Source organism: Caballeronia jiangsuensis (assembly GCF_046030135.1).
GTDB classification, from domain to species: Bacteria; Pseudomonadota; Gammaproteobacteria; order Burkholderiales; family Burkholderiaceae; genus Caballeronia; species Caballeronia jiangsuensis.
Window position 1 is genome coordinate 113,945 of record NZ_JAQQDB010000016.1, and the last position, 57,246, is coordinate 171,190.

The window sequence follows — 57,246 nt, forward strand, 5'->3', positions numbered from 1 at the left end:
ATCGTCGCGGCCGCGAGCGGCAGGTTGAGGAAGAAGATCGCGCGCCAGGAAAATGCATCGACGAGCCAGCCGCCCGCCGCCGGCCCGACCGACGACGTGATCGCGCCGACACCCGCCCATGTACCGATCGCGCGTCCGCGTTCCTCGCCCTCGAACACCGCGCCGATGATCGCGAGGCTGCCCGGCACGAGCAGCGCCGCCCCGACGCCCTGCCACGCGCGCGCCGCGATCAGCCAGCGCGTGCCCGGCGCGAAGCCGCACGCCGCCGAGGCCACCGTGAACAGCGCGATGCCCGCGATGAACACCTTGCGCCGTCCGAGCTTGTCGCCCATCGAACCGCCGACCAGCACGAGCGCGCCGAGAAACAGCAGATATGCATCGACGACCCATTGCATCGCCGCGATGCTCGCGCCGAGTTCGCTCTGAATCGACGGCAGCGCAACGTTGACCACCGAGCCGTCGATGAATGCCATGCTCGAACCGAGGATCGTCGCCGCCAGGGCGAGGCGCTTGCGCCGGCACGGCTCGGCGAGCGCGACGGGCTGGGCGCGGATGACGAGTTCGTCGCAGGGACTCGCCTGCGCGGCGACGGCGTGCGCGCGTTGCTGGCTATCGAGATGTCGGCTGGCCAATGTCGCTTCCCTCTCTCATCGACGAAATGCCTAAGTAGAGGCCAATCACGTCCGCATGTCCACGCCGACGACGTGGTTGGCAAGCTCAAATGATAATGGTTATCATTAAGCAACCCGAGTACGCAGGCATCCGGTCGACGCAAAGGGCGAAGGAACAGGAGCCCTCGCCATGCATCAGCAGATTGCGGATTTTGCCGCGGACAAGCCGGTTTCGGACACGCCGAGCCTGCCGTTATGGGAAGCCGCGATGCGGCAAGCCGTAAAAGCCGAGCGTGACGGGCAAACCGCGCCGGCGCTCGGCAATTACGAACGGGCGCTCGCGATCGCGCAATGCCTGATCGACGCGCCGCCCGCCGGACGCGCCGACGATTGTCTCGCCGCGCTCGTCGTCTCGCATCTCAATCTCGCCGATCTTCGCGTCGCTCAAGGCGACCCGAACGCGGCCGCCCCGGTTCTCTGCCGCGCACATCAAGCGTTGATCGCGCTGTCTCTCGACGCCGCGCGGCCCGCGTCGCTGCGGCAGGCCGCGTTGCGTCACAGCCGCGAAACGTATGTCGAATTGATCCGCCACATCGCGCGGCACGGGCCGCATCCGCTCATTACCCGCGCAATCGCCGATGCCGACGCCGCGCTTCATGGCGCGAGCCCGGCGCGGCACTGATCCCGTCCACCGATCCGAAAGGAGAATCACGATGCCTTACACCCTGCCTCCTCTTCCCTATGCCTTCGACGCGCTGGAACCGCACATCGATGCCCGGACGATGGAAGTTCATCACACGAAGCATCATCAGACTTACGTGAACAACCTGAATGCGGCGCTGGAGAAATCGGATCATCGGGATGTGGCCGTCGAGACGCTCATCGCGCAAATCGACGCGCTGCCCGAAGCGCTGCGCCTGCCCGTGCGCAACAACGGCGGCGGACACGCGAACCACAGCCTCTTCTGGACGATCATGTCGCCCGACGGCGGCGGCAAGCCGGAAGGCGAACTGGCCGATGCGATCGACAAGGATCTCGGCGGCTTCGACGCCTTCAAGGAAGCCTTCACGAAAGCCGCGCTCACGCGCTTCGGCAGCGGCTGGGCGTGGCTCAACGTCGACAGTCAGGGCAAGCTCGCGATCGAAAGCACGGGCAATCAGGACAGTCCGCTGATGAAAGGCATCGCATCCGGCAATACGCCGATTCTCGGCCTCGATGTCTGGGAACACGCGTATTACCTGAAGTACGAGAACCGCAGGCCGGAGTACATCGCGGCGTTCTACAACGTGATCGACTGGCCGGAAGTGTCGCGACGCTACGCCGAGGCGCGCGGCGAGTAGGCGGCTGAAGTCACGCGCACTTCGGTCGAGCGAGTTAAGCTAGGCACTTCCGCTCGCATCGAGATGACGCCATGAAGTCAGCAGACGGAGTTGCGCAAAGCCGATGGCTCGCCGACGCGCGCGAGGAAATCGCCGCGGCGCTTCGAACTTCCGACGAAACGTGGCTCCACGACATGAGCATGCGCTGGGGATGCCGTCTCGCGATGCTCGTCGCCGATTTCGGCGTGCGCGTCATGCTGCACGAAGAAGGCATTGTTATGAAGTTGGAGCCGCCGTCGGATAGCAACGGCGCGCTCATCGATTTCGACGAAGGCAAACCGGATGCCCTCGCCCGCGCGGCCTGGATCAAGCTGTCCAAATTCGAAGAGCACGCGACCGCCGTTCTCGAAGCGAGCGCGCTCATTCAGGGCGACGCGCAATGCAATGCCTGCAACGAGACCATTCTGGCATGGCGTCAGATGCTCATTGCCGCGACCGAATGGCCGAGAGAGGAAGCCGACCCGTACATCAGTCACGCATGCCGGCCCATATTGAAGCGGTTCATGAACCTCGCATCGTGCGCGACGGGCGGGCATCAGTTCGAGCTCGCACGCGAAGGCGACTACGAAGAAGCGTGGCGCGAATTCGAAAACTTCTGCATCGACGAACACGCTGTGCCCGTGACCGGATGGGGGCGCAAATACCGGCATCGGCAAGATGATCAGGCCGAACACGCATCGCCGACGATACCGCTCCCATACGCGATCGACACAGGCGTTCGGCCCACTCCGGATCGATTGCTCACGCGCCCTCAGGCAACGACTCGCGCGGCCTGAAGAAGCTCGACGATGCCGCAAAGCCGGGCGCGACGCTCAGAAGCGATGTCGCAAGCCGACCGTCGCTTCGACCTGGTTGCTCGTGGACGACGGCGCCGTGAGGCCGTTGATCCACGCGACGCCCAACGGCGAATTGCTGCCCGCGCTCACGCCTTGCCACACGCCCTGAACATAGACATCGGTGCGCCGCGAGAAGCTGTAGCCGGCCATCGCACTGACCTGGTTCCAGTGCGGATTGCCCGCACCCGCGAGGCCGCCCGCGCGTGAATACGTGTACGCCGCCGAGAGTTCGACCGCCGGCGTCAACGCGTAACGCAGATTTCCTTCGAAGTTCTGAACGTGCGTGCTCAAACCGGTCTGGAACAACTGCGTCAGATTGGTTTGCGTGTAGACGATGCCCGCCACCGCCGGCCCGAACGCATAGTTCACGCCCGCGCCCCAGGTCTGCTGACGGCTCGACAGCGCGCCAAGCGGGACCGGCTGCGTCGTGAGCACGCCGAGCAGCGAGGAACCCGTCGTATCGGTGACGGCGCCGTTCGCGTTGAGTTGTCCCGGCGTCGCGGCGTCGCTGTTGAGCTGCAGGAATCCGGCGCCGAAGTTGAGCGGTCCCCACAGATACGAAATGCCGAGGCTGTAAGCGCGATTGTTCGAAAAACCGGCAGCCTGATTGGAGAAACCATATAACGCGCCGAGCTTGAATCCCGCGAAATCCGGGCTCTGATACTTCACGGCGTTATTGATCTGGAATGAATCGTTGAGGTTATCGATATCGAATGGATGCGCGAAGTGCGTGCCGCCATATTGCGTGCCCGTCAATGAAAGCGGCGCGACGAAATCCACCATGTCGTCGGTCTGACGGCCGAACGTGAGCACGCCGTAATCGCGGCTCGACAAACCAACATATGCCTGGCGATTGAAGATACGGTTGCTCGATGTGTACTGGCCGTCGTTCAGATTGAAGCCGCTTTCCAGATTGAAGATGGCTTTCAATCCGGCGCCCAGATCTTCCGCGCCGCGCAAGCCCCATCGGCTGTACTGGACCGGGCCGCTCTTCAGTTCCCAGTTGCTGTGCCCGCTGCCGGTCGTGTTGATCTGGCTGTTCGAATAGGTGATGCCGGCATCGATGAGACCGTAGAGCGTGACGCTGCTTTGCGCCTGGGCCGTGCCGGCAAGCGTGAGCATCGTCGTCGCGCCGGTTATAAGCAACTTGTTCATTTGCCTGGGCTCCATCGATGTCGGGAAAATACACGCTCCGCTTCACCAACTTTAAGCGACCGAATCGGCAACCTGCAACCTCAAATTTTTGCTCGTGATCGTAAAGCCACGCTGACGCTCAGAAATCGTGGCGCACGGAAAAAGTCATGGCTTTTTCGTGCTCGTGATTCACGCCGAGTTGCGGATTGGCGGAGAAATGCCAGTCGTCGTCAGGCGTGATGTCGTCGCGTGGACGCACCGGAACGGGGACCGAAGTCGGCGAAGGGGGCAGCGGCGAAACCCGGGCGAGTTGACTCAGATCAGGATGCACGTTTCTGTCGTATTTCGACAACGCAACGGCGTCCAGAGCGTCCAGCGTGCCCTTGAAGAGATATCGCGGATGACGAGGCCCGGCGGACGCACGTGCGTCCGCGGTCGAAATGATAGCCGGATAGGGAAAGAAGAGAACGCTCGCCGCCACTCGCTGAATGGGATTCAAACGAGTTTGCTCACTGGCTGACGCAAAGTTGCCGACTAGAAAAGCCACGATGCCGGCGACCCAATATCTTCGGATATGGCGTGTCATCGAATGCCCGCGAAACGCTACGGTGATATGAAAGCCCCGCGTTCTTAAATCATTTTAATTCATTTGACGGCGCATTGTCTGTCAATGACGCCATCGAAGAAATAATGTCTCGCGGATGACACGGAAGCGACGCTTTCGCGAATCGCGCCGGATCATGCAGCGAATCGAAATAACTTCGTCCGATTCGCACGACTCGTTTCACAAGTGCTCGCGCAGCAACTATCTTGAAGAGCGTCCCGCGATCCGCGCACGCGTTTTCCAAAATCACATCGCTCGCGCGCATGAGCGATTGACGATGAACCTTCACTGAAAGGAGCCTTTGTAATGAGCAAGCACTCCAGGAATGGCACGTCGCAATCTTCCGCGCTCGAAGGCGACGAACTTCGCCTCGTCGATGCATGGTGGCGCGCGTGTAACTATCTCTCGGCGGGCATGATCTTTCTCACGGAGAATCCGCTGCTGCGCGAGCCGCTGAAATCCGAGCACGTGAAGCACCGCCTGCTCGGACACTGGGGCGCGAGCCCGGCGCTCTCGTTCGTGTGGGCGCATCTGAATCGCGTCATCAGGCGCGAAGACATCGACGTGATCTTCATGGCCGGGCCCGGTCACGGCGCGCCGGGCGTGCTCGGCCCCGCCTATCTCGAAGGCACGTACGCCGAGGTCTATCCGGACAAGAGCGAAGACGCCGAGGGCATGCAGAAGTTCTTCAAGCAGTTTTCCTTTCCCGGACACATCGGCTCGCATGTGACGCCCGAAACGCCGGGATCGATTCATGAAGGCGGCGAACTGGGCTATAGCCTGTCCCATGCATATGGCGCCGCGCTCGACAACCCCGACCTGATCGTCGCGTGCGTCGTCGGCGACGGTGAAGCGGAAACCGGCCCGCTCGCGACGGCGTGGCATTCGAACAAGTTCATCAATCCCGCGCGCGATGGCGCCGTGCTGCCGATCCTGAACCTGAACGGCTACAAGATCGCCAATCCGACGATCCTCGCGCGCATCAGTCATCAGGAACTGGAGGCACTGTTCGTCGGCTACGGGTACCGGCCGTATTTCGTGGAAGGATCGGACCATGCGGAGATGCACAAGAAGATGGCGGAAACGCTCGATGCCGCCATCGCCGATATCCACGCGATAAGGGAGAAGGCGCGCAAGGATAAGCACGTCGAGCGGCCGCGCTGGCCGATGATCGTCCTGCGCACGCCGAAGGGCTGGACCGGTCCCAAGGAGATCAACGGCCACAAGGTCGAAGGATCGTGGCGCGCGCATCAGGTGCCGTTCTCGGACGTGCATAGCAACCCCGCGAATCTCGCGGTGCTCGAACGCTGGATGCAGAGCTACAAGCCCGAAGAACTGTTCGACGAAACCGGCCGGCTGCGCGAAGAAATCAGGGCGATCGCACCCAAGGGCACGCGGCGCATGAGCGCGAATCCGCATGCGAACGGCGGCGTGCTGCGCAAGGAACTCAAGCTGCCCGATTTCCGCGACTATGCCGTCGATGTCGGACAGGCCGGGAAGATTCTCTATGAGAACACGCGTCCGCTCGGCGCTTTTCTGCGCGACGTCATGCGTTGCAACATGCACACGTTCCGCGTGTTCGGCCCCGACGAAACGGCATCGAACCGCCTTCAGGCAATCTATGAAGTCAGCAAGAAAGTCTGGATGGCCGATCTTCTTCCCGAAGACGAGGACGGCGGCGAGCTGTCGCGCGACGGCCGCGTGATGGAAATGCTTTCGGAGCACACGCTGCTCGGCTGGCTCGAAGGTTATCTGCTTTCAGGGCGGCACGGCTTCTTCCACACGTACGAAGCCTTCGCGCATGTCATCGATTCGATGTTCAACCAGCATGCGAAATGGCTCGATATCTGCAAGAACCATGTGCCGTGGCGCGCATCGGTTTCCTCGGAAACCATCTTGCTGTCATCCACCGTATGGCGGCAGGACCACAACGGCTTCTCGCATCAGGACCCGGGCTTCATCGATCTCGTCACGAACAAGAGTCCTTCCGTCACGCGCGTGTATCTCCCGCCCGATGCGAACACGTTGCTCGTCGTGGCCGATCAATGCCTGCGCTCGACCGATTGCATCAACATCATCGTCGCGGACAAGCAGAAGCATTTGCAGTTCGCGACCATCGACGAAGCGATCGTGCATTGCGCCAAAGGCATCGGCGTGTGGCGGCGCGCGAGCACCGATGAAGGCGAAGAGCCCGACGTCGTCCTTGCTTCCTGCGGCGATGTCGCGACGCAGGAAGCACTGGCCGCAGCCGCGATTCTGCGCGAGCGTCTGCCCGAACTGAAGCTGCGCTTCGTGAACGTGGTCGATCTCTTCAAGATGCAGCCCGACACCGAGCATCCGCACGGATCGAGCCCACGTGAATTCGATAGCCTCTTCACGCTCGACAAGCCCGTGATCTTCAACTTTCACGGTTATCCCTGGCTGATTCACAAGCTCGCGTATCGCTTCCACAATCACGAGAATCTGCACGTGCGCGGCTATAAGGAAAAAGGCAACATCAACACGCCGCTCGAACTCGCGATTCTCAATCAGGTCGATCGCTTCAATCTCGTGATCGACGTGCTCGACCGCGTGCCCCGCTTGCAGGCACGGACCGCGCATTTAAGGGAAGACATGAAGAACGCGATCATCCGTCACCTCGAATACGCGCATACGCACGGCACCGACAAACCGGAAATCGCGGAATGGGTATGGCCGTTCTGATCAGGGCGATTCCTTGAGTACACGGAGTTCCGGCTGCGCGGCGCCGTCCGCCGCATGCCGGGCCTCCGCCTGCGCGCGCTCATCGGGGCGTGCGCGTGCGTCGCGATCCATTGGCGACGCATTAAGCTGCATCTGCGGCAACATCATCTCGATGCCGGCTTCGTCCATCTTGAGTTTGAGCCTCGCGTTGAACGCGCGCGCCACGCTCCATTGCTGTAACGGGCGCGTCTTGATCTGCCCTTTCACCACAATGCAGTTCGCTTCGAAGCGATCGAGGCCGAACACTTCGACCGGCGCGAGTATCTCGTTGCGAAAGCGAAAGTCACTGCTCAGATCGGCGCTGACTTCCACGATCATGCGCGTGATGTCGTCCAGTTTCGAGGAGAACGGCACGCGCACTTCGAACACCGCATTGGCGAAATCGCGCGACAGGTTCTTCACGATCTTGATCTGCGAGAACGGAATGGTGTGAACCGCGCCCTGTCCATCGCGCAGACGGACGGTGCGGATCGTGAGATCCATCACGGTGCCGGCATGTCCGTCGATATCGATCCAGTCGCCGACCGAGATCGTCTCCTCGACGATGATAAAGAGTCCCGTGATCAGATCGGTGACGAGCGACTTCGCCCCGAAACCGACCGCGAGACCGATCACGCCCGCGCCTGCGAGCAGCGGCGTCAGATTGATGCCGAGACTCGCCGCCGCGACGATGGCCGCGAGGCTCGCGACCGTCACGAAGATCGCGTTGCGCACGAGCGGCAGCATCGTGCGGGCGCGCACGCCGGGACTGAGCGCCTTGTTGCGCGAGCTGTTCGGGCCGAGCGCTTCGAGGATGATGGTATCGATGACGATCCAGATGAACCACGCGCCGAACACCGTCGCGACCACTGCGATCAGCGCGTGCCTGAAGCCGGGTGTCATCGCGCTGTGCTTGATGAGCCGCGCGATCGGTCCGCTCCACAGTTCCAGTTCGAAACGCAGATAGGCGAGCCAGATCAGCAGCACGACGAGCGTGCAGCCGAAGTGCAGAAGCCGCGTCAGATGCGGCGCGCGGCGGCGTGCACGCGTGTCGCGCCGGCGCGTCAGATGCAGCAGCAGCGCGGAAGCGAACAGCGTGAGCACGAGCAGCGCCGCGCTCAGCAGCGAAGGCCGCAGCACGTCCCCTTCCGCGCCGCGCCCGTCGATGATCGCGACAACCGACGCCACCGCGATCAGCAGTATCGGGATATGCCATAGCGACGCGAGGATATCGAGCGCTTCCGTCGCGAACTGATGATCGCGCCTGCGCGAATACGGACGATTGCGAATCAGATGCGTGATGGGCCGCCGGTAAGCGAGCGCGAAATAGCCGGAGAGCAACGCCGCGGCGAGACTGGCGAAGATCGACACGATGCCCGCGAGATTCGGACCGAGCTGGCGCGTGACATCGGCGTTGGCGGTGGCATCGCCGAGCGCGCCGCATGCACCGATCGCGAAGAGCGGCCAGGGCGTGCGCGCAAGCAGTTGCTGCACGGCGACGCGGCGATGCGCCGTGCTGAACACCGAGAACACGATCAGGCAGATTGCCGAGAAGATCGAACCCGCGACGATCGCATAAGCGATGACGAGCCCGAGCGTGCGGCCGAGCATGTCGGGCATCGTGCGCACGAAGACCAGCACCGCGATGAATGCGACGAGCCAGGGCCCGGTCTGCCGCACGGCGAAGGCGAGCAGTTGAACCGATGACGGATTCGGCGCCAACGTGACCGCCTTGCCATAGCGCGCGAAAATATGCCGCTGAACGCGGATCAGCACGAACGCGCACAGCCCCCAGACCGCGAGCGTCGCACCCATGCCGGCGACGATGCGGCCGGACGACTCGCCTCTTTCGCCCGTAACGACGGCCTGCAGTTCGCTTGCGGCGGCGGCCGAGCGCGCGCTCCAGACACGCACCGGCGTGAGGCTATCGCCCAGATTCGTTTCGACCGACGCGATGCCCGAAGCGATCGCGCCGAGCAGATCGGCATTGGCGGGCTTGGGTGTGGGCGTGGCCGGAACGGCTTTCTGCGTCGCGTCGCGCAGCACTTTCAGTTGGGCGACGAACGCGCTGCGTTGCGCATCGTTGTCGAGCGTGCCGATGAGACTGTTCAGCGAACGCACCATTTCGGCCTGACTCGCGGGCGACGGCGCGGAAGCGGCAGGCGCTTCGGAGGCCGGAGGCAAGATGAACTTTTGCATCGCGGCGGGAAAAGGCGCGGCCATCACGGACGACACCCACGCCGCACATCCGATGAAGATGCCGAGCGCGATCATCCACGCGCGAGCGTCAGTCAGGACGTGCCCCACTTCGATGCGTCGCCTGAATGCGCCCATGGAGATTCCCTCCAGCGTGACATCCCCGTTTCGCGAGATTGCAAACGAACTCGAAACACCACGAGCGCGGCCTCGCCGGCTCTCGCGCAAAGAGTAGCTTATCGGCCAGATGCGTGCCACCGGCAATGCGGATCGCCGGCGATGAAACGCCGCTTAGTCGGCGGCGCTCAGCACGACACGCCTGAAGAACTGCGCGAGCACGTCCTCGGCGAATTGCGCCGGCACCGATTGCGGGTCGGACGAATAGAAGAACTGCACGCCGTCGCACAGCGCGATGAGGCCGAGCGCCATCTGTTCCGGCGGCATCGTGAGCGGCGTGCCCACGCGCTCGGAGAATGCCCTGATGTAGTCGGTCGTGGTCTGCCGCAGCTCGCGCATCAGCGCATTAAAGCTCGCGCGGAATTTCGCGTCGCGGCTCGCGTGCAGCTTCGCTTCGACCCACAGCAGAAAGCACGCGTTGTTCTGGTAGCACTCGCTGTAATACTGCAGCACGCGCGCTTCCATGTCGGCACGCGAGGCCTGGCCATCTTCGAAGAGTGTGGAGAGGCGCTGCATGATGGTGTCGTGATCGCGCTTGAGCACTTCGAGCAGCAACTCGGCCTTGCTCGAAAAATTCGAATAGAACGCGCCGCGCGTGTAGCCCGCGTCGGCGGCCACATCCTCGACGCTCGATGCGCCGAATCCCTTCTGGGTGAAAACCGCCTGGGCAGCGTCGAGCAGGCGCTGACGCGTCTGGTCACGGCTCTGCTCGCGGGTGAGACGTACAGGTTTCATGCACAAAGTGTAGCATCGCGCGGCTTACAAATCCGGCTTTGCATTCAGATACAAGTGTGTATTAGAATTCATTTCGTATTCGCGTCCGGGTCGTCGAAACCCTTGCCGGACGGGGTTGTCAGGTCGACGCATTGATCTGCCCCGCTTTCGCTCGTTTCTCGAAATTGCCCGCCGGGTCACCTTTTTCCTTGCTTCGCCCATGAGCCGCGCGCAGTCGTTGCGAGGTGCGCGGCACCATGCCCTTGCGGGCGCCGAGGTTCTTGTGAAGCTCTTCCACTCAGCCATGTCGGTCGTGGCGCGCGCGGCATTCGTTCCGATCGTCTGTGTAACGCTCGTCGCCTGCAAGCGGCATGAAGCGCCCGCACCCGCGCCGCGTCCGGTCGTCGCCGTCGCGGCGCAAGCGGACGGACACGCGAGCGCATCCAGCCTGCCCGGACAGATTCAGTCGCGCTATTCGACGCCGCTTTCCTTTCGCATCAACGGCAAGATTCTCGAGCGGCGCGTGCGCCTCGGCGACAGCGTGAAGGCAGGGCAAGTCGTCGCCCGGCTCGATCCCGCCGATGCCGAGAAGAACAACGCGAGCGCCCGCGCGCAACTCGACGCCGCCGAGCATCAGCTCGTCTATGCGAAGCAGCAGCTCGACCGCGATCGCGCGCAGGCCGCGGAAAATCTCATCGCGCCCGCGCAACTCGAACAGACTCAGAACGCTTACGCGTCCGCGCTCGCGCAGCGCAATCAGGCGCAGCAGCAGGCGGGACTTTCCGCCGATCAGTTGCGCTACGCGACACTCGCCGCCGATCACGCGGGCGTCATCACCGCCGAGCAGGCCGACACCGGCCAGAACGTGACTTCGGGCCAGGCCGTCTATACGCTCGCCTGGAGCGGCGATATCGACGTAATCTGCGACGTGCCCGAAGCCGCGCTCGGCGCGTTCGCCGTGGGCAAGGAAGCGAGCGTGAAGCTCGCGGCATTGCCGGGGCGGACCTTCAAGGCGCGCGTGCGCGAGCTCTCGCCCGCCGCCGATACCCAGAGCCGCACCTGGCGCGCGAAGCTCACGCTCGAAGCGCCGACGCCCGACGTGCGCCTCGGCATGACGGCGGACATCGCGTTCGCCGCACCGAATGGCGCGAAGGGCGCGTTCACCATTCCATCGACGGCGCTGTTCCACGACAACGGCCATCCCGCCGTGTGGATCGTCAAGCAGCCGGGCGATGCGCTCGAACTGAGGCGCGTCGAAGTCGCGCGCTACGGCGAGCGCACGGTGACGCTCGCGAGCGGCATCGAAGCGGGCGAGCGCATCGTGTGGCAGGGCGTGCATACGGTGTCCGCGGGCGAAAAAGTGCGCGTCGTCGCGCCGCTGCATCCCGAGGACTTCGCGTCATGAGCGACATTCGCGAAGACGACAACGCGCATCGCCACGAAGAAGGCCGCTTCAATCTCTCGGCATGGGCGTTGCGGCATCGCGCGCTCGTCGTGTTTCTCATCGCGATGTCGACGATCTTCGGCATCCTCGCCTACACGCGGCTCGCGCAATCGGAAGATCCGCCCTTCACCTTCCGCGTGATGGTCATTCGCACGTTCTGGCCGGGCGCGACCGCGCGTCAGGTGCAGGAGGAAGTGACGGACCGCATCGCGCGCAAGCTCCAGGAAACGCCGTACACGGATTTCATGCGCAGCTATTCGCGCCCCGGCGAGTCGCTCATCTTCTTTCAGATGAAGGACTCCGCGCCCGCGAAGGACGTGCCGGAGGAGTGGTATCAGATCCGCAAGAAAGTGGGCGATATCGCCGCGACCTTGCCGCCCGGCGCGCAAGGCCCGTTCTTCAACGATGAATTCGGCGACGTCTACACGAACATCTACGCGCTCGAAGGCGACGGCTTCTCCCCCGCGCAACTGCACGATTACGCCGATGCCTTGCGCACGGTTCTGCTGCGCGTGCCGGGCGTAGCGAAGGTCGATTACTTCGGCGACCAGGAAGAGCGCATCTACGTCGAGATTCCCAATACGACGCTCACGCGCCTGAACATCTCGCCGCAGCAGATCGCGCAGGCCATCGACGGACAGAACGCCGTCTCGACCGCTGGCGTTCTGACGACGCCCAACGATCGCGTGTTCGTGCGCCCGAGCGGGCAATTCACGAGCGTGGACGCGCTCGCCGATACGCTCGTCACCGTGAACGGCCGCTCGTTCCGTCTCGGCGACATCGCGACGATCAAGCGCGGCTACATCGATCCGCCCGCCACGCAGATGCGCTCGGCGGGCACGCCCGTGCTCGGCATCGGCGTCACGATGCAGCCGGGCGAAGACGTCGTGCGTCTCGGCAAGGCGCTCGACGAATCCATGATCAAGCTGCGCGCGCAACTGCCCGCGGGACTGAAGCTCACCGAAGTCTCCAGCATGCCGCATGCGGTCTCGCATTCGGTGGACGACTTTCTCGAAGCAGTCGCCGAAGCGGTCGTCATCGTGCTGATCGTGAGTCTCGTGTCGCTCGGCGTTCGCACCGGCATGGTGGTCGTGATCTCGATTCCCATCGTGCTCGCCGTCACCGCGCTCTTCATGTATCTGTTCGATATCGGCCTGCACAAGGTATCACTCGGCACGCTGATTCTCGCGTTGGGATTGCTCGTCGACGACGCGATCATCGCCGTCGAAATGATGGCCGTGAAGCTCGAACAGGGCTGGAGCCGCGCGCGCGCAGCGGCGTTCGCCTACACGAGCACCGCGTTCCCGATGCTGACCGGCACGCTCGTCACCGTCGCGGGTTTTCTGCCGATCGCGCTCGCGAAATCGAGCACCGGCGAATACACGCGCTCGATCTTCGAAGTGTCGGCGATCGCGCTGATCGCATCGTGGCTCGCGGCGGTCGTGCTGATTCCGTTGCTCGGCTACAAGCTCCTGCCCGAACGGAAAAAAGAAGCGCATCTGCCCGACGATCACGAACACGATATCTACGACACGAAGTTCTACGGACGCCTGCGCCGCTGGGTCGGCTGGTGCGTGAAGCGGCGCTTCGTCGTGCTCGCGATCACGGTCGTGCTCTTCGTCATCGCGATGGCCGGCTTCACCCTCGTGCCGCAACAGTTCTTCCCGAGTTCGGATCGTCCCGAACTGCTGATCGACGTGAGATTGCAGGAAGGCGCATCGTTCGAAGCGACCTTGCGCGAGGCGAAGCGGCTGGAAGAAGCGCTGAAGGGCCGCGACGAAATCGATCATGTCGTGAGCTTCGTCGGCACCGGCGCGCCGCGTTTCTATCTGCCGCTCGATCAGCAGTTGCCGACGCCGAACTTCGCGCAGTTCGTCGTCACCGCGAAGTCGGTCGAAGCGCGCGAAGCGCTGGCGCGCTGGCTCGATCCGATGCTGCGCGAGCGCTTCCCTGCCATACGCACGCGTCTGTCGCGTCTGGAGAACGGGCCGCCTGTCGGTTATCCGGTGCAGTTTCGCGTGAGCGGCGACGATATCGGCACTGTGCGTCACGTCGCCGAGCAGGTTTCCGCCGACATGCGCGCCGACTCGCGCACGACCAACGTGCAGTTCGACTGGGACGAGCCTTCCGAGCGTTCGGTGCGCTTCGAGATCGATCAGCAGAAGGCGCGCGATGCGGGCGTCTCGTCGCAGGATATCGCGAGCTTTCTCGCGATGACGCTGACCGGCACCACGGTCACGCAGTATCGCGAGCGCGACAAGCTCATCAGCGTCGATTTGCGTGCGCCGCGTGCCGAGCGCGTCGATCCCGCGCGGCTCGCGACGCTCGCGATGCCGACGCCGCACGGACCGGTGCCGCTCTCCGCGCTGGGACGCGTCGTCGATACGCTCGAATACGGCGTGATCTGGGAACGCGACCGCCAGCCGACCATCACCGTGCAGTCGGACGTGAAGGGCGACGCGCAAGGCATCGACGTGACCCAGGCCATCGACAAGAAGCTCGACGAGATTCGCCGTGCGTTGCCGGTCGGCTATCGCATCGAAGTGGGCGGCCCGGTCGAGGAAAGCGGCAAGGGCCAGGCGTCGATCAATGCGCAGATTCCGGTGATGGTGATCGTCGTGCTGACGCTTCTGATGATCCAGTTGCAGAGCTTCTCGCGCGTGATGATGGTCGTGCTCACCGCGCCGCTCGGGCTGATCGGCGTGGTCGTGACGCTGCTCGCGTTCGGCAAGCCGTTCGGCTTCGTCGCGATGCTCGGCGTGATCGCGATGTTCGGCATCATCATGCGTAACTCGGTGATTCTCGTCGATCAGATCGAGCAGGACATCGCATCCGGACACAAGCGTTTCGATGCGATCATCGGCGCGACGGTGCGGCGTTTCAGACCCATCACGCTGACGGCCGCGGCCGCCGTGCTCGCGCTGATTCCGCTTCTGCGTAGCAACTTCTTCGGCCCGATGGCGACCGCGCTGATGGGCGGCATCACGAGCGCGACCGTGCTCACCCTCTTCTATCTGCCCGCGCTCTATGCCGCGTGGTTTCGCGTGAAGCTCGACGAACGCGAAGGAGCATCGTCATGAATCGCCCGCTTTTGATGACCGTGGCGTGCCTCGCGCTCGGCGCATGCGCGTTCGGTCCCGATGGCAAGCCGCCCGCGATGCCGCAGCCCGCGCATTACGGCGCGCAGCCGCAGGTGGAAGCGAGCGTCACGGCGGAAGGCGCGTCGCAGCGCTTCGTCGCGGACGCGGCGCCCGTGCCCGAATGGTGGAAGCTGTATCGCTCGGATACGTTGAATGCGCTCGTCGATGAAGGCTTGCGCGCGAGCCCGAATCTCGCGGCGGCGGACAAGAGCCTCGTCGCCGCGCGCGAACAGTTGCGCGCGCAGGTCGGTTCGTCGCTGCTGCCGCAGATCGATGCAGGCGGCCAGGCGACGCGGCAACGCGGCTTAGGCATTCCCCAGGGCGGCCCGCCGACCGTGCTCTACAACCTTTTCGTCGGGCAGATTCAGGCGCAATACACGTTCGATCTCTTCGGCGCGGCGCGTTTTGCGAATGCGGCGCTCGCCGCGCAGGTCGATCAACAGGCCTTTCAGCTCGATGCCGCACGGCGCGCTCTCGCGGCCAACATCGTGACGGGCGCGATCGGCGCGGCGGCATTGCATGCGCAGATCGACGTAACCGAACGCCTCGTCGCGCTCGCCAACGACGACGCGCACGATGCACAGCGCCGCTATGCGCTCGGCTCCCTGTCGCGCGCCGACATGCTCAGCGCGCAGCAGAACGCCGCGTCGCTCGCAGCGCAATTGCCGGGCTTGCGCGCGCAATGGCTCGCGACGCGTCACGCGCTCGCGGTGCTGCTCGGACGCACGCCCGATCAGGCGCCCGACGATCTCGATCTCGCGAGCCTCGCCGTGCCCTCCGATGTGCCGGTCGTCCTGCCATCGGCGTTGTTGCAGACGCGCCCTGACATTCAGGCCGCCGATGCCGCATTGAAGGCGGCCGCCGCGCAGGTCGGCGTCGCGACCGCGCAGTTGTTTCCGAGCCTGTCGATATCCGCTTCGATGGGCAAAGGCGGCTTCGACTGGCCGACCGCGCTGTCGGGCGCGGGCGCGTTGTGGAGCGTGGGCGCATCGCTGTCGCAGCCGATCTTTCACGGCGGCGCGCTGCTCGCGCAACGCCGCGCGGCCATCGCCACGTATGACGCCGCCGTCGCGCAGTACAAGCAGACCGTGCTCTCGGCGTTTCAGAACGTCGCGAATACGCTGGCGTCGCTCGAAACCGATAGCGAAGCGCTCGCCTTCGCCGACAGCGCGAGCAACGCCGCGCGGGATGCATCGGCGGATGCGGCGGCGCGCGTGCGGCGCGGCGCGATCCCGCCGCGCGCCGCCCGCGGCAGCGAACAGCAGTACCTCAACGCGCGTCTCTCGACGATCCACGCGAGCAGCGCGCGCCTGAGCGACACCGCCGCGCTGTTTCAGGCGATGGGCTCGCCCATCGCTTCGGGTTCGAGCGTCGCGCGCGCCGATAGCGAGACGCACAAGTAGCGCCACGTCCATTCGCAACCCAGGGTCATTTCGATATTTGTTGAAATGTCGAAATTCATCGGTTATGGTTGCGGTCATGGACTCGAACCTCGTCGTACGCGCGCTCGGCGCGCTCGCTCATGAATCGCGCCTTGCGATCTTCAGAACCCTGGTGGTCGCCGGACCCGATGGCATCGCCGCCGGCGAAATCGCGCAGCAAGTCGGGCTGGCACCGTCGAGCCTGTCGTTTCATCTCAAGGATCTCTCGCACGCCGGGCTCGTGAGCTCACGGCAAGACGGCCGCTTCGTGTTCTACTCGGCCGACTTCGAGGCCATGACCGGTCTCATCGGCTTTCTGACGGAAAACTGCTGCGCGGGCGCGCCGTGCGCGGCGAGCAGCCGGTCTGACTGCAAATGAGCACGACGAACGCGGCGCGCAACGAGGCTACGCCAGCCATCGGTTTCTTCGAGCGTTACCTGACGGTCTGGGTGATGCTGTGCATCGTGACCGGCATCGGTCTGGGGCAGGTCTTTGCCCCGCTCTTTCACGCGATCGGCCGCATGGAGATCGCGCACGTCAACCTGCCCGTGGGCGCGCTGATCTGGGTGATGATCATTCCGATGCTCATCCGGATAGATTTCTCCGCGCTCGCGCAGGTCGGTCGTCACTGGCGCGGCATCGGCGTGACCTTGTTCGTGAACTGGCTCGTCAAGCCGTTTTCGATGGCCCTGCTCGGCTGGATCTTCGTGCGCCACGCATTCGCTGGCTGGCTGCCTGCCGATCAGCTCGACAGCTATATCGCGGGTCTGATTCTGCTCGCGGCCGCGCCCTGCACGGCGATGGTCTTCGTGTGGTCGCAACTGTGCAAAGGCGATCCGTACTTCACGCTCTCGCAGGTCGCGCTCAACGACGCAATCATGATCGTCGCGTTCGCTCCGCTGGTGGCGCTGCTGCTCGGGCTATCGTCGATCTCGGTGCCGTGGGCGACGCTGCTCGTGTCGGTCGGGCTATACATCATCGTTCCCGTCATGCTCGCCCAATGGCTGCGCAGGCAACTGATGGCGCGCGGTGAAGCCTTTTTCAAATACACGCTCGCCCGTCTGGGTCCGTGGTCGACCGCCGCGCTGCTCGCGACGCTCGTGCTGCTGTTCGGCTTTCAGGGCGAAGCGATCGTGCGCGAGCCGCTCGTCATTGCGATGCTCGCGGTGCCGATCCTGATCCAGGTGTTCTTCAATTCGGGCCTTGCGTACTTGCTCAATCGCCGTCTGGGCGTCGCGCATTGCGTCGCCGGTCCGTCGAGCCTGATCGGGGCGAGCAATTTCTTCGAGCTTGCCGTCGCCACCGCGATCAGCCTGTTCGGCTTTCATTCGGGCGCGGCGCTCGCGACGGTCGTCGGCGTGCTCATCGAAGTGCCGGTCATGCTGCTGGTGGTCGGCGTCGTCAATCGCTCGCAACGCTGGTATCAATCCGCCTGACCGTTCACCACACACATGCTTCCGAATCTCCCCAACTTGAGCGCCGGGCACATCGACATTCCCGGCAGCGACAAGCTCCAGCCGCGTTCGCTTTGCGCGCATGCCCCGCGAATCCTGTTGTTATACGGCTCGTTGCGCCCGACTTCCTATAGCCGCTTTCTGACGCTGGAAGCCGAGCGGCTGCTGCAATTGTTCGGCGCCGAAACACGCGTGTTCGATCCACACGGCCTGCCCGTGGTCGACAGCGTGCCCGCCGAGCATCCGAAAGTGGCCGAACTGCGCGCGCTCTCGGAGTGGTCGGAGGGACAGGTCTGGTGCAGCCCCGAGCGTCACGGCACGCTCACGTCCGTGTTCAAGAACCAGATCGACTGGCTGCCGCTCGAATCCGCCGGTGTCCGTCCGACGCAGGGCCGCACGCTCGCGGTCATGCAGGTGTGCGGCGGATCGCAGTCCTTCAACGCCGTGAATGCGCTTCGCCTGCTCGGCCGCTGGATGCGCATGGTGACGATCCCCAACCAGTCGTCTGTCGCCAAAGCCTGGCAGGAGTTCGACGAGAACGGCCGGATGAAACCCTCGCCCTATTACGACCGGGTCGTCGATGTGATGGAAGAACTCGTCAAATTCACGCTGCTCGTGCGCGATCGGTCCGACTACCTCACGAGCCGCTACAGCGAGCGCAAGGAAGCGCGGCCGGAACAGGCGAGTGCGCTGGCCGCGGCCGCCATGAATCACGAAGCCAGCGCCGATGAGGACACCGACGAGAGCGAGGCGCAGTGATCGAATGACCGGTCGCGGTCATCGCGATGTTCACGCGCTCAGTCGGGAAGACGCTGCAGCGTTTGCTCGGGCGCGGTTGACGGCTCCGCGACGCGAGCCTGCGCGAGCACGCGATAGGTGAGCGTCGCGCCCGTCATCGCAAGCGCGGTTGGAATCAGGAAGTCGTGATTGAATCGCGTGAATTCGATCATCAACACGAGCGCGGTCAACGGCATCTGCATCGACGCGCCCAGAAACGCCGCCGCGCCGACGACCGCGAACGCACCCGGCGGCGTGCCCGGCCAGAAGCCGTTCCACACGCTGCCGAGCACGACGCCGAGCAATGCGCCGTTCGCGAGGCCCGGCGTGAGCAGGCCGCCTTGCGCGCCGGCGCGCAACGAAGTCACGACGATCGTCACTCTCAGCACCAGCAGCACGCTGGCGAGCGCGAAGTTCACGGAATCGTCGAACGAAAGACCTGCGGGGCCTTTGCCGTTGCCCGCGAGTTGCGGGAAATAGATGACGAGCACGCCGATCATCGCGAAGTTCAGGATCGACAAGAGCGGCAGCATGCGCCCGCGCGGCGCCTTCTTGCGCGCGGCGCTCGTGAGCTTCACGAAGAGCCGCGCGGCCGCGCCGAAGACAGGCCCCATCACGATGGCCCACACTATGAGTTGCGCGTTGAGCGTGAAGGCGGGCAGGCGATACTGCTGCGCGTCGCCGAGTCCGATCCACGCGACAATCGCGCCGATCGCCGAGGTGGCGAAGGCCGCCGCGATGATCGTCGCATCGAACGTGCACAGCAGCACTTCGAGCACGAAGACCGCGCCGCCGAGCGGCACGTTATAGACCGCGGCAAGCCCCGCGCCCGCGCCGCACGCGACCATGACGCGCGCTTGCGCCGGCGTGAGGCCCGCATAGTGCGCGAGCCATCCCGCCCACAATGAACCGATCTCGCGCGGCGCGACTTCGCGTCCGAGCGGCGAACCCATCGCCACGGTGACGATCTGCAGGAGCGTATGCGCGAGCGTGGTGCCGGGCGGCATGCGGGGATCGTCGGCATCGATGGCCCTGCGGATGCTGACGAGCGGCTTGCCGAAGCGATACACGCACCACCAGCCGGCGCCCGCGATCACGCCGCACAGCGCCAGCACGATGAAGCGGCGCTCCGGCGGCGCGGCCGAGATGCCGATGAGGAAGCTTTCGCCGCCGGTCAGCTCATCGAGGCTATAGCCGAACGCGACGTGCTGGATCGCGTGAAGCAGGAGCGCCAGCGACATGCCGCCGAGCCCCGCGCCCAGACCGACGAGCGCGGTGACGACGATGAGCTTCACGGCTGGTGTCGATGACGGCATCGCGCTCACCTTGACGGTAAAGGCATAGCGTAGCGCGGGGCAAACGCGCGCATCTTCGCGGGATGGATCGAATTATAGATACGCACGGAGGTGTTTCGCATCCCGCCGCTATAGTCAGACCGAAGCCCGCGTCAGTTCTTGTCCGCCACGACCTGATCGAACGTGCCGCCATCGGCGAAATGCGTCTGCTGCGCCTTTTGCCAGCTTCCGAACATCTGCTCGACCGTGAAGGTCTTGAGCGGCCTGAACTCGCCCGCATGCTTCGCGAGCACGTCCGCGTTGCGCGGCCGCAGATGATGCTGCGCGATGATCTCCTGCGCCGCGGGCGTGTACAGGAAGTCGAGGTACGCCTGGGCTTCCTTGCGCGTGCCGCGCTTGTCCACCACCTTGTCGACGATCGATACCGGCGGCTCCGCGAGCAGACTCACCGACGGATACACCGCCTCGAAATCCTTCGCGCCCGGACCCGCGCTCATCAGGCCGACTTCGTTCTCGAACGTGACGAGCACATCGCCGATGCCGCGCTGCGTGAACGTCGTCGTCGCGCCGCGACCGCCCGTATCGAGCACGGGCACGTTTTTGAAGATGGCTTTCTCGAAGTCCTGCACCTGCGCGTCGGATGCGCCCTGCTGCTTCTTGTAGCCCCACGCCGCGAGATACGCGTAGCGCCCGTTGCCCGATGTCTTCGGATTCGCGATCACCGCCTGCACGCCGGGCCGCGCCAGATCGCTCCAGTCCTTGATGTTCTTCGGATTGCCCTTGTGGACGAGAAAAACCATCGTCGTCGTATAGGGCGCGCTGGCATCGGGCAGACGGTTGCGCCAGTTGGCGGGCACGAGCTGGCCGCGCTCGGCGAGCAGGTCGATGTCGTTGGGCTGATTCATCGTCACGACATCGGCCTGCAGCCCCTGCGTCACCGACAACGCCTGCGCGCTCGATGCGCCATGCGACTGCCGCACCGATACCGTCTCGCCGGTCTTCTTCTTGTAGTCCGCGACGAAGGCCGCGTCGATGTCCTTGTAGAGCTCGCGCGTCACGTCGTAGGACACGTTGAGCAGCGTCGTGTCCGCCTGCGCGACGCTTGCCGCGATGCCGAGCGCAACGGTGATGACCAGCTTGTTATAGACCGCCATTTTTTCTCCAGAGACAGGGTTCGAACCACGCCAACGAACAAAGGCCGCCCGAAGGCGGCCATGCATCCTACACACATCCTCGCGCCGCGGTATCAGCCGTACGCGCGCGCTTCCTCTTCTTCGTATTCGGGCGATGCACGCCGCGCGAGCGTTTCGACGAAATGCTTCGCGAGCGGCCACGGCCCGAATCCCGCCGATGTATTGATATGCCCCGCATCGCCGAGATTCACGAACGCGCTGTTCCAGCGCTGCGCGAGCGCGCGCGCATCGTCGAGCGGCATCCACGGATCGGTCTCGCTGCCGACGACGAGCGACAGCGTGTCGAGTGCGCGCGCGGTGAACGCGCCCGCGAAACGGAACTTCGCCGGGCTCGCGGGCGCGACGAACAGCACGCCCTTCACATTTGCGGCATGCGCCTGAAACGCGCCCGCGTGCGACAGCGCATGCGCCGTCGCGAGACATCCGAAGCTATGCGCCGCGATGACGACAGGACCGTCGATGCACGCGAGCAGGTCGCGAACGGCGTCGCTCCAGATGGCGAGATTCGGCGTATTCCAGTCGCGCTGCTCGACGCGCCGCGCGCCGGGCGTCTCGCGCTCGAGCCAGCTCTGCCAGTGCGCATCCTCGCTGCCGTGCAATCCGGGCACGGTCACGAGCGTGACCGGCAAGCTCGACGTTCCTGCGTCCCGCGCGCTGCGCTCATTCATCTTCGGTCCTCGCTCGACTCGAACTAACCAGGCTCCATTCTCTGGCAGCGCGCGGATGCGGCTAACCAATATTTCGTCATTTGTTTATGGCGATGCAGCCGGAACCCGCCGCTATAATCGCAACTCGCAGCAGCCGCCTCCTGCCTTCCATCGCTCATGTCCACCCGTCGCCCTTCCATCTCGCCCGAATCGCACGTTCCGCTCTACACGCAGATCAAGGACGTGCTGCGCACCGGCATTCTCGATGGCCGCTATCCGCCGATGAGCCGCATGCCCTCGGAAAGCGAGCTGATGACGATGTTCGACGTGAGCCGCATCACGATCCGTCAGGCGCTCGGCGATCTGCAAAAGGAAGGGCTGATCTTCAAGGTGCACGGCAAAGGCTCGTTCGTGTCGCAGCCGAAGACGTTCCAGAACGTGACATCGTTGCAGGGATTCGCGGAGGCGATGTCGGAGAGCGGACACGAGATCATCAACCGCGTCGTGCAACTGCGTTTCGTGCCCGCGCCCGCGGAGGTCGCGGCGCAACTCGGTCTCGCCGAAGGCAGCGGCGTCGCGGAGATTCATCGCGTGCGTCTGCTCAATCGCTCGCCCGTTTCGTACGAAGTCACGTTTCTGCCCGAAGCCCTCGGCAAACGCCTGAAACGCACGGAACTCGCGACGCGCGATATCTTCCTGATGCTGGAAAACGACTGCGCCGTGCCGCTCGGTCACGCCGATCTCGCAATCGATGCAATAGCAGCCGCGCCGGATATCGCGGATGCGCTCGACGTGAAGAAAGGCGCGCCGCTCCTGCGTATCGAACGCCTCACGCACGATGCCGACGGCGAGCCCGTCGACTTCGAATACCTCTATTTCCGCGGCGATACGTTTCAATACCGGCTGCGCATCGATCGCGAACGGTCGGCCGCAGGCGCACCGCGCGTTATTCGAAACAGGCAGAAGCAAAGCAAAAACAATTGATTCCCACGCCGTTCACGTGCTTCTAGAATCTGGTCCTAACTTGTCATAACAAGTAACGATTCCAGATCATGCAAACCCACGAACTCGAATACGACATCGTCGTCGTTGGCGGCGGCACGGCCGGCCCGATGGCCGCCATCAAGGCGAAGCAGCGCGACCCGAGCCTGCGCGTGCTGCTCATCGACAAGGCGCACGTGAAGCGCAGCGGCGCGATCTCGATGGGCATGGACGGTCTGAACAACGCCATCATTCCCGGCCACGCGACGCCCGAGCAGTACACGAAGGAAATCACCGTCGCGAACGACGGCATCGTCAATCAGGCCACGATCTACGCCTATGCGCGCCACAGCTTCACGACGATCGAGGAACTCGACCGCTGGGGCGTGAAGTTCGAAAAGGATCACACCGGCGACTATGCCGTGCGCAAGGTGCATCACATGGGCGCTTACGTGCTGCCGATGCCCGAAGGCCACGATGTCAAGAAGGTGCTCTACCGCCAGTTGAAACGTGCGCGTGTGGAGATCACGAATCGTATCGTCGCGACGCGCCTGCTGAACGGCCCGAACGCCGAGATTGCGGGCGTGATGGGCTTCGATTGCCGCAGCGCCGATTTCTACGTGATTCGCGCGAAAGCCGTGATTCTCTGCTGCGGCGCGGCCGGACGACTGGGGCTGCCCGCATCGGGCTACCTGATGGGCACCTACGAGAACCCGACCAATGCCGGCGACGGCTACGCGATGGCGTATCACGCGGGCGCGGAACTCGCGAATCTCGAATGCTTCCAGATCAATCCGCTCATCAAGGATTACAACGGCCCGGCGTGCGCGTACGTGACCGGCCCGCTCGGCGGCTATACGGCGAATGGCAAGGGCGAGCGCTTCATCGAATGTGATTACTGGAGCGGGCAGATGATGTGGGAGTTTTATCAGGAACTCCAGAGCGGCAACGCCCCGGTGTTCCTGAAGCTCGATCATCTCGCGGAAGAAACGATTCAGACGATCGAGACGATCCTGCACACCAACGAGCGGCCGAGCCGTGGACGCTTTCACGCGCGACGCGGCAACGACTATCGCACGCGCATGATCGAGATGCATATCTCGGAGATCGGCCTTTGCAGCGGGCACAGCGCATCGGGCGTATGGGTCGACGAGCACGCGCGCACCTCCGTGCAAGGACTTTACGCCGCGGGCGACATGGCCGCCGTGCCGCACAACTACATGCTCGGCGCGTTCACCTACGGCTGGTTCGCGGGTGAAGACGCGGCCGCGCATGTCGCGGGCCGCGCATTGCCGGCGCTCGATGCATCGCAGATCGAGCGCGAACGCGATCGCATATTCGCGCCGCTGTCGCGCACGCATGGCCTGCCGCCATCGCAGGTCGAGTACAAGCTGCGCCGATTCGTCAACGACTATCTGCAGCCGCCGAAGGTCACGCGGCGCATGGAAATCGGCCTGCAACGTTTCGCCGAAATCCGCGAGGACGTGGAGCAGCTCGCCGCCGCCGATCCGCATGAACTGATGCGCGCCGCCGAAGTCGCCGCGATTCTCGATTGCGCCGAAATGGCCGCGCGCGCATCGCTCTTTCGCACCGAGAGCCGTTGGGGTCTTTATCACCATCGCGTCGATTATCCCGAGCGCAACGATGCCGAATGGTTCTGTCACGCGCATCTGAAGAAGGATGCAACGGGGCGCATGACGTCGTTCAAGAAACCCGTGGAGCCGTATGGGGTTCCCGTCGACGAGTCCGAGCGCGGCGCGTATTCGCGTCTGCGTGTGGCTCGCACGTCGCAGCCGGTCGCTGCATAGGAGAGAGAACATGGCCCTCGTGCCCCGCGAAGCGCGTATGCGCTCGAGCCTTCCCGTGATGATCGACGAAGACAAGTGCATCGCCGACAAGGGCTGCACGGTCTGCATCGACGTCTGTCCGATGGACCTGCTCGCGATCGATCCCGAAACGGGCAAGGCATTCATGAAGTTCGACGAATGCTGGTACTGCATGCCCTGCGAGCGCGATTGTCCGACCAATGCCGTGCATGTCGACATTCCGTATCTTCTTCGATGACGAGAGTTGCCTCATGACGGTTACCAACACCCTCTTCGATCGCCTCGCGCATGACGACGCCGCCGTGCGCCGTCTCGCCGTGATCGAAGCCGCCGATCTCGAAGACGAAACGTGGCTGCCCGCTCTCGCCCATGCCTTGCGTCACGATGCGAATGCCGAAGTGCGTCGCACGGCCGCGCAACGTCTCGGCGCATGGGATACGAACGAAGCCGTCGATGCGCTGTGCGCCGCGCTCACCGATAGCGACGCGGGCACGCGCGACGCCGCCGCCGAAAGCCTCACCGCGCTGAAGGATCCCGCTGTGGGCGAACGCCTGCTGCCGCATCTCGCCGATACCGATGCCGATGCGCTCACGCGCGCGGCGCTGCTGCGCGCGCTGCGCGAATTGCGCTTGCCGGAAGCGGCCGCGCCTGCATTGACGGCGTTATCGGATGCGTCGCCGCTCGTGAGGCGTGAAGCTGTCGGCGTCCTCGGATGGCTGCGTCATACGCATGCGCTGGAGCGATTGACCCAGCTCGCTCACAACGATACATCCGCCGATGTGCGGCACGCCGCCGTCGGCGCACTCGGATTCGCCACGGACGATAGCGTGCTCGCCACGCTGACGCATGCGCTGTCGGATGAAGCATGGCGCGTGCGGGAAGAAGCCGCCGCGACGCTCGGCAAGCTGCGTCTCGTTGCCGCCCGCGATGCGCTCGAACGCGCGCTCGCCGACGAATACTGGCAGGTCACGCTACAAGCCGCGCGCACGCTCGGACGTTTGCGCGACGTCGCGAGCACGCACGCGGTATCGGCGTTGCTGACTTTCCCGATCAGCAACGTGCGCAAGGAAGCCGCGCTCGCGCTCGGCGAACTCGGCGATGCGGATGCGCTTGCCGTCCTCGAAGCTGCGCTCGGTGATGGCGATCCGGAAGTGCGCAAGGCCGTGCGTATCGCGATTGCGCAGATCGGCGAGCGGATCGCCTCACATCGCGTCAGTGGCTGATCATCCACGGACGCCCGGCCCCGCATCAGGGTAAACATCCATCACAAAAGCATTTCCAAATAGTTGGTGTACGGAGTATATTTCTCATCACACACAGACGTGCTGAGGAATGGAGGAAGACACCATGCAATTTCATCTGAACGGTTTCCGCGTCGGCGATCCCACGATCGAACCGGCGGCCGAGGGCGCACCGCGCGTCGAGATGCCCGAGACAGTCGACGTGCTCATCGTCGGAAGCGGTCCCGCGGGACTCGTGCTGGCGGCGCAACTGTCGCAATTTCCGTCGATCAGAACGCGTATCGTCGAACGTCGCGGCGGTCCGTTGCTGATGGGACAGGCGGATGGCGTCGCGTGCCGCACCGTCGAGATGTTCAATGCATTCGGACTCAGCGATCGCCTTTTGCGCGAGGCCTATTGGGTCAACGAAACAGTCTTCTGGAGGCCCGACGCGCATGATCGCGATGCAATCAAGCGTACCGGTCGTGTTCAGGATACCGAAACAGGCATGTCCGAGTTTCCGCATGTGATCGTCAATCAGGCGCGCGTCCAGGACTATCTCCTCGATGTGATGCGTCGCTCGCCCGAGAGAATCGAGCCGGATTACGATCTCGAAGCCATCGACATTCAACGCGACGATGCCCACGAATTTCCGGTGCGCGTCACGTTGCGCCGCACCGATGCAGCGCGGCTCGGCGAGCAGGTGACGGTGCGTGCGCGTTATGTCGTCGGTTGCGATGGCGCCCGCAGCGCCGTGCGCACGGCCATCGGACAAACGCTGCGCGGCGATGCGGCCAACCATGCGTGGGGCGTGATGGATGCGCTCGCCGTCACCGACTTCCCGGACATCCGGCTGAAGGCGGCGATCCAGTCCGCGAGCAAGGGCAATCTGCTCATCATTCCGCGCGAAGGCGGCTATCTGGTTCGCTTCTATGTCGATCTCGGCGAGGTCACGCCGGAGAACCGTGACGGCATCAAGCAGATTTCCGTCGATCGCATCATCGAAACGGCGCGGCACATCCTGCATCCGTATTCGCTCGACGTGAAAGAAGTCGCGTGGTTCTCGGTCTACGAAGTGGGCCAGCGTCTGACCGACCGCTTCGACGATGCGCTCATCGCCGATGGAGCAACTCGCGATCCGCGCGTGTTCATTGCCGGCGACGCCTGCCACACGCATAGCGCGAAAGCCGGCCAGGGCATGAACGTATCGATGCAGGACGGCTTCAATCTCGGCTGGAAACTCGGCGCGGTCTTGCAGGGGCGCAGTGACGCGGACCTGTTGCGCACGTATTCGGATGAACGTCAGCCCATCGCGAAAGCATTGATCGATTTCGACAAGGAATGGTCCGCGATGATGGCCGCGCCGCCGAAGGATCCGAATCGGCCGGAAGCGGGCGGCGTCGATCCCGCTGAGCTTCAGGCGTATTTCGTACGTGCGGGCCGATACACGGCTGGCCTCGCGACGCATTACCGGCCCGGCGTGCTGACGGGCGAAACGACGCATCAGGCGCTCGCCGAAGGCTTCGTGATCGGGACGCGCTTTCACTCGTCGCCGGTGGTTCGTGTCGCCGATGCAAAGCCCGCTCATCTCGGACACGCGGCCCGCGCCGATGGTCGCTGGCGTCTGTACGCGTTCTCGGATGCGAAAGGCACCGCGCTCGATGCGCTCTGCCAACATCTCGCCACGTCGCCCGATTCCGTCTTGCGGCGCGTCACGCCAGAGCATGCCGACATCGACAGCGTGCTCGATTTCCGCGCGGTGCTGCAGCAGCCTCATCGCGATGTGCGTGTCGAAGAGCTGCCTGCGCTTCTGCTTCCGCGCAAGGGACGCTACGGTCTCATTGACTACGAGAAGGCATTTACGAACGACGCAGCGACTGATATCTTCGGCGAGCGCGCCGTCGATCGCGAACGGGGCGCACTCGTGGTGGTCCGTCCGGATCAATACGTCGCCCACGTTCTTCCGCTCGATGCCTACGAGGAACTGGCCGCGTTCTTCCGGCCGATATTCCGCACGCACTAACCCACTCCGACACTGCGAAATTGCCGATCAATAAAAACGAGCCCGAAGTGCGCCCGACATTCACGGGCAGCCTCGTGCGCCGCGCCCAGCAGCGCCACGTGGCGGTGTGGCTCAGCGAAGTCTCCGCCGAAATCACGAGCGTCCAGTACGCGGCGCTCGAAATCCTGCACAGGACGCCCGGCGTCAACCAGCGGCAACTCGGCGATGAACTCGACGTGGACCGTTCGACCATCGCCGATCTGGTCGCGCGGATGGTCCGCAACGGCCTCGTCGAGCGTTCCGACGATCCCGTCGACAAGCGCAGTTATGTGCTCTTTCTCACGGCGGCCGGCAAGAAGCAACTCGCCGCGTTGCGCCCGCGTGTCGAAGAGGTCGAGCGCATCCTCACGACGAGGTTGACCGCGCGGGAAAGCGCGGAGTTGCGGCGGCTGCTTTCAGCCTTACTGCCGCCGCACGAGTGACGCGGGCACTTACTGCGGTCCGCGAGTCCGATTCGGTCTGCCGCCAGCGCCGGGACGCGTTGAATTGTCACGCGGGCCGGATTTGTCGTGAAAATTCGGCCGGCCGGCCGGGCCGTGATCCTCGCAGATCGTCGAGATCGCGTGTTTGAAAAGCACCTGCGATCCACTGGTCGAGTTGAGGTAGACCATGTAGGTATCGAACGACTGAATATGGCCGGTCAGCTTGATTCCGTTGACCAGAAAGATCGCGACGCGTTTGCGCTCTTTCCTGAGTGCGTTCAGAAAATCGCCTTGAATGCCGGGAAGACTATTGGACATTGATGATCCATGTTGAACCGTACAAGGACCGTTGGCCGACGTATTTCTCCGTCAGCGGAGCCTGCGTCCCTGTCCAGTATGTATTTGCTCGATGAGCCATTATCGCCTTTCCGGCGCGGCCGTCACCGAAAAAGAAAAGTCCCGTGGTGCAACGATGTGTTCAACCACGCGAACCACCGACCGCCTGGAAATTTTATTCTCACAATCAGCCATTTTATACGCACTTTTCCCTTAAGCCGCGGCGCTCCGGCGCGGGTCGCTCAGTTTGCGGCGGTCAGTTCATCCGCTCTGGATAAAAACATTTTCAGCACCGGCGATGCATTCGAACGGCTGTAGCCGAGCGCCAGATCGACGGTCGGCGCTTCGCCTTCCAGCGGCCGGCTCACTACCGACCACGGCAGCAGATTGTTCGCGTACTCGGGCATCAGCGAAACCCCGCGCGTCGACGCGACGAGCGACATGGCCATCGCGAGATTGTCGACGCCATGCTCAGGCTTCGGATCGATGCCGTTTTCCCGCAAATATTGCGCGACGACGTCGTGCAGGACACGCGCCTTGTTCGACGCCATGACGAAGGTCTCGCCCCGCAAATCCGATGGCCCTATGGCGCTTTTCGCCGTCAGCCGGTGATCGCTCGGCATCAGCACGACGAGTTTCTCGCGATGGATCACGTGATATTCGAGGTCCAGCCCCGGCTCCCTGCGCACGAACGCAAGGTCGAGCTTGCCGCGCGCCACGGCGTCGGCGAGATCCGGCGAGTAGCCGCTCGATACCGTCACGTCGATGTTCGGCAACTCGTCGCGCAATACCTGCATCGCGCGAGGCAGCCACGTCATTTCCTGCCCGGTCAGAAAGCCGAGTGCGAACACCTGTTTGGCGGGGCTCGCTGCGCGGCGCGCCGCCTCGACGGCCGCGTCGACCTGCGCCAGCGCGAGCCGTGCATGGTCGAGAAACGCCTTGCCGGATGCCGTCAGCTCGACGCCGCGTGCACTGCGGCTGAATAGTTCCGCCCGCACTTCGTCCTCGAGATCGCGAATTTGCCGGCTGAGCGATGGCTGCGACGTGAACAGCCGCTGCTCGGCGGCGACCGTGAGGCTGCCCGTTTCCGCGACGGCAACGAAATAACGCAGATGGCGCAGCTCCATCGTCCCTCCTGTTCTGTCCAATTCGCGGGCCATGCTTTCGAGGCATACCCGCCAGCCTACAAAGTCTTTTTTCTTTGCGCAAGCGAGGGCTAGATTGCTCATCAGCAGTCGCATTCGGCGCTGTCGGTTTCAGCAAGGCGGTTCTTCAGCCATACGCCGAAGTTATCGCCCTCTGTCCCTCATGCAAAGCAAGGAGTCTCGTCATGAATGACCTCAATGGAAAAACCGCGCTCGTCACGGGCGCATCGCGTGGCATCGGCCGCGCCATCGCGCTCGCACTGGGCCGCGCCGGTGCACGCGTGCTCGTGCACTACAGCAGCAACGAGGCTGCCGCCGATTCGACCGTCGCTGAAATCATCGCGAGCGGCGGACACGCGCAGAAAGTCGCCGCCGATCTGCGCAGCGCCGACGGTCCGCATGCGCTCGCCAGCCAGGTGCGCGCTGTGGTCGGCGGACGGCTCGACGTTCTGGTCGCGAACGCGGGCATCGCGAAAGCCGCGAGCCTCGAAGATACGACGGTCGAAGACTTCGACGCGCTCTTCGCCGTCAACGTGCGCGCGCCTTTCTTTCTCGTGCAGCAGCTTCTGCCGATGCTGACCGACGGCAGCAGCGTCGTGCTGCTTTCGTCGCTGGCGGCGCGCGCGTCGGTCGGCGAGCTGGCCGCGTACGCGGCGACGAAGGGCGCGGTCGATACCCTCGTGCGGCACTTCGCGTCCGCGCTCGGCGAGCGTGGCGTGCGGGTGAACGCCGTCGCGCCCGGCGTCGTCGCGACCGACATGTCGAGCTTCGCAAGCACCGACGAAGGCCGCGACTACACGCTGAGCCTTCAGGCGCTGAAGCGTATTGCGCAGCCTGAGGACATCGCCGGCGCGGTGAGCTTCCTCGCTTCCGACAACGCGCGCTGGATCACGGGCGATACGCTGCGCGTCGACGGCGGATCGAAACTCTAAGTATTATTTGCAATCCGAATCAATTCAGGAGCATCACCATGCCCACCACAACCATCACGAACACGGCGCGAACCGTGAAGATTCCCGGACCCGATCATCCGATCACGATCGAGCGCAATCCTTCGCGCGTCGTGGTTACCATCGCGGGGCGCATCGTCGCCGATACGCGCGATGCGCTGACGCTGCGCGAAGCGCATTACCCGCCTGTGTTCTACATCCCGAGAAAGGATGTCGATATGGCTCAGCTCGAACGCACCGACCACGCGACGTACTGCCCATACAAGGGCGATGCCGCGTACTTCTCGATCGCCTCGGGAGGGGAGCGCGCGGTCAATGCGGTCTGGACTTACGAAGCGCCCTATCCCGCGGTCGAGCCGATCCGCGAGCACCTCGCGTTCTACACCGATCGCGTCGATTCGATCGAAGAACATGCATAAGGAACCGGCATGAACGACCAGAAAGTGGTACTCGTCACAGGCGCGTTGAGTGGCATCGGACGCGCGAGCGCGCTCGCCTTCGCGCGCTCGAACGCCAGCGTCGTGATTTCAGGCCGGCGCGTGGACGAAGGTCACGCGCTCGCCGACGCGCTGCGTTCGCTCGGCGCGCAAGCGGAGTTCATCGAGGCCGATGTGCGCGTCGAAGAGGACGTGCAGGCGCTCGTCGATTATGCGGTCGCGCGCTTCGGAAGGCTGGATATCGCGGTGAACGCGGCGGGCATCGAAGGCGAGTCGATGCCCATAGTCGAGCAGACGGCCGCGCGCTACGCAGCCGTGTTCGAGACGAACGTGCTCGGCACCTTGCTCGCGATGAAGCATGAGTTGCGCGTGATGTCGGCGCAACGCGGCGGCAGCATCGTCAACGTGTCCTCGACGATGGGCGCGCGCGGCGCGGCGGGCGCATCGCTTTATGTCGCGAGCAAGCACGCAGTCGAAGGGTTGACGAAGTCCGGAGCGCTGGAAGCCGCCGCTTTCGGCGTGCGCGTCAATGCCGTCGCGCCCGGACCCGTGCAAACGCCGATGCTCGACCGGCTCACACAGACACCGGAGCGCAAGGCCGCGTTTCTCGACACGGTGCCGCTCAGGCGGGCGGGCACCCCGGACGAAATCGCCGATGCGATCGTGTACGTGGCGTCGGCCAGTTTCATGACGGGGGAAGTGCTGCGCGTGAACGGTGGCCGAACGGCGGCATGACGCGTCTTCTCAAGAAACCCAACTGGCGGAAGGCAGCCGGAGTCGAACCGACCAGAGAGTGTCTGACACCCCCTACCGGGTTTGAAGCCCGGCCGCACCACCGGATACGGATGCCTTCCCTGACCCACGGCGAGAATCCGTCCGGGCGTCCGATTATAACGGCGCGTCGTCACCGGCCGCTATCGTCGGGATGCGGGTGCGCACGCGGCTGTCTCCGCCGCATCAATCGATAAATGCAATACAGCAACGCCGCCGCCACGAGCACATCCACGACCGTCGCGCCATGCGATTCGAGCGCGAGCACGGCGAGATGCAATTGATGCTCGAAAAGCGCGCCGCCCAGCAGCCAGAACGACGCCCACGCGACAATTCCCGCCGTATCCCAGAAGAAGAACGCGAGCACCGCGATCTGCGTCGTGCCCATCAGCGGCGGCGTGACGAGCCCGAGTCCCGGCACGAACTTCGATACCGCGACGATCGGCGCGCCGTGCCGTTCGAACAACTCGCCCGTCGTGCGCATGCCGCTATCGACCGCATACGATCGTCTCGACAGCGCCGCGACGAGCCGCCGCCCGTAGATGCGCCCCGCCGAGAACCACACGCTGTCGCCGAGCAGCGCGCCGCACAGCGCGGCGAACAGCACGTGCGCGAAGGACAATCGTCCGCTCGCCACGGCCGAGCCCGCGAACACGAGCAACGGCGCGGACGGCAGCGGCACGCCAAGACGCGTCAAGAGGACATTCGCGAACACGGCCGCGCTGCCCCATTGCACGATCGCCGACGGCGGAATCTGGATCAATCGGCACCTCTCGATGACCTGCGACGCATCAATCGAAACCTCATTCGGACCTCGACTCGACGAGCATCACCGGCACGCTTCCACATCCCGCACTGCTCGCAATTTCGATGCCGCGCCAGGGCGATGCCTCGCCCTGATCGAAGGCCATCGGATCGACGCGCCGGTCCGGTCTCAGCACGTTGAACGGCCACGACGGACGCCGCAGGCGCTCGTGCACGACCGAACCGAGCCAGATCGGCGCAGGCGGCGCGCCCGTGCCCTGGCGCACTTCGTAATGCGTCGGCCAGAAGCGCAGCACATCGCGCTCGTCCGCGCCACGAGACGAGCGCGCGAACACGAGCTTAGACGGCTCGCCGTTATTCAGGCGCGGCAACGCGGGCAATTCGATCGCGGGCGCATTCGGCAACACCACCGACATCACGCTCTTCAAGCTTACATGCGATACCTCCGTCCAGCCGCGCGACATCAACTGCGCGCGAATCTGCTCGGGCGTCGCCGCCCATTGCACGGTGATCGGCTCGCGGCGATCACCCTCCATGTTCGCCCGATAGCACGAAAACGTTCGCCACACCGTATCGGTCCATTGAATCGGCGTGATGACGACGGTCGAAGGCGCCGCGCTGTGCGCCTCCGTGTCGTCGCTCAGTTGCAGCGCGACGCTCGCAGAGATCACGGCCAGCACGGCGATCGGCATCAGGGGCCGCGGCTTCGGCTTGCCGGGGTTGCGCCATACGGCCGTGAGCGCGATCAGAAACACCCATGCGGCCGCGAGCGCCGCGCTGCCGAGCGCATCGGAGATGGTGAAGCGGCCGAAATACAGCCCCGCGAGGCCGACCGCCGTGACGATGGCCGACGTCGCCGTCGCGATGAACACGCCCGTCAGCAGGCCCACGCGCCGCAGCAGCAAAAACGCGAGAAAGCCGTAGATCACGACAGTCGCCGCCACATGGCTGCTCGGGAAGCTGTGCTCCGTCGGCGCGAAGGAAACCGGCACCGGTTCGTGCGCGGTGAAGCGGATCGCCGCGACGAGCAACTGCGAAAACGCCACCGCCACGACCCAGTATGCGACCGTGCGCCAGCGCCGCTCGAAGCTCATCCACACGATGACCATCGCGCCGAGCGCGAGCAGCGTTTGCGTGCTGCCGAGGGTCGCCGCGCCGTCGAGGATCGAGTCGGCCCAGGTCGAGCGGAACGATTGCAGCAGCCGATAGATCGACACATCGACCTGCACGATCGATGCGCCGCGCGCGACATTCGCGAGCACCGAGAAAAAGAGGATCGCGGAGGCGAGCAGCAGCACCGAGATCGTCACGATGAGGCCGGTCGCCGGATTGCCCGGATCGAGCGCGCGCGACACGAGCCGCGCCGGCAGGCCGTCGCCCGTCTGCGACCACGCGAGCAGCGCCTCGCGCGACGCGATGGTCCAGCGCATCGCGTGCGACACGATCAGCCGCGTGAGATTGAACACGATCCAGCAGAGCGCGGTGACGATGATCAGGATCACGACGAGCCGGATCGACACCGCGCCCGCCAATTCGATCGACGCGCCGAACACGACGCCCGGCAGGATATGCGTCGGCGCCCAGATGAGCGCGCTCAGAATGTTGACGACGAGGAACCGCGCGGGCGTCATGCCCGCCACGCCCGCGACGACGGGCACGACGGCGCGCATCGGCGCGACGAAGCGCGCGAGCACGACGCTCTTCGCGCCGTGCGCATCGAAATATTTTTTGCCGGCGACGAGCGCGCCCGGATGCGCGCGAAACGGCCACATCTGCGCGATCCTGTCCGCATAGTGCTGGCCGAACCAGAAACTCGCGGCGTCGCCGGCGATGGCGCCCGCGATCGCGCAGACGAATACCCAGCCGAGATTCAGCGCGCCCGCGCCGACAAGCGCACCGGCGATGAACATCGCGGTGCTGCCCGGCACGAAGGTGCCGATGAACGCGACCGATTCGAGAAACGACGCGAGCAGCACCACCGCGAGCGCCCACTCCGGGTGGCCCGACAAGAGGTGCAACAGCTTGAAGTAGGAATGCTCCATCGTGATCCACAGGCGAATGCGCTAATGCGCAATCGTCAGACGGACTCTTGCCAGCGGCTATCGCCGCGCAACAGGTGAAGGTCGCGGTGGAATCGAGTGTACCCAACCCGGTCGAAGAACTCCAAAATCTGTATCGCGCGTTTGCGGCCGAGCGCACTCGCATCGCGGAAAGCGGCCGCGCCGATCGCGCCGCCCTGCGTTTGCGCCTGCTGCGCGACGAGTTCCGCCAGCGCGCCGATCGACGCGCGGCAGTAGAACAGATCGCGCACCACCTGATACACGTCGCCGCGGCGCGCGAGCTTTTTGAGGAGCCTGCGCATCTCGTCCTCGCCGATGCCGTGCGCGCGGGCGAGATCGCGCACCCAGGGCGGCTCGAAGCGCCCTTCTTCGAGCGATGCGAGTACCGCGCGCGCCAGCGCTTCTTCCCGTTCGTCGAGCGTCACCGCGTGCGATGGCAGATGCAGCCACGGCCCGCTTCTCGCGATCGATCCGCTCGCCACCGCATTGTCGACGAGTGCGCGCCACAGCGCATCGGGCGCGAGCGGCGCGGCCATGCGGCGCAGGCGCGCGGTGTCGGGGCCCTGTTCATCGGGAAAGCGTTCGTGGAATGCGGCGAGCGCATCGACGAGGCGCGTTGTCATGGCGTCCCAATGACGCGCTGCAATGTAAAGCGTGTCGTCGTGCGTGGAAACGGCGCGCAGGTCGTCCGGCGATATCGATCGTCCGCGCAGATGCTCGATCAGCGAGCGCGGCAAGCCGTACGGCGCTTCTTCGAAGAGCGCATCGACGCGGCCCGTGTCAAGCATCGCGACGAGCGCATCGAGCCATGCGCGGCGCTGTGGCGTCCGGCGCTTGCGGGCGGGCGCGAACGGATCGAGCACGCGTCCGCCGCCGACCGTCCGGTTCGCCTGCGCATTGCGCACGATGAAGCGGTCGCCGGGCAGCGCGCAAACGGCTTGATCGAAGACGAGCTGCACGCGCGCGGTGTGCCCCGATGCCAGCGTGTCGGCTTCGAGCAGCGCGACATGCGCGACGCGATGCGTCGTGCCGAGATGCACATGCAAGGGCGCCCAATGCGTGAGCGTGAGCTGCGCGTCCGCGAGCAATTTCAGTTCGACATCGAGCCGTTCGGATGCACGCGCGAGCCGCGTATCGACGATCCAGTCGCCACGCGCGAGCGCATCCTTGTCGATGCCCGCGAGATTGAGCGCGCAGCGCTCGCCCGCTCCCCCCGTCTGCGCCGCGCGGTTCTGCGCGTGAATGCTGCGCACGCGCACGGGCGCACCGGACGGTTCGCGCGGCGCGAGCGCCAGCACGTCGCCGATGTTCACGCGGCCCGCGAAGACCGTGCCCGTCGCGATCGTGCCTTGTCCCGTCAACGTGAACACGCGATCGACCGCGAGCCGGAAAAAGCCGTCGTCGCGACGCGTTTGCCAGTGCGCGGCGGCATCGCGAAGATGCGCGTCCAGTGCGGCGACGCCTGCATCGTCGGCGCTGGTTGCATCGGTGTCGAACAACGGTGCGCCGCGCAACGGGCCGTCCGCGAGCAGCGCTTCGATTTGTGCATGCACCTCGCGCACGCGCGATGCCTCCACGCGATCGCACTTGGTCACCGCGACCGCGCCGCGCGTCACGCCGAGCAGTTCGAGTATCGCGAGATGCTCGCGTGTTTGCGGCATCACGCCATCGTCGGCGGCGATCACGAGCAAGGCGAAGTCGATGCCGCACGCGCCCGCCGCCATCGTGTGCACGAGCTTCTCGTGTCCGGGCACGTCGATGAAGCCGAGCACGCCGCCGTCGTTCAAAGGCACGTACGCGTAACCCAGCTCGATCGATATCCCGCGCGCCTTCTCTTCCTTCAGCCGATCGGTGTCCACCCCCGACAGCGCGCGCACGAGCGTGGTCTTGCCGTGGTCGATATGCCCCGCCGTGCCGACGATCATTCGCGTGCTTCCAGTTGCGCGACGAACGCGGCTTCATCGGCTTCTTCGAGACAGCGCAGATCGAGCCGCAATGCGCCGTCCGCGATGCGCCCGAGCACCGGCCGCGGCAAGTCGCGCAGCCGCTTCTCGATGCGGTTGAGCGCGCCGCCCGGACGCTTGCCGCTCGCGAGGCGCACCGCGAGCCCGTAGCTCGGCAACACATCGACGGGCAACGCGCCGCTGCCGATCTGGCTGAGCATCGGTTCGGCGCCGACCGTGAACTCGCCGCCGACAAAAGCCTGCAACGCAGGCTCGATGCGCTCGGCCGCGAGCCTCATGGCATCGGCGGGACGCGTGAGAAGACGCAAGGTCGTGAGACGTTCGGCCAGCGTTTCAGGCGCGCGATACAGGCGCAACACCGCTTCGAGCGCCGCGAGCGTCAGCTTGCCGACGCGCAATGCGCGCTTCAGCGGATGCTTCTTGATCTTCGCGATGAGTTCGCGCCGCCCGACGATCAGCCCGGCCTGCGGCCCGCCGAGCAGCTTGTCGCCGCTGAAGGTGACGAGATCCGCGCCCGCCGCGACGGTCTCGCGCACCGTCGCCTCGCGCGGCAAGCCCCATTGCGCGAGATCGACGAGCGTGCCGCTGCCGAGATCCATCGCGACGGGCAACCCGCGCGCTTTCGCGAGCGGCGCGAGTTCCGCGAGCGTCACTTCCTTCGTGAAGCCGCTCACCGCGTAGTTGCTGCAATGGACCTTCATCAGCAGCGCGGTTTTCGCGTTGATCGCTTCGTCGTAGTCTTTCAGATGCGTGCGATTCGTCGTGCCGACCTCGCGCAGCTTCGCGCCCGCGCGGCTCATGATGTCGGGGATGCGAAACGCGCCGCCGATCTCGACGAGCTCGCCGCGCGACACGATCACTTCCTTGCGCGATGCGAGCGCGGACAGCGTGAGCAGCACGGCCGCCGCATTGTTGTTCACGACCGTCGCGGCTTCGGCGCCGGTCAGTTCGCAGATCAGGCCGTTGATGAGATCGTCGCGATCGCCGCGCGCGCCGGTGTCGAGATCGAATTCGAGGTTCGCGGGCCGCGTGAGAATCTCGGCCACCGCCCGCACCGCTTCGTCGGGCAGGAGCGCGCGGCCGAGGTTGGTGTGCAGCACCGTGCCCGTCAGATTGAAGACGCTGCGCACGCTGCTGCGTGCGCGCTTCGCGAGCCGCGCATCGACCGTGCGCGCGAGTTGCGCATCGCTCAGGGCATCGACGGATGCGCGGCCTGCCTGCGCATCGGCGCGCCATGCGTCGAGCGTTTCGCGCAACGCGGCGAGCGTCTGCGTGCGCCCGTATGCGGCGATCACCGCCTCGAATTCCGCGGATGCCAGCACGCGCTCGACCGACGGCACGCGGGCCATCAATGCGCGCAGTTCGCCGCCCTCGCCGCCTTTGACGTCGCTCATCGATCGTCTTCCGAATGTTCGGGCCACAGCCACGGATGCGGCGACGCGCGCCGATAGCCGGCTTCGCCCATCAAGAGGTCGAGCGTGAGGCTCGCGAGATCGTCGGCATAAGGCTCGAAATCATAGGCCTTCTCCTGATAGCCGATCTTGCGATACGTGCCGCATTCGTCGCACGACTCCGCCTTGAGCGGCGCGCCTTTCGCCCTCGCGGACTTCTCGCTTTCGGGTTCGTCGCCCGTGCCCATCACGTGATAGGCGATGCCCTTGGTCGAATCGCAGTTCGTGCACTTGGCGCGGACGACGTGAAGCTCCGTCGCGCAGAGGCCGCATTGCGCGTAGCGATAGCCGTCGTACGCGCCGCCGACGCGCACGATGCTCGCCACCGGCACCGAACCGCAGACGGGACATACGCCGGGCGTGTCGAGATACGGCACGTCGCTCATGTCGATGCGGCTCGCGAGATCGGTCCACACGACTTGCAGCGCGGCCGCGATGAAGGGCGCCGCGGCGGGATCGATCTCGGCGAAGCGCAGCGCGAGGATTGCGTCGGCGTGGCTGTCGAGCGAGGCGGCGTCCAGCGCGCGCAGGCGGCCGACGAGCTGCGTGAGCGCGGGTGTCAGCGCGCCCGCGGCCTCGATGCTGTCGAGCAGCATGAAGAGCACGTCGCGCCACGCGGGATCGCGCGCATCGCTAAGCGCGGGGACGATCGGCATCGAATGACGCTGATTCAGTTCGATCGATGCGCGCGAGGGCATCGGCGCATTGAAGCGCGTGAGCACGCGCTGCTGGGCATCGGCGAGCGCGGCCATCAGGCGCAGATAACCCGCGATGGGATTGCTCGCGTCGGCGAGTTGCAGGAGACGCGCGGCGCGCGCGGCGAATATCGTTGCGCGCTCCGGCATGCGCAAGCGCGGAATCGCCGATGGATCGAGCGATTCGATTCGCGCGGCTTCGACTATGCGTTGGACCACGGAAGGTTTCCTCGCGGGGGGAGCGATCGACCAAGCATATCAGCTAAATCGATATGAAATGGACCGCACCCCGCACGTACTTACTTCCCGATCACATCCCTGAACCACCGCGGATGATGCTTCCTCGCCCATCCATACGTGACCGTGCCGCGCGTCATCGCGCCGATCGACCCTTTCACCCACAGCGCGGCGTAGATATGCACAATGATCGACACGATCAGCACGAACGCCGTCGCCGCATGCACGACCGACGCGATGCGAATCAACGTGATCGGGAAATAGAACGCGAAGTACGCGCGCCATATCACGATCCCGCTCAGCAGCAGCAGCACGAGGCTCGCGACCATCACGAAGAACAGCAGCTTCTGTCCCGCATTGTATTTGCCGATTTCCGGCAGACGATCCTCGCGATTGGTGAGCACGTCGTTCATCTGCTTCATCCACTGGATGTCGTTCCTGTCCAGATAGTTGTGATGCCAGAAGCGCAGCGCGAGGATCAGGAACGAGATGAACATCACGCAGCCGACGAACGGATGCAGAATCCGCGTCCACTGCCCGCCGCCGAAAATCGCATAGAGCCATGACATCGACGGATGGAACATCGCGAGCCCGGAAAGCGCGAGCAGCACGAACGTGATCGCGGTAATCCAGTGATTCGTGCGTTCGTTCGGCGTATAGCGCACGATCAGACGATGCCCCTTCACGTCACGCAGTTCGCTATCGTGTTTCATCTTCACGCTCCTGTCCGCCTTCCCGCCGACGCCGCACCTCTTCCGCTTCGCGGTGCGCTTCAAGTTCGTCTTCCTCGCTGACTTCATTCGGGCCGATGCGCGTGTAATGGAAGAAGCCCGCGAGCGCCGCCAGCGCGATACCCGCCATCGCGAGCGGCTTCGTCACGCCCTTCCAGATCGACACGAGCGGGCTGATGTGCGGGTCTTTAGCAAGCCCGTGATACAGCTCCGGCTGATCGGCGTGATGCAGCACGTACATCACATGCGTGCCGCCCACGCCCGCGGGATCGTACAGTCCCGCGTTCGCGAAGCCGCGCTCCTTCAGGTCTTCGATACGCTCCGCCGCCTGCGCCTGCATGTCCACCTTGGTGCCGAACATGATCGCGCCGGTCGGGCACGTTTTCACGCACGCGGGCTCCTGTCCGACCGCGACGCGGTCCGAGCACAGCGTGCACTTGTACACGCGATGATCTTCCTTCGAGAGCCTTGGAATGTTGAACGGACAGCCGGTGATGCAATACCCGCAACCGATGCAGTTCTCCTCGTGAAAATCCACGATGCCGTTCGTGTACTGCACGATCGCACCCGGCGATGGACACGCCTTCAGACACCCCGGGTCCTCGCAATGCATGCAGCCGTCCTTGCGGATCAGCCATTCGAGATCGCCCTTTGGATTCTCGTATTCGGTGAAGCGCATCACTGTCCACGAATGCTCCGTGAGGTCGCGCGGGTTGTCGTAGACGCCCGTCGTGTGACCGATGTCGTCGCGCAGGTCGTTCCACTCCATGCAGGCCGTCTGACACGCCTTGCAGCCGATGCACTTCGACACGTCGATGAGCTTCGCCACCGTCCCCGTGACCGGCTCGCGCACCTGCGTCTGCGGCACGGTCGTCGCCGAGAGTCGCTTGATATCGAGCGATTGCAGAGCCATCTCGTCCCCCTTATGCCTTCTCGACCTTCACGAGAAACGACTTGAACTCGGGCGTCTGCGAGTTTCCGTCGCCCACGGAAGGCGTGAGAGTGTTGACGAGATAGCCCGGCTGCGCGAGGCCCTTGAAGCCCCAGTGCAACGGCAGGCCGACGGTGTGCACCTTCTTGCCCTCCACGGTCAGCGGCTTGATGCGTTTGGTGACGAGCGCCACCGCGACGATATGCCCGCGATTGCTCGACACCTTCACGCGATCCCCCGCGACGACGCCCACTTCCTTTGCATGCTCCTCGCCGATCTCCACGAACTGCTGCGGCTGCACGATCGCGTTCAGGCGCGCGTGCTTGGTCCAGTAGTGGAAGTGCTCGGTGAGCCGGTAGGTGGTCGCGGTGTCCGGGAACTTGTCGGCGGTGCCGAACGCGGCGCGATCGTCGGCGAATACGCGCGCGGCCGGATTGCTCGTCACGGCCTTGTTGTCCGGGAAGAACGGGTTGTAGCCGAGCGGCGTTTCGAACGGTTCGTAATGCGCGGGGAACGGCCCTTCGTTCATGCCGTCGCGCGCGAAGAAACGCGCGACGCCTTCCGGGTTCATGATGAACGGGCTCATGCCCTTGTCCGGCGGCTCGTCGACCTTGAAGTCGGGGATGTCCGGTCCCGTCCACGCGCGTCCGTTCCACGCGACGAGCTTTCTCGACGGATCGAACGGCTTGCCGTTCACATCGCACGATGCGCGGTTGTACAGCACGCGGCGGTTCGCCGGCCATGCCCACGCCCAGCCGAGCGTCTGGCCGATGCCCGTCGGGTCCGAGTTGTCGCGCCGGCCCATCTGGTTGCCCGCCTGGGTCCACGAGCCGCAGAAGATCCAGCAGCCGCTCGCGGTCGAGCCGTCGTCGCGCAGTTGCGCGAAGCTCGCCAACTGCTCGCCGCGTTTCGCGAGCACTTTCGTCTGATCGGCGGGATCGGTGACGTCGGCGAGCGCGCGGCCGTTGAACTCCATCGCCATCTCTTCGGGCGTCGGGCTCTCCGGGTCCGCATACGGCCACGTCATCTTCAGGATCGGATCGGGATACTTGCCGCCTTTCTCCTGATAAGCCTTGCGCATGCGCAGCCACAGGCCCGACATGATCTCCAGGTCGCTCTTCGCCTCGCCGGGGGGCGTCGTGCCCTGCCAGTGCCATTGCAGCACGCGCGACGAACTCACGAGCGAGCCGCGCTCTTCCGCGAAACAGCTCGTCGGCAGACGGAAGACTTCGGTCTGGATCTTCGACGCATCGACATCGTTGAATTCGCCGTGGTTCTTCCAGAACTCCGACGTTTCCGTCGCGAGCGGGTCCATGATGACGAGCCACTTCAGCTTCGACAGGCCCAGCGCGATCTTCGCCTTGTTCGGCGCCGCCGCGAGCGGATTGAAGCCCTGGCAGATATAGCCGTTCATCTTGCCCGCGGCCATCAGTTCGAACACCTGCAGCATGTCGTAGGACTTGTCGAGCTTCGGCAGGTAGTCGAATCCGAAGTTGTTTTCTGCCGTCGCGTTGTCGCCCCACCACGATTTCATGAAGCTCACGTGGAACGCGCGATAGTTCTTCCAGTAGCTCAGCTGATTCGGCCGCAGCGGCTGCGCCGCGCGCTTCTTGATGAACTCCTCGTAGTCCTGTTCGCCTTCCATCGGCAAGGTCATGTAGCCGGGCAGCAGGTTCGACATCAGGCCGAGGTCCGTCAGGCCCTGAATGTTCGAATGCCCGCGCAGCGCGTTCATGCCGCCGCCCGCGATGCCGATGTTGCCAAGCAGAAGCTGCACCATCGCGCCCGTGCGGATCATCTGCGCGCCGACCGAGTGATGCGTCCAGCCGAGCGCATAGAGGATCGTGCCCGCGCGATTCGGCGCGGCGGTCGTCGCGAGCATCTCGCAGACCTTGAGGAACTTGTCGGTCGGCGTGCCGCAGACTTTCGTCACCATCTCGGGCGTGTAGGCGGCGTAGTGCTGCTTGAGCAGGTTGTAGACGCAGCGCGGATGCTGCAACGTCGGGTCGGTCTTGACGTAGCCGTCCTCGCCGCGCTCGTAGTCCCAGCTCGATTTGTCGTACTTGCGCTTTTCAGCGTCGTAGCCGGAGAACAGGCCGTCCTTGAACGCGAAGTCCTCGCGCACGATGAACGACATGTCCGTGTAATTCTTCACGTACTCGTGCTGGATCTTGTCGTTCGTGAGCAGATAGTTGATGACGCCGCCCAGGAACGCGATGTCCGTGCCGGTGCGGATCGGCGCGTAGAAATCCGCGACCGATGCCGTGCGCGTGAAGCGCGGATCCACGACGATGAGCCGCGCACGCCGATGCGCCTTCGCCTCGGTCACCCACTTGAAGCCGCACGGGTGCGCCTCGGCCGCATTGCCGCCCATCACGAGAATCAGGTCCGTGTTCTTGATGTCGACCCAATGGTTCGTCATCGCTCCACGGCCAAACGTCGGGGCAAGACCTGCCACCGTCGGGCCATGTCAGACACGCGCCTGATTGTCGAATGCGAGCATCCCCCAGCTGCGCACGGTCTTGTGCGTCAGATAGCCGACCTCGTTGCTCGCAGCCGACGCCGCGAGAAAGCCCGAGGTCAGCCAGCGATTGACCTTCTTGCCGTCGGGCGTCGTCTCGACGAAGTTCGCATCGCGATCTTCCTTGAGCAGCACGGCGATGCGATCGAGCGCCTCTTCCCACGAGATGCGTTTCCACTCGTTCGACCCCGGCGCGCGATGCTCGGGATACGACAGCCGGCTCGGGCTATGAATGAAGTCGATGAGCGAGGCGCCTTTCGGACAGAGCGTGCCGCGATTGACCGGATGATCCGGATCGCCTTCGATATGGATGATGCTGGCCTTTGCATTCTTGGCGTTGTCGCCGAGGCCGTACATTAGGATGCCGCACCCGACCGAGCAGTACGGGCAGGTATTGCGCGTTTCCGTGGTGCGCGACAGTTTGTACTGCCGGACTTCGGCAAGCGCGGGTGCCGGAGAGAAGCCCATTGCCACCAGGCTCGAACCGGCCAGCGTGCTCGCGGAGACCTTCAGGAACTGTCGCCGTGACATCTGGAGCATGATTGCCCTCGACGCGTCGTAAAGTGGGTTTCTAAAGTATATGGTGACCGATTACATCTCGCAGACGCGTTGACACGGTGTTTGCACCAATGCGCCCGTTCGCCGACACAAACTTCGCTCGTTTAGCAAATCGCAGGCCCGCTTGCGCATGTTCTGGAATGGAACGTGCTCGAACGGATGAACGTCGCCGGGCATCCGCGCTCCATCATCGAATCGAGAGGTCGTCATGAGTTCCGTGTCCACGCAGAAGATCGAAGCGGTCGTGAAAAAAGATGCTTCCTGGGTGCTCGGTGCGCTCAAGCAGTTCTCGGAAAACCGCTGCGCCGCGATGGCCGCGAGCATCGCCTTCTACTCGGCGTTCTCGCTCGCGCCGACACTTGTCATGGTGATCGCCGTCGCGGGCTGGGTGTTCGGGCCGGAAGCCGCGCGCGGGCAGCTCTTTCATCAGGTGAACGGACTCCTGGGCGATCAAGCCGCCTCCGGCGTGCAGAGCATCGTGGAGAACGCGCATCGCAGCGGCGGGACCGGCATTGCCGCGATCATTTCGTTCGTGCTGCTGGCGGTCGGCGCGTCGGCGACGTTTTCATCGCTCAATACGGCGCTCAATATCGTCTGGCCGATGACGGGCGATCAGCGTTCCAGCGTCATGGCGATGGTGCGCGTGCGGCTCGTGTCGTTCGGGCTCGTGCTCGGCGTCGCGTTTCTGCTGATCGTTTCGCTCGTGCTCGATACCGCGATTCAGGCGGTCGGCATGTGGCTGTGGGCGAATTCGCCGTTCGTGATCGTCGGCGATGTCGTGCAACTTGCCGTCGGCCTCGCGATCCTCACGGTCGCGTTCGGCGCACTGCTCAAGTTCTTGCCCGATGCGCCGGTGGAATGGCGCGATGCGCTCGTCGGCGGGCTCGTCGCTGCTTTGCTGTTCTCGGCGGGCAAGAAGCTGTTCGCGCTGTATCTGACGCACGCGGGCACCGCGAGCGCGTTCGGCGCGGCGGGATCGCTCGCGGTGCTCCTGATGTGGCTGTACTTCTCCGCCGCCGTGCTCCTGCTCGGCGCGGAGTTTTCGGCGGCGCGCGCGCGTCTGCATGATCCGCGCGGCGCGTGGGGACAGCAGAACAACGGACACGTGCCGCCCGGAAGCCGCGCGAAGATCGGCTCGATGCTCGCCGCATCGACGCGCTCCGCGACGCCCCTGGCCGCTGGCGCGTCGACGGACGCGCCCATCACGCCGGCGAGCGCCCGCATGGACGCGCCCGTCCCGGCGAGCGCCCGACGCGCGATCGGCGCCCGCGCGCAGCATGCGCAGCAACTGACAGGACAGGCGCGCAAGAAGGTGTCCGCCGTGGCACGGGCGCTGGAGTTGTCGCGCAAGCTGGCGCGGGCGGAATCGACCGCGACTCGCGTCACCGCGCTCGCGATGGTCGGCGCCGGCCGCAAGGCGTCGAATGCCAACGCGGCGGTGCGGCGGCATCCGTGGCGCGCGGTGCTTTTCGCGGCGAGCGCGGGAATGGCGGTTGCGCTTTTGTCGCGGCGCGATTCTGCCCGAGAAGACGCATCGGACTTTCGAAACTGACTTTCACGCGCTGCAACACGGCTGTCCATCCAATCCGAAAAATCAGCCGTCGAGAAAGCGGTTTGTTATTTGAATCGAGCGTAATCGAATATCGGCGCTAAAAATCCCGATTCGAATGTCCGATTGCGCGCGGAACTTTTCCAAGACAAGCCTGTCTCCCAAAATTCGTTTTTAGACTGCCGGAAAACCTTTACAGGCGGGCGTCAGACCCGAGTGTGTGTTTTTCGAGACAGTCAATATTTTTTCGTTTCTTAAGTTACGAAACGTTGCGTTATTCTCTGCGCCGGCAACAACGATTTTAATCATTCGCGTGGAGAATTCGATGAAACGAATCGCACTGACGTCCCTCTCGCTGGCGCTCCTCGGCGCAGCAGGTGCGGCGCAAGCACAAAGCAGCGTCACGCTCTATGGCGTGATCGATACCGGTCTCGCTTACGTGAGCCACGCCAACGAAAACGGCGACCATCTGTTCGGCATGGTCAACGGCACGCTCTCCGGCCCGCGTTGGGGCTTGAAGGGTCAGGAAGACCTGGGTGGCGGCCTGAAGGCAATCTTCCAGTTGGAAAGCGGCTTCGATCCGGGCACGGGCCAGTCGAACCAGGGCGGTCGCCTGTTCGGCCGTCAAGCGTTCGTCGGTTTGAGCGGCAACCAGTGGGGTACGGTCACGTTGGGTCGTCAGTATGACCCGTCGGTCGACATGGTTCAGGGCCTCACGGGCGACAACTACTGGGGCGCAGCGTTCGCTACGCCGGGCGACGTCGACAACTACGACAACAGCCTGCGCGTGAACAACGCCGTCAAGTACGTTTCGCCGGTGTTCGGTGGCTTCCAGTTCGAAGGCATCTACGGCTTCAGCAACCTGGCGGGCACGACCGGCCAGGGCCAGACCTGGGGCGGTGCGGCAACGTACGGCAACGGTCCGTTCTCGATCGCGGCCAGCTACCTGTACGTGAACAACCCGTCGGCGAACCGCGCGGCCGGCTGGAACAGCCCGTCGTCGGACTCGCTGTTCAACACGGTCATCAACGCCGGCTACGACACGGCCCACGCGATCGGTATCGCGCGCGGTGCAGGCCAGTACGTGTTCGGTCCGTTCACGGTCGGCGCTTCGTACAGCTTCGCGCAGTACAAGAACGACGGCAACTCGACGTTCACGGAACAAGAGAAGTTCAACGTGGCCAACGGTTACGTGAACTTCCAGCTGACGCCGGCAACGCTGCTCGGTCTGGGCTACACGTACACGCACGCAAGCGGCGATACGTCGGCGAACTACCACCAGGTCTCGATCGGCGCGGACTACTCGCTGTCGAAGCGCACCGACGTCTACGCTGTCGGCGCCTATCAGCACGCGAGCGGCACGCAGCGCAACGCGGACGGCACGACGCAAGAAGCGCAAGCCTCGATCAGCGACTTCGGTTTCGCCAGCGGCCGCAGCCACCAGGAACTGGTGCTCATCGGTCTGCGCCACAAGTTCTAAGAACAACCGACTGGCGCGGCACGCAAGTGCCGCCTCGGAAGGACCGCAGTACCCTCGAACAGCCATCGGTTTTCCGATGGCTGTTTTTTTTCGTGCTCGCGATTGTTACGTCAGAGTTGCGGCGCGTTGCCCTTTTCGACGTCTTCCGCGAGTGTCTGCGCGGGCGCGCCCGGGCACGGCAGGTCGCCGATGACGAGCCGCGGAACCGTGCTGCGCGTTTCGCGCGGACGCAGCGGGACGTTGTCTAGCTCGGTCCAGGAAGGGTTCGGAATCTCGCCGAAAAGCTGCCTCAGACGCTCGCCCCACGTCTTGTTGATCATCTGGTAATAGGCGCTGTTGTTGTCGAGCGTGGCGAAGCGCGTGACGCGCAGCGAGTCCTTTTCATAGACCAGCAGATCGAGCGGCAGACCGACCGAAAGATTCGAGCGCAGTGTTGAATCCATCGAAATGAGCGCGCATTTCGCGGCTTCGTCGAGCGGCGATGCCGGCGTGATGACGCGATCGATGATCGGCTTGCCGTACTTCGATTCGCCGATCTGAAAATACGGCGACACGCGCGTCGATTCGATGAAATTACCCGCCGCGTAGATCATGAAAAGACGCGGCGGCTGGCCGCAAATCTGTCCGCCGAGGATAAAGCTGCAATTGAAGTCGACGCTGAACTCCGCGAGCGACAGCGCGTCGCGCCGATGCACCTCCCGCACCGCATCGCCGACGATACGCGCCGCTTCCGCCATCGTCGGCGCGCTGTAGAGCGTGGGCGCGCCGGGGTCGGTCGGTTCCGCGAGCAGATGCGTCACGGCCTGGGTCAGCGCGAGATTGCCCGCCGCGAGCAAAACGATCACGCGCTCGCCCGGTTGTTCGAAAACAACCATCTTGCGCGCGGCGCTCACGTGGTCCACGCCGGCGTTGGTGCGCGTGTCGGACAGGAACACGAGTCCCTCGTCCACGCACATGCCCACGCAATAAGTCATGTCAATCGATCCTGAAACAAGCAAACCCTCATTGTACTGAGCGCGAACGCGCGTCGCATCCCTCCCGTTACTGATCCCACAGCGTGTCGATGCCGACGTGCACCGAGAGCGTCTCCTCCTTGCCGCCCACGCGCGAGCCGCGCACCGGCGCCGCCGCCTCGTAGTCCCGCGCCACCGCGAGCCGGCAGTGGCGCTCGCCCGCGAACGCGCCCTGGGTCGCATCCACCGATATCCAGCCGTGTTCCACCCAGACATCGGTCCATGCGTGCATCGTCACGACCTCGTCCGCGCCGGCGTCGAAATAGCCGCTCACGCAGCGCGCGGGCACGCCTCGCGCGCGGCAGCACGCGAGCAGCAGATGCGCGATATCGCGCGCGTCGCCGAAGCCGCTCGCGAGCGCCAGCGCGGCCGTGCCCGCGGCATACGCCGGCTCGCTGCGATACTGCACGCGCTCGCCGATGCGCTCCGCCAGCGAGACGAGCGACGCGGGCGTATCGAGCGACGGCACGCTGTGCGCGAGCGCGCGGATCGCGGCATCGGGCATCGTGAGCGGCGTCGCGCAGGTGAAATGCTCGAGCGGAATCGGCCCGGCTTCGTCGAAGAGACGGCCATCGGGCAGCGCTTCCGTCGCGACTTCGCCCGTCACGCTCACGTGAATCTCGCTGTGCGGCTTCGTCAGCACGAGCGTGTGCAGCGCGTTGCCATAGGCGTCGCGCGCAGCATCGAGCTTGCCGGGCGCTTCGACATGCCAGTGCCGCACGATCTGCGAAGCGCCGCTCGCCGGACTCACGCGAAACTGCCGGATCGAATACGTCACCGGCGTGGCGTAGTGGTAGCGGATGTCGTGGCGTATGGTCAGCAGCATGATTCACGCAATCTGCAACATGAGGAAGGTGTGCATCACTTGCAGGCCGAGTTCATCGACGCGCTTCAGGAACTGCGTGAGCCACGCGTGCACGCCCGTCTCCAGAATCAGCCGGATATCGGAGTACAGCACGTCCGCGCGCAGCTTGCCCGCGAAGCGCTCGCAATCCTTCGACGCATCCGTGCGCAGCTTCGCGAGCGTATCGCAGACGCCATCGAGCGAGGCGAGCAGCGAGCGCGGCATCTGCTCGTTGAGGATCAGCAGTTCGACGACGCGCGCCGGCGTCACGACATCGCGATACACCTTGCGATAGATCTCCAGCGCCGACACCGAACTGAGGATCGACGTCCAGTAGTAGAAGTCTTCGAGCTGGCGCGCCGCCTCGCGCGAGTTGGGCGTCGCGTCTGCGAAGCGCACGTCGAGAATACGCGCCGTGTTGTCCGCGCGTTCGAGATAGGCGCCGAGCTGCATGAAGAAGAACGCGTCGTCGCGCAACGCGGTGCCCTGCATTACGCCGCGGCACAGATTGGAGCGGTACTTGACCCATTCGAACAGCGCATCCGGGCCCGTTTCGAGCTCCCTGTTCGCGAGCCGCTGATTGAATTCGAGCCACGTGAAGTTGATCGTCTCCCAGCCTTCCGTCGTGAGCGTGCCGCGCACCGCGCGCGCGTTCTCGCGCGTCGCCTGCAGGCAGGAGAGGATGCTCGACGGATTGCGCGCATCGGCGACCATGAAATGCAGCATGTCGTCGCGCGAGGACGATCCCGGATGACGCTCGTCGAACATCTCCTCAAGCTCGGATATCTTCAGCACCGAGCGTTGCCCGCGCGCCTCCTGTTCGGGCGTCTGCGGCAGGAGCGCGCCTTCCATGTCGATGTCGAGCATGCGCGCGGTATTCTCCGCGCGTTCCATGTAGCGCGCCATCCAGAACAGGTGATCGGCAGTGCGGCTCAGCATGAGGTCATGTGCGGTAAGTGAGTCAATCGACCATCCAGGTATCTTTCGTCCCGCCGCCTTGCGACGAATTGACGACGAGCGAGCCTTCCCGCAGCGCGACGCGCGTGAGGCCGCCCGCGCACATCGACACTTCGCGGCCGGAGAGCACGAACGGCCGCAAATCGATATGACGCGGCGCGATGCCCGCATCCACGAAGGTCGGGCACGCGGAGAGCGCGAGCGTCGGCTGGGCGATATAGCCTTCGGGCCGCGCCAGCAGCAGCGCGCGAAACGCTTCGATCTCGTCCTTCGTCGATGCCGGTCCGACGAGCATGCCGTAGCCGCCCGCGCCGTGCACTTCCTTCACGACGAGCTCCGCCAGATGCGCGAGCGTGTACGCGAGATCGTCCGGCTTGCGGCACTGATATGTGGGCACATTGTTGAGGATCGGTTTCTCGCCGAGATAGAACTCGATCATGTCGGGCACGAACGGATAGATCGATTTGTCGTCGGCGATGCCGGTGCCCATCGCGTTCGCGAGCGTCACGCGGCCCGCGCGATACGACGTCAGCAAGCCCGGAATGCCGAGCGCCGAATCCGCGCGGAACGCGAGCGGATCGAGAAAGTCGTCGTCCACGCGGCGATAGATCACGTCGACGCGGCGCGGCCCGTGCGTCGTGCGCATGAAGACGTAGTTGTCGTCGACGAAGAGATCCTTGCCTTCGACGAGCTCCACGCCCATCTGCTGCGCGAGGAACGTGTGCTCGAAATAAGCCGAGTTGTACATGCCGGGCGTCAGCACGACGACGGCCGGGTCGTCGACACCTTCGGGCGCGATCGAACGCAGGGTCTCCAGCAGCAGATCGGGATAATGCGCGACCGGCGCGACGCGGTTCTGCACGAACAGTTCGGGGAAGAGCCGCATCATCATCTTGCGGTTTTCGAGCATGTACGAGACGCCCGAGGGCACGCGCAGATTGTCTTCGAGCACGTAGAACTCGCCCGCGCCACCCGCGCGCACGACATCGACGCCCGCGATATGCGCGTACACGTCGAGCGGCACGTCCACGCCCTGCATCTCCGGCCGATACTGAGCGTTCGTATAGACCTGCTCCGCGGGAATGCGTCCGGCGAGCACGATATCGCCGTTGTGATAGACATCGTGCAGAAAGAGATTGAGCGCCTGCACGCGCTGCCGCAGACCGGCTTCGAGCACGCGCCATTCGTCGCCGGGAATGATGCGCGGAATCATGTCGAAGGGAATCAGCCGCTCGGTGCCGGACAGGTCGCCGTTCACCGCGAACGTGATGCCGACGCGCCGGAACAGCACGTCCGCCTCCGCCCGCTTGCGCGCGATCGTTTCGGGGCTCTGCATTGCGAGCCAGCGCGAAAACCGTGCGTAGTGACGGCGCACGGAGTCGTCCTGACGCATTTCATCGTAGATCTGCATCATTGCGTCCTTCGCGTTGTTTCAGCGGCTTTTTCGCAGTATCGAACGAAAGCACTTCGCGCGTGCGAATTTTTTAACGTGCCGCAATGGTGCATGCCCGTTTGCGCTAGACTCGGCGTTCATGCTCAACGTTTCACCCATGTCCGACGCGCTCGAAGAAGAACCCGATTCCCTCGCCGACGCCCTGCTCGCGGGACTCGCGCGCCCGATCGTGTTCGTCGATCTGGAAACCACGGGCTCGAACGCAACCGAGGATCGCATCACCGAAATCGGCGTGGTGGAAGCGAGCACGGCGGGCATCGAGCGCTGGAGCGTGCTCGTCGATCCGGGTGTGCCGGTGCCGCCGTTCATCTCGCGCCTGACTGGCATCGAAGATTCGATGCTGCGCGGCCAGCCGAGCTTCGAATCGCTCGCGCCCGCGCTCGCCGAACGTCTTCATGGCAAGCTCTTCGTCGCGCACAACGCGCGCTTCGATTACGGCTTTCTCAAGAACGAATTCCGGCGCGCGGGCATCGCGTTTCGCGCGGATACGCTGTGCACGGTGCGGCTCTCGCGTGCGCTCTTTCCATCGGTGGAGCGGCATGGTCTCGATGCGCTCATCGCGCGGCTGAATCTCGCGCCCGAAGGACGCCATCGCGCGCTCGCCGATGCCGATCTCTTATGGCAGTTCTGGCAGAAGATTCACGCGCTCTATTCGCAGGATCTCGTCGATGCCGCCATCAAAACGCTGGTGCGGCGCGCGAGCCTGCCCGCCGCGCTGCCCGAAGGCGCGCTCGATGCGTTGCCATCAACGCCGGGCGTCTATCTCTTTCACGGCGACGACGACGTGCCGCTCTATGTCGGCAAGAGCATCAACGTGAAACAGCGCGTCGCGGCCCATTTTTCGGGCGATCACAGGCTTCAGAAGGACTTGTCGATCTCGCAGGCCATCCGCCGCATCGAATGCCGGGAGACGGTCGGGGAACTCGGCGCGCTGCTGCTCGAAGCGAAGCTCGTGAAGGCATTGAAGCCGACGCACAACCGCCTGCTGAAGGGTGCGTCGGGGACGTGCGCATGGCAGTGGCTGCCGGGCGCGAGCGCACCGGCGCTCGTGAAGGCGAGCCGGCGCGATCTGTCGCGCGAGGATCATCTCTTCGGCGTGTTCGCATCGCGGGCGAAGGCGCTTGCGTTCATGCGCCATGTCGCCGACGGGCACACGCTCTGTCATGCGACGCTCGGACTCGAAAAAGCGCCGCTGTCGCGCGGGCGCGGCTGCTTCGGCTATCAGGTGAAACGCTGCCTCGGATCGTGCGCGGGAGCGGAAACGCTCGCGGATCACGCGGCGCGCGCGCTCGCCGCGCTCGACCATGCGCGGCTCGTGAAATGGCCGCATGAAGGACCGATCGCCATCGCCGAGCGCGACGAACAAACCGGCCGCGAGGCATGGCACGTGATCGATCGATGGAGCTATATCGGCACATGCGCGACGCGTGCCGACATCGCGCCGCTGCTCGCCGATGCACCCGATCTGCGCCCTTTCGATTCCGACGTGTACAGCCTGATCGCGAAACGTCTCGCGTCAGGACAGCTCGCGTGGATCGCCTGCGATGCGCGGCCGGCGTTTCATCTCGTCGTGCAGGACGCGCCTGTGCGCGCGGTCGCCGCAACCATCACACAGCAGACGAAACGCGCGACGAAGCCGCGCGCCGTCGCCATCGATCAGTTCGCGCTGATGTTCTAGGCGTGGCTCAGGCGATGCCGCCGTTCGCGCGCAGCACCTGTCCGTTGACCCAGCCCGCATCCGGCCCGACGAGAAACGCGACCACCGACGCGATATCGTCCGGCTGACCGAGTCTTTCCAGCGGCGCCATCTTCGAGAAAGTGGCGATCTGTTCGTCGGTCTTGCCGTCGAGAAAGAGCGACGTCGCCACCGGCCCCGGTGCAACCGCATTCACCGTGATGCCGCGTCCGCGCAACTCCTTCGCGAAGACATGCGTGAACGATTCGACCGCGGCCTTCGTCGCGTTGTAGATCGCATAGCCGGGCATGTTGAGCGCGAGCGTCGTGCTCGAGAAATTGACGATGCGTCCGCCGCCGTTCATGCGCGCCGCCGCTTCGCGGAGCGTGTTGAAGGTGCCGCGCACGTTGATATCGAAGGTCTGCTCGTAGAGCGCGTCGCTCGTGTCGGCGAGCGGCACGGTCTTGAGCACGCCCGCGTTGTTGATCAGCGCATCGATCTTGCCGAGTTCCGCTTCGACGGTCTCGAACATGCGGCGCACGTCGTCGGCGTTGGCGACATCCGCCTTCACCGCGATCGATGCGCTTCCCGCTTCACGCAATTCGGCGACGAGCGCATCCGCTTCCTTCGCGCTCGACGCATAATTCACCGCGACCGCGAAGCCGTCGCGCGCGAGACGCCGCGCGATCTGTGCGCCGATGCCCCGCGATGCACCCGTGACGATGGCCACGCGCTTCGTATTGATCTGACTCATGATGTGCTCCTCAAGGAAAGCTGTTCGATGGAGAGCATGATGAATCATTCCGTTTCCGCGATCATCGCGTGTGGCTTAGTATCATCGTTCCAGTTGCTTCAACAATCTCGAACTCATGGATCGATTCCAGGAAATGCAGGTCTTCGTGCGCATCGCGGAGCGGCACAGCTTCACGCAGGCCGCCGACGATCTGCAGATACCGCGCGCCACCGTCACCAATCTGATGAAGCGCATGGAAGAGCGGCTCGGCGCACGCCTGCTCGAACGCACGACGCGCACCGTGCGTCTCACGCATGACGGCGAGGAACACTATCGGCGTTGCGTGCGTCTGATCGCCGATCTTGAGGAAGCGGAAGGCTCGTTCAGACATACGGCGCCGAAGGGTCTGTTGCGCGTGAACCTGCAAGGCACGCTCGCGCGGCACTTCATCATGCCGGGACTGCCCGCGTTTCTCGAACGGCATGCGCAGATCGAACTGCATATCGGCGAGGACGACAGGCTCGTCGATCTCGTGCGCGAAGGTGTGGATTGCGTGCTGCGCGCGGGCACGTTGCAGGATTCGTCGATGATCGGCCGGCGCGTTGCGCTGCTCGAACAGGTGACCGTGGCGAGTCCCGCGTATCTCGCGCGTGAAGGCATGCCGCATGATCTCGAAGCGCTGGCGTCGCATCGCGCGGTGAACTTCGTATCGAGCGCGACGGGCCGCGTGCTGCCGCTCGAATTCACAGTCGATGAGCGTATCGAGACCATCGAACTGCGGGCGGCGGTTTCGGTGTCGGGCGTCGAACTCTATACGCAAGCGGCGATCGCGGGGCTCGGCATCGTGCAGGTGCCGCGCTATCACATCGACGATGCCCTCGCCGATGGCCGTCTGCAAGTCGTGCTTCCAGACCTTCCGCCTCCGCCCATGCCCGTCTCCGTGCTCTATCCGCAGAACCGTCAGCTCTCCGCGCGCGTACGGGTTTTCGCGGACTGGTTGAGCGAGGTCTTCGCGCCATTCAACGTGCGCGGCTGATCGAAACGCACAAGCAAAAGAGGCCAGCATCCCACTGAAGGGAAGCTGGCCTCTTTTTCATCGAGCTTCGATTTCGCCAACGAAACCAAAGCCGCAACGCAGGCTAGAGAAACTTAAGCCGCTGCGTCCTTCAGCTTCTTCAACGCGCGCGCCTTGATGCGAACGCTTGCCGGCTTGGCCGGGAACCAGCGCTCTGCGCCCGTGAACGGGTCCTTGCCGAAGCGCTTCTTCTTCGCCGGCACGGATTGCGCGGAGATCTTCAGCAGGCCCGACAGCGTGAATTCGCCAGCGCCCTTCTTGTGGATCGAACCGAGGATGGTGTCTTCCAGCGCGACCAGCACGGCCTTCACAGCCTTGAGATCGACAGCGGCGCGATCTGCGAGATGCGTCGCGAGCGATGCCTTCGTGAACGTATCCTTGATCGGCGAGGGAGCGCCCGTGGTCTTCTTCGCGGCTACTTTCTTCGCGGCAACCTTCGGTGCTGCAGCTTTCTTCGCCGGTGCGGCGGCGGTCTTCGCCGTGGCCTTCTTGGCCGGGGCCTTCTTTGCAGCGGTTTTAGCGGAAGTCGGCATGTTTCTCCTACCTGTTTTTTGGTCAGTGATATTCGAATACGTTCGCACCGATGCGTTCGTATCACGCCGGATTCTACATAGGGCAAGCGAGTTCGTGCGAGTCTTTTGCGCTTTTATATCGTTTTTATAGGGGTTTTTCGTGGTGTCGCGCTGACACGCGAGCCATGAAGGCAACCTTGGCGATGTTCTTCGCTGCGTTTACATCGAACACGTCATGCGTTTTAACCCTGCATGGACGATGCAAACGCGCGATGTGCGATGTGAGCGATGAGCGGATAGTGATCGGAAGCGATGCGCGACAGCCGTGTGCGATGCACGTCGACACGCATGAGACGCTCGCCGGGATGCACCCAGATGCGATCGAGCGCGAAGAGCGGATAGCGCGTCGGAAAGGTGCGCAACGCGCTCGCGCGATGAAAGTGCGTGACGAGCCGCCGCAACGTCCGGCCATAGACGAACCACTCGTTGAGATCGCCGAGCAGGATCACGGGCAGCGCGGGCGTATCGAAGTTTTGCAACACTTGCTCCACTTGTGCACGCCGTTCGCTCGATGCAAGACCGAGATGCGTCGCGACGACGCGCCACAGTTCGCCGCCGCAATCGATGTCGGCATCGAGTGCGCCGCGCGGCTCGCGGCTTCTGAACGACAGATCGAGCGTGCGCACCGCGCGCACCGGATAGCGCGTGAGCACCGCGTTGCCGTAACGGCGCTCGGGCGTATCGAGCGTCGGGCCCGCGACCGCGTGAAGGTTCGTCATGCGTTGCAGCACATCGAGCACATCGGGCGAACCGCTGCCGCCGAGCGGCACTTCCTGAAGCGCGAAGATGTCGGCATCGATCTCCGCGAGCACTGCGCCGATGCGCTCGGGCGAGAACTTCCCGTCGATGCCTATCGCGCCATGCAGGTTGTATGTCGCGATACGCAGCTCTCCACGCGTCAACGTCATGAGTTGACCTCGTCGGGCCGCTCGTTTCTCGTCGATGCGCGCGCCGTCGCATCGCGCGGCATCGTGCCGTTTTCGCGCAGCTCGCTCGCACGCCGGGCTTCGTCGCTTGCACGCGGCTTGTCGGCATCGCCCGGCGCGCCTTCGTGGGCTTCCTTCTGATCCGCGCGGCCGAGAAAGCGCTGCAGCAGCAGCGACACGCCGATCAACACCGCGCCGATGCCGATCAGCACCGCGAACGAGCCGATCGTCGGCCGATGCAGCGACGCGACGAGCTGATGCGCGAACGCGACCGTCAGAAAGATGCCCGGACCCATGCCGAGCATCGTGCCGATCATGAAGTCGCGCATGCGGATATGCGATGCGCCCGCGACGAGATTGACGATCGCAAACGGCGCGACCGGCAGCAGCCGCAACACGACCACCGCGACGATGCCGCGCTTCGCGACGCGCTCGGACAACCGGTTCACGCGTGCGCCCGCGAGCTTGCGCACCGCATCGCGGCCGAGCCAGTTGCCGAGCGAATAGGAAATGGCTGCCGCGATCGTCGTGCCGAGGAACGCGTAAGCGCCGCCCCATGACGCGCCGAAGACGAGGCCCGTCGCCGCGTTGAGCAGCGTGATCGGCACCGACATGACCGCAGCAGCGACGTAACAGACGACGATCCACAACGGCGCGAGCGGCAGCGAGTCGATATGGCGCGTTGCGTTCGTGAGCGACTTCAGGTTCGCGTAGTCGCCGAGCGGCGTCCAGTGCCACAGCGCCGCCACGCCTACGATCATCAGCGCGAGCACGCCGAGCAGCGCGAAGCGTCCGATGAGCGGGCGCGTCTTCTCCGCGGGCACGAACTGATCGACGAGTTCGTCGGCGGCGATCGGCGTTTCGGGATCAATCAGCGCTTCGGGCGGAATCAGTTGATCGAGTTCCGTCGACACTTGCGGGTCGAGCGGCACCAGCGTGCGATGCTCGTCGCGATCGCGCAGCAGCGCCTGAATCGCGGCGTTCATGCCGCCTCGTGCGTCGCGCTCGCGCACTACATCTGCGATCTCGCAGCCGAGATGCTCCGCGAGCAACGTGTCGCGCATCGTCGCGATCGCGCGGCGGATGCGCGCATCGGCGCCCGCGTCGATCGACACGTTGCACTCGCTGTCGAGCACCATCGAACGATTGTTCAGGTTGGCCG

At 64.4% G+C, this 57,246-nt stretch carries 50 protein-coding genes and 1 tRNA gene (2 of these 51 only partly in view); 23 read left to right on the forward strand and 28 right to left on the reverse strand.

What is annotated here, in order from left to right; translation table 11 throughout:
- Window positions 1–632, reverse strand: the start of a protein-coding gene (locus PQR08_RS18785; RefSeq protein WP_250484968.1) for an MFS transporter. The gene continues 946 nt to the left of window position 1, outside the view; the window shows 632 of its 1,578 coding nt (coding positions 1–632); its start codon is at window positions 630–632; its stop codon lies off the left edge, out of view.
- 169 nt (window positions 633–801) lie between these two features.
- Here PQR08_RS18785 and PQR08_RS18790 point away from each other — a divergent pair, with 169 nt between their 5' ends.
- From PQR08_RS18790 to PQR08_RS18800, 3 genes are all read left to right on the forward strand, one after another.
- A complete protein-coding gene (locus PQR08_RS18790) occupies window positions 802–1,293 on the forward strand; it encodes a DUF2753 family protein (protein WP_250484969.1) in 492 nt (163 codons plus the stop codon).
- 31 nt (window positions 1,294–1,324) lie between these two features.
- On the forward strand, window positions 1,325–1,951 hold the full coding sequence (locus tag PQR08_RS18795; RefSeq protein ID WP_250484970.1) for a superoxide dismutase: 627 nt from the start codon (window positions 1,325–1,327) through the stop codon (window positions 1,949–1,951).
- Window positions 1,952–2,022: 71 nt separating this feature from the next.
- Window positions 2,023–2,766 (forward strand): hypothetical protein, encoded by a 744-nt coding sequence (locus PQR08_RS18800; protein WP_250484971.1) that lies wholly within the window; start codon window positions 2,023–2,025, stop codon window positions 2,764–2,766.
- Between the two features lie 36 nt (window positions 2,767–2,802).
- Here PQR08_RS18800 and PQR08_RS18805 read toward each other — a convergent pair whose 3' ends face one another.
- Both PQR08_RS18805 and PQR08_RS18810 read right to left on the reverse strand, forming a co-directional pair.
- Window positions 2,803–3,981, reverse strand: a complete 1,179-nt coding sequence (locus PQR08_RS18805; protein WP_187608002.1) for a porin — start codon at window positions 3,979–3,981, stop codon at window positions 2,803–2,805.
- Window positions 3,982–4,099: 118 nt separating this feature from the next.
- Window positions 4,100–4,546 (reverse strand): hypothetical protein, encoded by a 447-nt coding sequence (locus PQR08_RS18810; protein WP_250484972.1) that lies wholly within the window; start codon window positions 4,544–4,546, stop codon window positions 4,100–4,102.
- A gap of 324 nt (window positions 4,547–4,870) precedes the next feature.
- On the opposite strand from PQR08_RS18810, the gene PQR08_RS18815 reads away from it, so the two are divergent.
- A complete protein-coding gene (locus tag PQR08_RS18815; protein ID WP_250484973.1) occupies window positions 4,871–7,267 on the forward strand; it encodes a phosphoketolase family protein in 2,397 nt (798 codons plus the stop codon).
- Here PQR08_RS18815 and PQR08_RS18820 read toward each other — a convergent pair whose 3' ends face one another.
- The 3 genes from PQR08_RS18820 to PQR08_RS18830 all read right to left on the reverse strand — a co-directional run bounded on the left by PQR08_RS18820 (window position 7,268) and on the right by PQR08_RS18830 (window position 10,670).
- A complete protein-coding gene (locus PQR08_RS18820; protein ID WP_250484974.1) occupies window positions 7,268–9,619 on the reverse strand; it encodes a mechanosensitive ion channel family protein in 2,352 nt (783 codons plus the stop codon). It lies immediately after the preceding gene.
- Window positions 9,620–9,772: 153 nt separating this feature from the next.
- Window positions 9,773–10,393 (reverse strand): TetR/AcrR family transcriptional regulator, encoded by a 621-nt coding sequence (locus PQR08_RS18825; RefSeq protein ID WP_035507271.1) that lies wholly within the window; start codon window positions 10,391–10,393, stop codon window positions 9,773–9,775.
- A 118-nt stretch (window positions 10,394–10,511) separates the two neighbouring features.
- Entirely contained in the window at window positions 10,512–10,670 is a 159-nt protein-coding gene (locus PQR08_RS18830; RefSeq protein ID WP_238213265.1) for a hypothetical protein, read from the reverse strand.
- Window positions 10,671–10,676: 6 nt separating this feature from the next.
- Here PQR08_RS18830 and PQR08_RS18835 point away from each other — a divergent pair, with 6 nt between their 5' ends.
- From PQR08_RS18835 to arsH, 6 genes are all read left to right on the forward strand, one after another.
- Window positions 10,677–11,777, forward strand: a complete 1,101-nt coding sequence (locus PQR08_RS18835; RefSeq protein ID WP_250484984.1) for an efflux RND transporter periplasmic adaptor subunit — start codon at window positions 10,677–10,679, stop codon at window positions 11,775–11,777.
- Window positions 11,774–14,896, forward strand: a complete 3,123-nt coding sequence (locus PQR08_RS18840) for an efflux RND transporter permease subunit (protein WP_238213263.1) — start codon at window positions 11,774–11,776, stop codon at window positions 14,894–14,896. The genes PQR08_RS18835 and PQR08_RS18840 overlap by 4 nt, the downstream gene beginning before the upstream one ends.
- A complete protein-coding gene (locus PQR08_RS18845; RefSeq protein ID WP_250484975.1) occupies window positions 14,893–16,359 on the forward strand; it encodes an efflux transporter outer membrane subunit in 1,467 nt (488 codons plus the stop codon). The genes PQR08_RS18840 and PQR08_RS18845 overlap by 4 nt, the downstream gene beginning before the upstream one ends.
- A 76-nt stretch (window positions 16,360–16,435) precedes the next feature.
- The gene (locus tag PQR08_RS18850) at window positions 16,436–16,756 is read left to right on the forward strand and encodes an ArsR/SmtB family transcription factor (RefSeq protein ID WP_250484976.1); all 321 of its coding nucleotides are present in this window, start codon (window positions 16,436–16,438) and stop codon (window positions 16,754–16,756) included.
- Window positions 16,753–17,814 carry an ACR3 family arsenite efflux transporter gene (gene arsB, locus PQR08_RS18855; protein WP_250484977.1) on the forward strand — a complete coding sequence of 354 codons (1,062 nt, stop codon included), beginning with the start codon at window positions 16,753–16,755 and terminating at the stop codon, window positions 17,812–17,814. The genes PQR08_RS18850 and arsB overlap by 4 nt, the downstream gene beginning before the upstream one ends.
- Window positions 17,815–17,829: 15 nt before the next feature.
- On the forward strand, window positions 17,830–18,591 hold the full coding sequence (gene arsH, locus PQR08_RS18860; protein WP_250484978.1) for an arsenical resistance protein ArsH: 762 nt from the start codon (window positions 17,830–17,832) through the stop codon (window positions 18,589–18,591).
- A 38-nt stretch (window positions 18,592–18,629) separates the two neighbouring features.
- Here the strand turns inward: arsH and PQR08_RS18865 are convergent, their stop codons facing one another.
- From PQR08_RS18865 to PQR08_RS18875, 3 genes are all read right to left on the reverse strand, one after another.
- Entirely contained in the window at window positions 18,630–19,925 is a 1,296-nt protein-coding gene (locus PQR08_RS18865; protein WP_408162097.1) for a chloride channel protein, read from the reverse strand.
- 131 nt (window positions 19,926–20,056) lie between these two features.
- Window positions 20,057–21,058 (reverse strand): sulfate ABC transporter substrate-binding protein, encoded by a 1,002-nt coding sequence (locus PQR08_RS18870; RefSeq protein ID WP_250485000.1) that lies wholly within the window; start codon window positions 21,056–21,058, stop codon window positions 20,057–20,059.
- A 92-nt stretch (window positions 21,059–21,150) separates the two neighbouring features.
- A complete protein-coding gene (locus tag PQR08_RS18875; protein WP_250485001.1) occupies window positions 21,151–21,765 on the reverse strand; it encodes an RBBP9/YdeN family alpha/beta hydrolase in 615 nt (204 codons plus the stop codon).
- A gap of 156 nt (window positions 21,766–21,921) precedes the next feature.
- On the opposite strand from PQR08_RS18875, the gene PQR08_RS18880 reads away from it, so the two are divergent.
- The 6 genes from PQR08_RS18880 to PQR08_RS18905 all read left to right on the forward strand — a co-directional run bounded on the left by PQR08_RS18880 (window position 21,922) and on the right by PQR08_RS18905 (window position 28,255).
- Complete coding sequence (locus PQR08_RS18880; RefSeq protein ID WP_250485002.1) at window positions 21,922–22,728, forward strand: GntR family transcriptional regulator; 807 nt, start codon at window positions 21,922–21,924, stop codon at window positions 22,726–22,728.
- A 68-nt stretch (window positions 22,729–22,796) separates the two neighbouring features.
- Window positions 22,797–24,533 carry a fumarate reductase/succinate dehydrogenase flavoprotein subunit gene (locus tag PQR08_RS18885; protein WP_408162100.1) on the forward strand — a complete coding sequence of 579 codons (1,737 nt, stop codon included), beginning with the start codon at window positions 22,797–22,799 and terminating at the stop codon, window positions 24,531–24,533.
- 10 nt (window positions 24,534–24,543) lie between these two features.
- Window positions 24,544–24,789, forward strand: a complete 246-nt coding sequence (locus PQR08_RS18890; protein WP_035507254.1) for a 4Fe-4S dicluster domain-containing protein — start codon at window positions 24,544–24,546, stop codon at window positions 24,787–24,789.
- A gap of 13 nt (window positions 24,790–24,802) precedes the next feature.
- Window positions 24,803–25,774 (forward strand): HEAT repeat domain-containing protein, encoded by a 972-nt coding sequence (locus tag PQR08_RS18895; RefSeq protein ID WP_250485004.1) that lies wholly within the window; start codon window positions 24,803–24,805, stop codon window positions 25,772–25,774.
- Between the two features lie 124 nt (window positions 25,775–25,898).
- Window positions 25,899–27,794 (forward strand): FAD-binding monooxygenase, encoded by a 1,896-nt coding sequence (locus PQR08_RS18900; protein WP_250485005.1) that lies wholly within the window; start codon window positions 25,899–25,901, stop codon window positions 27,792–27,794.
- A 47-nt stretch (window positions 27,795–27,841) separates the two neighbouring features.
- Window positions 27,842–28,255: a MarR family winged helix-turn-helix transcriptional regulator gene (locus PQR08_RS18905; protein WP_250485006.1), complete on the forward strand. Its 414-nt coding sequence runs from the start codon at window positions 27,842–27,844 to the stop codon at window positions 28,253–28,255.
- A 9-nt stretch (window positions 28,256–28,264) separates the two neighbouring features.
- Here PQR08_RS18905 and hfq read toward each other — a convergent pair whose 3' ends face one another.
- Both hfq and PQR08_RS18915 read right to left on the reverse strand, forming a co-directional pair.
- Window positions 28,265–28,573 (reverse strand): RNA chaperone Hfq, encoded by a 309-nt coding sequence (gene hfq, locus PQR08_RS18910; protein ID WP_051627102.1) that lies wholly within the window; start codon window positions 28,571–28,573, stop codon window positions 28,265–28,267.
- 260 nt (window positions 28,574–28,833) lie between these two features.
- Window positions 28,834–29,718 carry a LysR family transcriptional regulator gene (locus PQR08_RS18915; protein WP_238213248.1) on the reverse strand — a complete coding sequence of 295 codons (885 nt, stop codon included), beginning with the start codon at window positions 29,716–29,718 and terminating at the stop codon, window positions 28,834–28,836.
- Between the two features lie 203 nt (window positions 29,719–29,921).
- Between PQR08_RS18915 and PQR08_RS18920 the strand changes: the two genes are divergently transcribed.
- The 3 genes from PQR08_RS18920 to PQR08_RS18930 are packed head-to-tail and all read left to right on the forward strand — an operon-like array spanning window position 29,922 to window position 31,858.
- Window positions 29,922–30,668 (forward strand): SDR family NAD(P)-dependent oxidoreductase, encoded by a 747-nt coding sequence (locus tag PQR08_RS18920; RefSeq protein WP_250485007.1) that lies wholly within the window; start codon window positions 29,922–29,924, stop codon window positions 30,666–30,668.
- A gap of 38 nt (window positions 30,669–30,706) precedes the next feature.
- Window positions 30,707–31,105 carry a DUF427 domain-containing protein gene (locus tag PQR08_RS18925; RefSeq protein WP_187608020.1) on the forward strand — a complete coding sequence of 133 codons (399 nt, stop codon included), beginning with the start codon at window positions 30,707–30,709 and terminating at the stop codon, window positions 31,103–31,105.
- Between the two features lie 9 nt (window positions 31,106–31,114).
- The gene (locus PQR08_RS18930) at window positions 31,115–31,858 is read left to right on the forward strand and encodes an SDR family NAD(P)-dependent oxidoreductase (protein ID WP_250485009.1); all 744 of its coding nucleotides are present in this window, start codon (window positions 31,115–31,117) and stop codon (window positions 31,856–31,858) included.
- 23 nt (window positions 31,859–31,881) lie between these two features.
- On the opposite strand, the gene PQR08_RS18935 is transcribed toward PQR08_RS18930, so the two are convergent.
- The 9 genes from PQR08_RS18935 to fdnG form a co-directional block, all read right to left on the reverse strand.
- Window positions 31,882–31,977: transfer RNA gene (locus tag PQR08_RS18935), tRNA-Sec, on the reverse strand.
- Between the two features lie 50 nt (window positions 31,978–32,027).
- Window positions 32,028–32,657, reverse strand: a complete 630-nt coding sequence (locus tag PQR08_RS18940) for a DedA family protein (RefSeq protein ID WP_250485011.1) — start codon at window positions 32,655–32,657, stop codon at window positions 32,028–32,030.
- Between the two features lie 40 nt (window positions 32,658–32,697).
- Window positions 32,698–34,701, reverse strand: a complete 2,004-nt coding sequence (locus PQR08_RS18945) for a VTT domain-containing protein (protein WP_250485012.1) — start codon at window positions 34,699–34,701, stop codon at window positions 32,698–32,700.
- A gap of 35 nt (window positions 34,702–34,736) precedes the next feature.
- Window positions 34,737–36,644 (reverse strand): selenocysteine-specific translation elongation factor, encoded by a 1,908-nt coding sequence (gene selB, locus PQR08_RS18950; protein WP_250485014.1) that lies wholly within the window; start codon window positions 36,642–36,644, stop codon window positions 34,737–34,739.
- Window positions 36,641–38,077, reverse strand: a complete 1,437-nt coding sequence (selA, locus tag PQR08_RS18955) for an L-seryl-tRNA(Sec) selenium transferase (RefSeq protein WP_250485017.1) — start codon at window positions 38,075–38,077, stop codon at window positions 36,641–36,643. The genes selB and selA overlap by 4 nt, the downstream gene beginning before the upstream one ends.
- Entirely contained in the window at window positions 38,074–39,048 is a 975-nt protein-coding gene (gene fdhE, locus PQR08_RS18960) for a formate dehydrogenase accessory protein FdhE (protein ID WP_250485018.1), read from the reverse strand. The genes selA and fdhE overlap by 4 nt, the downstream gene beginning before the upstream one ends.
- 80 nt (window positions 39,049–39,128) lie before the next feature.
- A complete protein-coding gene (locus PQR08_RS18965) occupies window positions 39,129–39,779 on the reverse strand; it encodes a formate dehydrogenase subunit gamma (protein ID WP_250485019.1) in 651 nt (216 codons plus the stop codon).
- Window positions 39,766–40,710: a formate dehydrogenase subunit beta gene (gene fdxH / locus PQR08_RS18970; RefSeq protein WP_238293365.1), complete on the reverse strand. Its 945-nt coding sequence runs from the start codon at window positions 40,708–40,710 to the stop codon at window positions 39,766–39,768. Before fdxH ends, PQR08_RS18965 begins: the two co-directional genes overlap by 14 nt.
- A 10-nt stretch (window positions 40,711–40,720) precedes the next feature.
- Entirely contained in the window at window positions 40,721–43,789 is a 3,069-nt protein-coding gene (gene fdnG, locus PQR08_RS18975) for a formate dehydrogenase-N subunit alpha (protein WP_250485020.1), read from the reverse strand.
- 226 nt (window positions 43,790–44,015) lie between these two features.
- Here fdnG and PQR08_RS18980 point away from each other — a divergent pair, with 226 nt between their 5' ends.
- Both PQR08_RS18980 and PQR08_RS18985 read left to right on the forward strand, forming a co-directional pair.
- Window positions 44,016–45,359 (forward strand): YihY/virulence factor BrkB family protein, encoded by a 1,344-nt coding sequence (locus PQR08_RS18980; RefSeq protein WP_250485021.1) that lies wholly within the window; start codon window positions 44,016–44,018, stop codon window positions 45,357–45,359.
- 322 nt (window positions 45,360–45,681) lie between these two features.
- Window positions 45,682–46,836, forward strand: a complete 1,155-nt coding sequence (locus tag PQR08_RS18985; RefSeq protein ID WP_187608028.1) for a porin — start codon at window positions 45,682–45,684, stop codon at window positions 46,834–46,836.
- 110 nt (window positions 46,837–46,946) lie between these two features.
- On the opposite strand, the gene PQR08_RS18990 is transcribed toward PQR08_RS18985, so the two are convergent.
- From PQR08_RS18990 to PQR08_RS19005, 4 genes are all read right to left on the reverse strand, one after another.
- Window positions 46,947–47,810: a proteasome-type protease gene (locus PQR08_RS18990; protein ID WP_238213236.1), complete on the reverse strand. Its 864-nt coding sequence runs from the start codon at window positions 47,808–47,810 to the stop codon at window positions 46,947–46,949.
- Window positions 47,811–47,877: 67 nt separating this feature from the next.
- Complete coding sequence (locus tag PQR08_RS18995) at window positions 47,878–48,675, reverse strand: transglutaminase family protein (RefSeq protein WP_250485022.1); 798 nt, start codon at window positions 48,673–48,675, stop codon at window positions 47,878–47,880.
- Window positions 48,676–48,678: 3 nt separating this feature from the next.
- Window positions 48,679–49,632: an alpha-E domain-containing protein gene (locus tag PQR08_RS19000; RefSeq protein ID WP_187608030.1), complete on the reverse strand. Its 954-nt coding sequence runs from the start codon at window positions 49,630–49,632 to the stop codon at window positions 48,679–48,681.
- A gap of 22 nt (window positions 49,633–49,654) precedes the next feature.
- Complete coding sequence (locus PQR08_RS19005; protein ID WP_035509358.1) at window positions 49,655–51,061, reverse strand: circularly permuted type 2 ATP-grasp protein; 1,407 nt, start codon at window positions 51,059–51,061, stop codon at window positions 49,655–49,657.
- Between the two features lie 139 nt (window positions 51,062–51,200).
- Between PQR08_RS19005 and PQR08_RS19010 the strand changes: the two genes are divergently transcribed.
- Complete coding sequence (locus PQR08_RS19010) at window positions 51,201–52,781, forward strand: 3'-5' exonuclease family protein (protein WP_250485023.1); 1,581 nt, start codon at window positions 51,201–51,203, stop codon at window positions 52,779–52,781.
- 7 nt (window positions 52,782–52,788) lie between these two features.
- Here the strand turns inward: PQR08_RS19010 and PQR08_RS19015 are convergent, their stop codons facing one another.
- The gene (locus tag PQR08_RS19015; protein ID WP_250485024.1) at window positions 52,789–53,532 is read right to left on the reverse strand and encodes an SDR family oxidoreductase; all 744 of its coding nucleotides are present in this window, start codon (window positions 53,530–53,532) and stop codon (window positions 52,789–52,791) included.
- A gap of 115 nt (window positions 53,533–53,647) precedes the next feature.
- Here PQR08_RS19015 and PQR08_RS19020 point away from each other — a divergent pair, with 115 nt between their 5' ends.
- On the forward strand, window positions 53,648–54,547 hold the full coding sequence (locus PQR08_RS19020) for a LysR family transcriptional regulator (protein ID WP_250485025.1): 900 nt from the start codon (window positions 53,648–53,650) through the stop codon (window positions 54,545–54,547).
- Window positions 54,548–54,660: 113 nt separating this feature from the next.
- Here PQR08_RS19020 and PQR08_RS19025 read toward each other — a convergent pair whose 3' ends face one another.
- From PQR08_RS19025 to PQR08_RS19035, 3 genes are all read right to left on the reverse strand, one after another.
- Complete coding sequence (locus tag PQR08_RS19025) at window positions 54,661–55,119, reverse strand: HU family DNA-binding protein (protein ID WP_187608034.1); 459 nt, start codon at window positions 55,117–55,119, stop codon at window positions 54,661–54,663.
- Window positions 55,120–55,340: 221 nt separating this feature from the next.
- Window positions 55,341–56,066 carry an endonuclease/exonuclease/phosphatase family protein gene (locus PQR08_RS19030; protein ID WP_250485026.1) on the reverse strand — a complete coding sequence of 242 codons (726 nt, stop codon included), beginning with the start codon at window positions 56,064–56,066 and terminating at the stop codon, window positions 55,341–55,343.
- Window positions 56,063–57,246: the 3' portion of a VTT domain-containing protein gene (locus PQR08_RS19035; protein WP_408162112.1), read on the reverse strand. 1,117 nt of this gene lie beyond the right edge of the window; 1,184 of the gene's 2,301 nt are visible here — the last part of the coding sequence; its start codon lies beyond the right edge, outside the window; its stop codon occupies window positions 56,063–56,065. Before PQR08_RS19035 ends, PQR08_RS19030 begins: the two co-directional genes overlap by 4 nt.

What these genes read in the sequence shown, in the direction of transcription:
- PQR08_RS18790 (WP_250484969.1), top strand. Translation starts at nt 802, where the DNA reads ATGCATCAGCAGATTGCGGATTTTGCCGCGGACAAGCCGGTTTCGGAC.
- PQR08_RS18795 (WP_250484970.1), top strand. Translation starts at nt 1,325, where the DNA reads ATGCCTTACACCCTGCCTCCTCTTCCCTATGCCTTCGACGCGCTGGAA.
- PQR08_RS18800 (WP_250484971.1), top strand. Translation starts at nt 2,023, where the DNA reads ATGAAGTCAGCAGACGGAGTTGCGCAAAGCCGATGGCTCGCCGACGCG.
- PQR08_RS18805 (WP_187608002.1), bottom strand. Translation starts at nt 3,981, where the DNA reads ATGAACAAGTTGCTTATAACCGGCGCGACGACGATGCTCACGCTTGCC.
- PQR08_RS18810 (WP_250484972.1), bottom strand. Translation starts at nt 4,546, where the DNA reads ATGACACGCCATATCCGAAGATATTGGGTCGCCGGCATCGTGGCTTTT.
- PQR08_RS18815 (WP_250484973.1), top strand. Translation starts at nt 4,871, where the DNA reads ATGAGCAAGCACTCCAGGAATGGCACGTCGCAATCTTCCGCGCTCGAA.
- PQR08_RS18820 (WP_250484974.1), bottom strand. Translation starts at nt 9,619, where the DNA reads ATGGGCGCATTCAGGCGACGCATCGAAGTGGGGCACGTCCTGACTGAC.
- PQR08_RS18825 (WP_035507271.1), bottom strand. Translation starts at nt 10,393, where the DNA reads ATGAAACCTGTACGTCTCACCCGCGAGCAGAGCCGTGACCAGACGCGT.
- PQR08_RS18835 (WP_250484984.1), top strand. Translation starts at nt 10,677, where the DNA reads ATGTCGGTCGTGGCGCGCGCGGCATTCGTTCCGATCGTCTGTGTAACG.
- PQR08_RS18840 (WP_238213263.1), top strand. Translation starts at nt 11,774, where the DNA reads ATGAGCGACATTCGCGAAGACGACAACGCGCATCGCCACGAAGAAGGC.
- PQR08_RS18845 (WP_250484975.1), top strand. Translation starts at nt 14,893, where the DNA reads ATGAATCGCCCGCTTTTGATGACCGTGGCGTGCCTCGCGCTCGGCGCA.
- PQR08_RS18850 (WP_250484976.1), top strand. Translation starts at nt 16,436, where the DNA reads ATGGACTCGAACCTCGTCGTACGCGCGCTCGGCGCGCTCGCTCATGAA.
- arsB (WP_250484977.1), top strand. Translation starts at nt 16,753, where the DNA reads ATGAGCACGACGAACGCGGCGCGCAACGAGGCTACGCCAGCCATCGGT.
- arsH (WP_250484978.1), top strand. Translation starts at nt 17,830, where the DNA reads ATGCTTCCGAATCTCCCCAACTTGAGCGCCGGGCACATCGACATTCCC.
- PQR08_RS18865 (WP_408162097.1), bottom strand. Translation starts at nt 19,925, where the DNA reads ATGCCGTCATCGACACCAGCCGTGAAGCTCATCGTCGTCACCGCGCTC.
- PQR08_RS18870 (WP_250485000.1), bottom strand. Translation starts at nt 21,058, where the DNA reads ATGGCGGTCTATAACAAGCTGGTCATCACCGTTGCGCTCGGCATCGCG.
- PQR08_RS18875 (WP_250485001.1), bottom strand. Translation starts at nt 21,765, where the DNA reads ATGAATGAGCGCAGCGCGCGGGACGCAGGAACGTCGAGCTTGCCGGTC.
- PQR08_RS18880 (WP_250485002.1), top strand. Translation starts at nt 21,922, where the DNA reads ATGTCCACCCGTCGCCCTTCCATCTCGCCCGAATCGCACGTTCCGCTC.
- PQR08_RS18885 (WP_408162100.1), top strand. Translation starts at nt 22,797, where the DNA reads ATGCAAACCCACGAACTCGAATACGACATCGTCGTCGTTGGCGGCGGC.
- PQR08_RS18890 (WP_035507254.1), top strand. Translation starts at nt 24,544, where the DNA reads ATGGCCCTCGTGCCCCGCGAAGCGCGTATGCGCTCGAGCCTTCCCGTG.
- PQR08_RS18895 (WP_250485004.1), top strand. Translation starts at nt 24,803, where the DNA reads ATGACGGTTACCAACACCCTCTTCGATCGCCTCGCGCATGACGACGCC.
- PQR08_RS18900 (WP_250485005.1), top strand. Translation starts at nt 25,899, where the DNA reads ATGCAATTTCATCTGAACGGTTTCCGCGTCGGCGATCCCACGATCGAA.
- hfq (WP_051627102.1), bottom strand. Translation starts at nt 28,573, where the DNA reads ATGTCCAATAGTCTTCCCGGCATTCAAGGCGATTTTCTGAACGCACTC.
- PQR08_RS18915 (WP_238213248.1), bottom strand. Translation starts at nt 29,718, where the DNA reads ATGGAGCTGCGCCATCTGCGTTATTTCGTTGCCGTCGCGGAAACGGGC.
- PQR08_RS18920 (WP_250485007.1), top strand. Translation starts at nt 29,922, where the DNA reads ATGAATGACCTCAATGGAAAAACCGCGCTCGTCACGGGCGCATCGCGT.
- PQR08_RS18925 (WP_187608020.1), top strand. Translation starts at nt 30,707, where the DNA reads ATGCCCACCACAACCATCACGAACACGGCGCGAACCGTGAAGATTCCC.
- PQR08_RS18930 (WP_250485009.1), top strand. Translation starts at nt 31,115, where the DNA reads ATGAACGACCAGAAAGTGGTACTCGTCACAGGCGCGTTGAGTGGCATC.
- PQR08_RS18945 (WP_250485012.1), bottom strand. Translation starts at nt 34,701, where the DNA reads ATGGAGCATTCCTACTTCAAGCTGTTGCACCTCTTGTCGGGCCACCCG.
- selB (WP_250485014.1), bottom strand. Translation starts at nt 36,644, where the DNA reads ATGATCGTCGGCACGGCGGGGCATATCGACCACGGCAAGACCACGCTC.
- selA (WP_250485017.1), bottom strand. Translation starts at nt 38,077, where the DNA reads ATGAGCGACGTCAAAGGCGGCGAGGGCGGCGAACTGCGCGCATTGATG.
- PQR08_RS18965 (WP_250485019.1), bottom strand. Translation starts at nt 39,779, where the DNA reads ATGAAACACGATAGCGAACTGCGTGACGTGAAGGGGCATCGTCTGATC.
- fdxH (WP_238293365.1), bottom strand. Translation starts at nt 40,710, where the DNA reads ATGGCTCTGCAATCGCTCGATATCAAGCGACTCTCGGCGACGACCGTG.
- PQR08_RS18980 (WP_250485021.1), top strand. Translation starts at nt 44,016, where the DNA reads ATGAGTTCCGTGTCCACGCAGAAGATCGAAGCGGTCGTGAAAAAAGAT.
- PQR08_RS18985 (WP_187608028.1), top strand. Translation starts at nt 45,682, where the DNA reads ATGAAACGAATCGCACTGACGTCCCTCTCGCTGGCGCTCCTCGGCGCA.
- PQR08_RS18990 (WP_238213236.1), bottom strand. Translation starts at nt 47,810, where the DNA reads ATGACTTATTGCGTGGGCATGTGCGTGGACGAGGGACTCGTGTTCCTG.
- PQR08_RS18995 (WP_250485022.1), bottom strand. Translation starts at nt 48,675, where the DNA reads ATGCTGCTGACCATACGCCACGACATCCGCTACCACTACGCCACGCCG.
- PQR08_RS19000 (WP_187608030.1), bottom strand. Translation starts at nt 49,632, where the DNA reads ATGCTGAGCCGCACTGCCGATCACCTGTTCTGGATGGCGCGCTACATG.
- PQR08_RS19005 (WP_035509358.1), bottom strand. Translation starts at nt 51,061, where the DNA reads ATGCAGATCTACGATGAAATGCGTCAGGACGACTCCGTGCGCCGTCAC.
- PQR08_RS19010 (WP_250485023.1), top strand. Translation starts at nt 51,201, where the DNA reads ATGTCCGACGCGCTCGAAGAAGAACCCGATTCCCTCGCCGACGCCCTG.
- PQR08_RS19015 (WP_250485024.1), bottom strand. Translation starts at nt 53,532, where the DNA reads ATGAGTCAGATCAATACGAAGCGCGTGGCCATCGTCACGGGTGCATCG.
- PQR08_RS19020 (WP_250485025.1), top strand. Translation starts at nt 53,648, where the DNA reads ATGGATCGATTCCAGGAAATGCAGGTCTTCGTGCGCATCGCGGAGCGG.
- PQR08_RS19025 (WP_187608034.1), bottom strand. Translation starts at nt 55,119, where the DNA reads ATGCCGACTTCCGCTAAAACCGCTGCAAAGAAGGCCCCGGCCAAGAAG.
- PQR08_RS19030 (WP_250485026.1), bottom strand. Translation starts at nt 56,066, where the DNA reads ATGACGTTGACGCGTGGAGAGCTGCGTATCGCGACATACAACCTGCAT.